Origin of the sequence: Filimonas lacunae (assembly GCF_002355595.1) — a bacterium.
GTDB lineage: Bacteria > Bacteroidota > Bacteroidia > Chitinophagales > Chitinophagaceae > Filimonas > Filimonas lacunae.
In genome coordinates this window covers 7,035,922-7,093,592 of record NZ_AP017422.1, presented here as the reverse complement: position 1 = coordinate 7,093,592, position 57,671 = coordinate 7,035,922, and the positions used below count along the sequence as shown (strand labels likewise).

The following is a 57,671-nucleotide window of genomic DNA, read 5'->3' as shown; positions in this document are numbered from 1 at the left end:
GGAATGGCTGCATAGCCCCGCAAAATTGTGGATTTCCTTAAAAACAGACCCGTTTGGTGTACAAATAATTCACATTCGCGTACTTATACAGGTTATACGCAATTCTATTGACTGTATATTAATTTTTTTGCTGTAGGTTTGTTGCCAACTCAAAAATTGCAGTGACAGTATGAAATTTATTGTATCGTCTTCTTCATTATTGAAACATTTACAACAAATCAGCGGGGTAATTAACTCTAATACGGTTCTGCCTATTCTGGAAGATTTCTTATTTGAAATTGAGGAAAAAAAGCTGACTATTGTAGCCACCGACCTGGAAACAGTAATGCGGGTGCAGATGGATGTGGAAAGTAAGGCAAACGGTAAAGTGTGTATCCCGGCAAAAATTCTGATAGACTCTCTTAAAAATATCCCGGATCAACCTCTTACTTTCAGTATCGACAAAAACTTCGCTATTGAAATTACCAGCGACAATGGTAAGTACAAAGTAATGGGCGAGAACCCGGACAATTTTCCGAAAGAGCCAGTAGCAGATGATACCAACAGCTTTACTATCAGCAGCCACGCATTATTAACTGCCATCAACAAAACTTTGTTTGCAGTAAGTAACGATGACCTGCGTCCTGCAATGACCGGTGTTTACTTTGAATTACATAAAGATGCTATCCAGTTTGTAGCTACAGATGCACACAGATTGGTTCGCTATAAAAAAACAAACATTACCTGTCCTAAAGCGGATAGCTTCATTGCGCCTAAAAAGCCTTTGAACCTGTTGAAAAATGCTTTACCAGACAACGAAGATGAGCTGACTTTGAACTACAACGCCAGCCACCTGTTTGTTACACACGGTTCTACCCAATTGATTTGTCGCCTGATCGACGCTCGTTTCCCTGATTATAAAGTAGTTATCCCAACCGATAACCCTTATAAGCTGCTGGTAAACAAAGCTGATTTCCAAAGCGCACTGCGTCGTGTAAGCGTATTCAGTAACAAAAGCACTAACCAGGTAGCCCTGAGCATTAGCGGAAGCGAACTGCAACTGGCTGCACAGGACGTTGACTTTAGCTTTGAAGGTAACGAACGCATGAACTGTCAATATGATGGTGAAGACCTGCAGATTGCATTCAACGCAAAGTTCCTGATTGAAATGCTGAACGCTGCCAACAGCGATGAAGTAAAAATTGAATTATCTACTTCTACCAAAGCCGGTATCATCAAACCTACCGAACAGGCTGAAAACGAAGAATTACTGATGCTGGTGATGCCACTGATGTTAAACAGCTAAGAATACAACTTTTTGATAAGAAGAAACTCCCGCCGCAAACGGGAGTTTTTTTGTAAATTGGTATAGCTGTAAAAAGCTTGCCATGGAAACAATAGCCCAATATTTCTCACACATACCTTCTGCCCATCGTGCGCTAATTCTGGCAGGTGGTATCACCCTTTTCTGGTTAATAGAATCAGCCATTCCGCTGGTATCATTTACTTATAACAAATGGCGGCATGCAGGTATCAACTTCTTTTTCACGTTTACCACTATCATTATCAATTTTGGTTTTGCCTTGCTAATTGTATTAAGCAGTGACTGGTGTGTAAATCATCATTTTGGCCTGGTGCAATGGCTCAACTCTCCCTTATGGTTAACATTACTGATTGGTTTGCCGGTGCTGGACCTGGTAGGTGCTTACCTCGTGCATTTTATCGAACACAAAATAAAGTGGATGTGGAAATTTCACATGGTACACCACTCTGATATATATGTAGACACCACCACGGCTAACCGCCACCACCCCGGTGAAAGCGTTTTCAGAGCCGTGTTTACTATTATAGCCGTTTTTGTTAGCGGCGCTCCTATCTGGTTGGTGATGTTATATCAATCCTTATCAGTAGTGCTTTCCCAGTTTAACCACGCTAACATTAAGCTTCCTCGTTGGGCAGATCGTCTTATAAAACTGGTAATTGTTACACCTGGCATGCACCGGGTACATCATCATTATGTGCGGCCCGAAACCGACAGTAACTATGGAAACATCTTTTCATTCTGGGATAGACTTTTCGGCACCTATTCCAATGCCGATACTAACAAACTGCAATACGGTCTGGACGTACTAACCGGCAGGGAAGATGGCAATCTGAAAGAGCAGTTATTACTGCCCTTTGATAAAAAGGTGAAAACGGATTACTGACGTTACGCTTAGAACAAATTAACCTGGACTATCCGGCGGTAATGAATGTATCTACGCCTGCAATGGCTTTTTGTAAACGTTCATCGTAATTACCACTGATATCCACCCAAGGTGTGGATTGATTAATCATGATATCCTTGTAAATCTGGTATAGTTCACGACGTGGTTGTTCGTCCGGGTATTCGCGTAATTCATCTTTTACCCAGGGCAGATCAATATTACACAGCAGATACAGATCGTATTTACGCGATACAATTTCATCCAGTATCCACTGATGGCAACGGTTGAATACATATTCACACCAAACCTTCATCACATACATATCCGTATCAATAAAAAGAAAAGGATTTTGCTTTTGCGCAACAGAAACTGCGTGTTGGTTTTCCAGCACTATTTGCCCCTGAGCAATGGTAAGCAGGTTGTCGAAAGTATAATTACTGCCATGAGTTAACAGATATTCACGTGCATACTCGGCACACCACTCAGTTTGGTAATGTTTTGCCAACTGCTCGCATAAGGTACTTTTGCCCGTTGACTCCGGGCCTATCACCACTACTTTCTTCATGCCATCAAATTTTCCTGTTTCCATTTTCTATACCATACTATCCAACCTGAAATAGCCAGCGCCAGAAAAATAATAAACTGAACACTCGTAAATACATATCCCTTGATAAAATACAAGGGAATGGAAACGATATTAGTAATAATCCACCAGATCCAGTTCTCCATTTTCTTTTTATTCATCAGGAACATGCCTGTATAAGCCGAAGCAGAAGCCAATGCATCCTCCAGAGGAACCGTGCTGGTAGTAAATTTTCGTAACAGTAACCAGAGAGCAAGCCACATGCCGCCAAAAAACAACAGTGTTTGTTGCCAGTCCCGACCATTTGATGTGGTGATGTGTAAAACCTTTTCGCCTGTATCTGTGCGGCGCGACCACATATACCAACCGGCCAGGTTCATGATAACATAGTAGATATTTAAGCCAGCTTCCGCAAACAGACCGCCGGCAAAACTGATGTATACATAAATAGCCGTGCTGATAACACCAAAAGGATACACGAGTATATTAGCCGAACGGGAAAAATACACACTGGCAATACCGGTGAGTACAGCCATAAACTCAGGCCAGGTAGTAGCCCGAAGCCCATCCATAAACTGGTGAAACAGTAATTCCATTATTTATCAAAGATAAAGGCGAAGATGGCCACTGATTTGCAGTGGCTTTTAGTATTATATTTACAATAGTACAAATCAATTGTTATGCCCCTTACCAGTCCGCAGCCTTTTTATATGAAACTCAGCCATACATTGATCAGCATTGTATTGATTGGTTTTATCATGTACGTGGGTCATAGCATATTAGTACCACTGGCTTTTGCTTCTTTGTTCAGTATTATATTAATGACGCCTTGTGATTTTCTGGAAAAGCGTAAAGTACCACGTACCGTAGCTGCCGCGTTATCTGTGCTGCTGTTCATTATCATCATTGGCATAATACTCTATTTCATTTTTTCACAACTGGTAAGCTTTCAAAACGATTTACCCAAACTGGGTGTGCAATTGCAGGGGGCATTAGTAAATCTCGAAAACAGTATCCAGGAACGCTTTCACATCAGCGGCGCTAAAATGCGTGAGTTTTTAAACTCAGCCAGCTCGCAAACATTGTCACACACTTCTACAGTAGTAGGCACCACTGTTTCCACTTTATCCAGCGCCGTTATTTACATGGTGCTGATTCCTATTTATACCTTTTTATTGTTATTGTATAGGGGCATTATCACCCGCTTTTTCATACGCAGTTTCCAGGAAGAACACAGCCCTGCGGTAAGAAATATTATGGGCAAAACCCGCCATGTGATTAAAAGCTACATTGCTGGTCTTATCATTGAAATGATCATTGTAGCCATTATGAACTGCACCGGCTTTTTTATACTGGGTGTAAAATATGCGTTGATGTTGGGTGTAATAGCTGCTTTATTAAACCTGATACCGTATGTAGGTATTTTTACTGCCTGCATATTAAGTCTGCTGATTACGTTTACCACCAATTCACCCGCTACGGTGCTAGGTGTGGCTATAGTGTTGGTAATTGTTCATATTATAGACAGCAATATTCTATTACCGCGTGTGGTAGGTTCTAAAGTGAAAATAAATGCGCTGGTTACAATAGTTGGCGTGTTGGTAGGTAGCGCCATATGGGGAATTGCCGGTATGTTCTTAGCGATACCGATCATGGCTATTTTGAAAGTAATATTCGATGGAATAGAATCCACACAGGCCTGGGGAATTTTATTAGGCGATGAAACCAGTAATACAACCCAGGTAATCATTGTAGAAACCGAGCCTACTACAGAAGTTTCACCGCCGGCAGTAACAACTGCTGAGAAAAAGGCGTAGCAGAAAAGCTTATTCAGCTTCTGCTACTACTTCTTTTACTTCAGGAATCATACGCTTCATCATACCTTCGATACCCGCTTTCAGGGTGATCATAGATGAAGGACATCCGCTACAGCTTCCCTGTAACATCAGGTTTACTATTCCTTCGTTATAACTTTTAAACTGGATAGCACCGCCGTCCATTTCAACTGCCGGTTTCACATAGTTATCCAGTAATTCTTTAATTCTTTTTACAACATCGTCATCATCAGCTTCCACGGTGTTGCTGGCTTCCTGTTTGATTTTGGATACTTCCTCTTCATTGATTACAGCACCGCCATTTTCCAGGTAGTCTTTCAAAAACTGCTTGATGGTAGGGATTACATCCTGCCAGTCTTCTGTATCGTTGGTTTTTGTCAGCGTAACAAAGTTGCTGGCAATAAATACGCTCCTGATAAAAGGAAAGCTGAACAATTCTTTAGCCAGGGGTGAAGGACCAGCCAGGCTTTCATCTGCAAAATCAATACTCTTACCGGGATACAATAATTTGTTGGCTACAAATTTCATTGTTTCCGGATTGGGTGTCATTTCCGTATATATGCTAATAACGGGATTTCCTGTTTTAATCATAACGCTGCTTTTACCTTGTCAACAAAGGTACAAAGTTTAAGGTTTAAGGCTCTATTCCGTAACAGTAATCTGTTAGAGTAAACATAAAACCCTAAACCTCAGATATTTAGGACAAAATGGTGATCAAACCTTTGATTACCGCACCCAGTTTTACCGCTTCAAAAACACGAATTTCACTGCTATTGTGTTGTAAAACAGAAGCTTCATGGCTGGTTACACACATTTCGCAACCGTTAACAGAAGAAACCACCAGGCTTAACAGCTCAAAAAATTCTTTACCCAGTACAGGACTCATCATAATGCTCATTTTGATGCCTGCAGGCTGGTTGTTGTAAAAATCTTTGTGCATAAAGTGCCTGAAACGATAAAACACGTTGTTGGTGTTCATCAGCGAAGTGCAGGCAATTACCTCTGCAATCTCTGCTTCGGTAGCACCAGCAGCGATAGCCAGTTGAGTGAAAGACTGTTTCAGTAAATCAAAACGTTCGTTTACTGCTATAGACAGTGCCAGTAATAACGCTTCTTTCCTGTTCAGGTTTTGAGAATTATTTAAAACGTTGCTTACGTTTATTTTCAGGTCTTTGATATACTTCGCTTCTACCTGCAATAATGCCTGGGCATTGGCAGAAGGAGTGTATTCAGAAATACCTACTTCATTCAGCAGGTTGATAAAAGTTTCGTTCTGTATTAAAACCTCGCTCATGGTAATTTGTTTTATTTACAAATACGGCAGGAATATTCCTGCCGCATCGTATTGTGTCTCATCAATAAATTAAAATCCCTTCTCTTAGTTCAAAGCCAGGGCTGTAGTTAATGTTTCTTCGCCTTTGCTCCAGTTACAAGGACACAGTTCGTCTGTTTGCAGAGCATCCAGTACACGAATAACTTCCTGTACACTACGACCTACGCTCAGATCATATACACTTACCCAACGTACAATACCTTGAGGGTCGATGATGAAAGTTGCGCGGTAAGCAATTTTTTCCGCATCATCTAAAATACCCAGTTCTTCAGCCAGGCTCTTAGAAGTATCAGCCAGCATAGGGAATTTCAGGTCGCGCAGATCAGCGTGATCTCTTCTCCATGCAGCGTGTACAAACTCAGAATCGGTAGAAGCACCAATCAGTACAGTATCACGGTCGGTGAATTCGCTGTGCTTTTTGTTGAATTCAGCAATTTCAGTAGGACATACGAAAGTGAAATCTTTAGGCCACCAGAACATTACTGTCCATTTACCATCTTTAGCACCAACTTGCTCAGTGATTTCTGTAAACTCTTTTCCTTTCTCGATAGATACAACCGCTTTCTTAGTAAAAGCTGGAAACTGATTGCCAATGGATAATACTTTGTTACTCATAACTGATGATGTTTTATAACGTTACTATAATTAATTCCGATTTTCCCAACTTGTATATGGCAAGTATTACCTGTAACAGGCATGCAATTACAGGTGCAAAAGTGCACCTGTAATCACTACTTATCAAATCGATATTATTGATGCCCTAATAGATTTTATTGATGAAAAAGGAAATGTTATTTCACTATTCAACAATACGCAGCTTGGCATAATTGAGCATGATCTTCTTTTCCCCGTTTTGCTTGAATACAACGGTAGCTATGGGGTTGTGGGCCGAACCTTCCATTTTGGTAACCTGGCCAAAGCCAAATTTCTGATGTTCTACCTGCTGGCCTGCCTGTAAATTGCTGGTATCGCTGGGTACAAAATCACCGGAAGGTGTATGAGAAACCACAGGCGCCTGTTTAGGCGGTGGCATATAAGAAGGTTTGTTGGTACCTGCTGCCGGTGCCTGTGTTTTTTTCGCAGGAGGAGGACCATAACGTCTTTCAGCCTGTGCAGCTTCTCCACCAAATCCACGCTGGGTGCGTTCAAACGCTGTACCCATATTACTAAAGCCACCCTGATTGCGGGCTCCGCCACCAGCATAGCTTCTATCAATGTAATCTTCCGGCATTTCGTCCAGAAAACGGCTGGGCTCATTTTGCACCAGGTTACCAAAACGGTAGCGACTGTTGGCAAAGCTTAACCACAACTTTGTTTTAGCACGGGTAACCGCTACATAAAACAAACGCCGTTCTTCTTCCAGTTCTTCGCGCGTGTTAATGCTCATACCGCTGGGGAAAATAGACTCTTCCACACCACCTACAAATACCACCGGAAACTCCAGGCCTTTTGCACCGTGAATGGTCATCATTTTTACCACATCGCTATCTTCCTTATCGTTGTCCGCATCTGTTAACAGGGTAATCTGCTGCAGGTAAGCGCCCAATGATTTATCGTTCACTTCGCCATCTTCACTATCCGGGCTTTCCGTCCATTCTTTAATGGAGTTCATTAATTCCTGTACGTTTTCGTAACGCGCCAGCCCTTCCACACTTTTATCTGCAAACAGTTCTTTTACCAGACCTGTGTGCTTACCTACCTGCACAGCAACATCAGAAGCATTTTTATCGGTAAGCATTGTTTGGAAATACCTGATCATGGTAACGAAGTTGGTAATACTTTCCAACGTACTCGCTTTAAAACCATAGGCACCGGCAGCAGAAAAAACTTCCCACAGGGTAATGTTTTGTTCGTTAGCCACAATCACTGCGCGCTCAATGGTAGTTTTACCAATACCGCGTACAGGATAGTTGATAATACGTTTCAGCGCTTCTTCGTCACGTGTGTTAGCAATAACCCGCAGGTAAGCGATAAAGTCTTTTACTTCTTTACGCTGATAGAAACTTAAACCTCCGAAAATTTTATAGGCAATACCCATACGGCGCAGGCTTTCTTCAAAAGCACGGCTTTGTGAGTTAGTACGGTATAAAATAGCGAAGTCTTTATTGGTATAATGGTTTCTGAGTTTTTGCTCTTTAATGGTATCTGCTACAAACTTGCCTTCTTCGTTATCCGTCATGGTACGAACAAGTTTGATTTTTTCCCCACCTGCATTATCTGTCCACAAATCCTTTGCAATCTGGCCGGTGTTATTCTTAATAACATGGTTGGCCACATGCAGGATACTTTTGGTACTACGATAGTTTTGCTCCAGCTTCACCACTTTTACATCCTCATAGTCTTTCTGAAACTGGAGAATGTTTTCAATAGTAGCACCACGGAAACTATAGATACTTTGCGCATCATCACCCACCACACAAATATTTTCATTGGCGGCAGCCAGCAGCTTGGTAATTTCGTACTGTACCGGGTTAGTATCCTGATACTCATCAATCATGATATACTTAAACTTATGCTGGTACTTATGTAGCACCGGCGGAAAGTTTTTCAGTAATTCATGCATTTTCAACAATAGGTCATCAAAATCCATCGCGCCGTTTTTGAAACAACGGGCAGCGTAAGATTGGTAAATCTGACCAATGGCCGGGCGGTTGGCACGTGTATCTTCTTCCTGCGCAGCTCTGTTGTTAAGGTAATCGGCAGGACCGATCAATGCGTTTTTCAAAGCAGAGATCCTGCTGTTTACTATGTTGGGCTTATAATGTTTATCATCCAGGTTTAATTCATTCACCACAGTTTTAATTACACTGCGGGCATCATCTGAATCATAAATGGTGAAGCTGTTAGGGTAACCCAGTTGGTGCGCCTCGGCACGTAATATGCGGGCAAACACACTGTGGAACGTTCCCACATATAAATTGCGGGCTTCGTTACTTCCCAGCATTTTACCAATACGTTCTTTCATTTCATGCGCAGCCTTATTGGTAAAAGTCAGCGCCAGAATATTAAAGGCATCAATACCATTGGCCATTAAATAGGCAATACGGGTAGTTAGCACTTTGGTTTTACCGCTTCCCGCACCAGCCACAATCATTAACGGACCGTTAATATGTGTAGCAGCGGCAAGCTGCTGTTCATTCAATCCCTTCACTAAATGTTGCATCCTGCGAAGGTAAGAAAGCCGGGGCGATGTTTTGAAAGGTGTGGATATACTTCCAATTTTAAGTAAGTTCGTTATCCAATATCACTGAGAAAACAACTACACCTGTTATGGATAACACAAAAAGCGCTTCCCGCATCCTGATAATCATTGCGTTTATCACGGTGTACCTGGTTTGGGGCTCTACTTATTTCTTTATCAGCATGGGTGTTGAACATATACCTCCCTATACCATGGCTGGTATGCGCTTTTTAATAGCCGGAACTTTATTACTTAGTTTTTGTGGTATCAAAAAATTGCCACGGGCTAACGCACAACAGATTAAGACAGCTGGCATCAGCGGCATTTTTTTATTATTTATATCTAATGGCAGCGTGGGTTTGATTGAAAAAACATTACCCAGCTCATTGGTAGCTATCTTTTTATCAGCCACCCCCATTTCTTTTGTGCTGTTAGACAAACCTATGTGGAAAACTAATTTCCACAGTAAGCCTACTTTAATCGGTTTACTGGTAGGATTGGTTGGCGTGGTGCTGTTATTCACAGAACGCTTAGGTAATATCTCACTCAGTGGCAGCAAGCTGGAAATCATTTGCATGGCAGGTTTGGTTTTTACCTCACTTAGCTGGGCAGGTGGATCGTTGTATTCCAAGTATTATTCTACCGGACATATTATGGTAACCACTGCCTGGCAAATGCTGATTGCAGGAGTGGTGTGTGTAACATTTGGTGCCTGCATTGGCGAAATAAAGCATTTTCATCCGATGGAAGTGCCCATGAAGTCGTGGCTGGCCCTGGCTTATCTGGTAGTGTTTGGTTCACTGGCCGGGTATAGTGCTTATGTATGGTTGCTACAGGTTTGCACAGCTACGCAGGTAAGTACACATGCTTATGTAAATCCGGTGGTGGCAGTAATACTAGGTGTATTCTTTGCCAACGAAACCATGTCCACATTACAGTTCGTGGGTCTGGTCGTTATTCTTGTGAGCTTGTTGTTGATAAACCTTGCTAAATATCGCAAAGCAAAAACCGAGGAATAAACACCTTCTTTGTATCACCGGTTTACGTTGGCAGATAAATTGTACTGATTTACCTGTTAACCTATTAAGCCGGTACCATGCAAACAGGAAAAATACATATAGGTATATCAGGATGGAGCTATCAGGACTGGAAAGGATTGTTTTATCCGCAGAAACTAAAAAGCACCGACTGGCTTACCTTCTACGCCAACACATTTTCCACAACAGAGATCAACGCCAGCTTTTATCATCTGCCTTTGAAGAAAACGGTGGAAAACTGGGTGCATAAAGTACCAGACGACTTTCTGTTTTGCCCCAAGATGAGCCAGTATGTTACGCACATTCAGAAATTAAAAAATACAGAAGAATCACTGGAAAGATTTTTCCAGGTATTTGAGCCCATGCATCCAAAGATGGGACCTGTATTAATACAACTACCACCCTCCCTTGTTTTCGATTATGAAGTAGCAGAACACTTTTACAAACTGCTTTCTACAAAATACTCCATGTACTCTTTTGCTATGGAAGTGAGACATTCAACCTGGATGCAGGAAGAGAGTATTACGCTGATGGCTAAATACAACATCGCTTTTGTGATTTCACAATCCGGCCACGGCTTCCCATACGCTGAACATGTTACTGCTGATAACATATATATCCGGTTTCACGGGCCGCATGCTTTGTACAAAAGCAACTATACAGAAGAGATGCTACTACATTTCAGCACATTCATTAAAAAAGAGGTTAGCAACGGCCATACTATCTGGGCATATTTTAATAACTGCTATTATGGTAACGCTATTAATAATGCCTTGCAACTTATCCACATGACCAGTGAATAAAGTTTACGCTTTCTTTATAGGTTGATCTTCAAGATGACGTACCCATTTTGATAGAACGGTTTCATTGTACATCAACATCAGAATACCTCCTTTAATCACAAAGTGATTCGTGCGCAGTAAATTATCAATGAAGGGCTTCTCATTATAACCAATGCAAGCCATCCTTGTAGATACAATCCTGCTATCAAATTGCAGTGTATCATCTTTTCTGATAAAAGTGCCGCTCATTCTGTTACAACCGGTGCTACCAGTAAAACGGCCATCCGATGCGTGGAAAGTAATTTCCGGTATACGCCCGGTACTGGTATCAGAAGCCAGTTCAGGTTGCAAATACCATTTACCTTCCAGCGATCCACCCACATTTACATAAGCTACTTGCTTAGCTGAGGTTGTATCCGAATAACGGGAGGTTTGCGAACTTTTTGAATGGCAGGCAATAGCTACAGCTATACAAATGAAAAAAAGGCCGGTAAAAAAGTGTTGATTACGTTTCATACAAGCTGTTTTGCTTTAAAACCTTCAATTATAATGCCGGTATACCGTTATTTTACGATGTTACATCACGAAAAAGCCGGGTCACCCTTTGGATGAACCGGCTTTTAAACATGATCTATTTATATTAACGTGCCGGAGCAGGTACTGGCTGACCACCACCTTGTTGTGGATTTTCCAATAATTTAAAGAACTGATCCAGCTGTGGTAAAATCACAATTCTTGTACGCCTGTTAGCAGCTTTACCTTCTGCAGTGTTGTTATCGGCAACAGGCACATATTCACTTCTACCAGCTGCAGTCATACGTGCTGGTGGAATATTATATTGATCCTGTAATACGCGTACCACAGATGTAGCACGTTTCACGCTCAAATCCCAGTTGTCCTGCAATATACCGCGGGCAAACTTCACATTGTCTGTATGGCCTTCTACCATAAATTCAATGTTAGGCTGGTTGTTCAATACTGTGGCTACTTTACCTAACACCTCTTTAGCACGGTCGGTAATATCGTAGCTTCCGCTTTTGAAAAGGAGTTTATCAGAAATATCAATATATACTACCCCTTTATCCACCTTAATGTTGATATCCTTATCATCCAGGTTACCAATAGCACCTTTCAAATTCATTACCAGTGCCATGTTCAAAGAATCCTTTTTAGCAATAGCGCTTTGCAGGTCTTTGATATAGGCATCTTTCATACCGATGTTTTCCAGCGATTTCTTAATGCTTTCTGCTTGTGAGCCGGATATCACAGAAAGGTCTTTTAACTGGTTCAACACCTGGTTGTTGTTTTGTTTTAAAAAGTCAACCTGTTCGGTGGCATTGTTCAGTCTGTATTCGTAGGCTGTTTTTCTTCTATTATAGGCGTCAGCAGAATCTTTAGCATTTTGTTCACAGGTTCTTAATTTTCCTTGTAACTCAAGATAGGCTCCGTTGAGCTGTGTGTAGCGAGACTCGGCTTCTCTTAATTTCTTAGGACTAACACAGGCAAATAGCAGTGTAGAAGACACCGCAGCCATTACCAAAACTTGTTTTTTCATAATGTCTTAGATTTTAGGTTAACTAGCTAATCCGAAAACCGCGCCAAAAATTTCTGATACGGTTACATTCTAATACTGATTGCTTAATTTTAAGATATGTTTGAAAGTCAACTTGTTCTCATTATTTCGCTACTGTTTGGTACTTCTATGTTGTCGTTGCTGAGCGAAAAGTTGCGTATCTCGTATCCTATTATCTTAGTAATTGCAGGTTTAGGCATTAGTCTTATTCCGGCAATGCCCCGTATTAACTTAAGTCCTGATATAGTTTTTATCATTTTTTTACCACCCTTGTTATATTCTGCCGCCTGGCACACCTCATGGAAAGACTTTTGGAACAACCGATGGCCTATTAGTATGCTGGCGTTAGGGCTGGTAATTTTTACTGCCACGGGTGTCGCTTTTGTATCCAATGCCATCATACCTGATTTTTCACTGGCTTTTGGTTTTTTATTAGGTGGCATTATCTCGCCCCCTGATGCAGTGGCTGCTACTTCTGTGCTGCAAGGCATTCGTATACCAAAAAGAATTGTTACCATACTGGAAGGAGAGAGCCTGGTGAACGATGCATCGAGTTTGATTGTGTTCCGTTTTGCACTGGCTACGGTTTTCACCGGCACTTTTACATTATGGAAAGCAGAAACAGATTTTCTGCTGGTTTCCGGTGGTGGTATTTTAGTGGGCCTGGCAATAGCTCACATTGTATATGCGGTTCATCGCTTTTTACCCACCACACCCAGTGTAGACACCGCCATATCTTTAATATCACCTTACCTGATGTATTTAATTGCAGAACATTTTGAAACATCGGGTGTACTATCTGTGGTAAGTGGTGGATTGTTTCTTTCTTTCCGTTCACAGGACATATATAGTTACAATTCCCGTTTACAGGTACAAAGTGTTTGGGATACGTTGGTGTTTTTATTAAACGGTGTGGTATTTATATTAATTGGATTACAATTGCCAGATATAGTAAAGGGTATAGGCAGTTATTATTTACCGGAAGTGATTGGCTACTCCGTTATCATCAGCCTGGTTACCATCTTCATTCGCATTTTGTGGGTTTTCCCCGGAGCTTACATTCCGCGCCTGTTGAGCAAAAAAATTCGTCAGCGTGAAACCAAACCGGGATGGAAACAGGTATTCATTGTTGCATGGAGCGGTATGCGGGGTGTAGTATCTTTGGCATCTGCCTTATCTATTCCTTTAACGTTAACAGATGGCAGCGGTTTTCCACATCGTGACCTGATATTGTTCATCACTTTTGTGGTAATCCTGTTTACATTGGTGTTACAAGGCTTAACGCTTCCATTTGTTATACGTTTATTAAATATCAAAGCAGAAGACAACGAACAAGAGCAGGAATTGGGCATACAATACCAGATATCTAATGCAGCACTGGGTTTTATAGATGCTGAGTATACAGAAGAAGTGAATAATATTGAAGCATTTGCTCAGATGCGTGCCAGATACAGCCGTCTGGCAGAGTCGGCAGACAAAAAACTGGAGGCAGAAGCCAAAGAAAAGATGTTTGGTTTTATACCTGCCTACCGGAAATTTCTATTACAACTGGTGCATGTGCAACGCGATGAGTTGAAAAAAATGCGAACAGAAGCCAAATACTCAGATGAGTTATTACGCCGCAAAGAAAGAGAACTGGATTTAGAAGAAGCACGTTTACGTAAATGACGTTTTAACTAATAACTATGGTAGCTACCAAATACCTTCAAATGATATTCCCGGTGTTTAACACCAAACGTACCAAGGAAATTTTTGGCGTTAACCCCACTATTACACCAGTAAGGGAAGAAGCGACCAATGTAAAAATTCATTTGTTCAGCTATAACGCTACCGAGTTCACAGAAAAGCATTTCACTAAGGTGGAGGATTGCTTTCCTTTTTCCAACACATCTAATATTACGTGGATAAACATAGATGGCCTGCGTAAAGAAGATGTGGAAAAAGTGTGTCAGCAGTTTAAAATTCACTTTCTGCTAAGTGAAGATATATTGAGTGTAGGCCAACGGCCTAAAATGGATGAAGTGGATGATGTTATGTTTTGCCTGCTGAATATGCTATATACCAATAAAGATGCAGCGGTAGAAACAGAACAGATTAGTATAGCCTTGGGTAAAAACTTTGTTATCAGCTTCCAGGACGATGCTGATCGCGATGTTTTTGATTCATTACGCTCAAAACTGCGGGTAACTGGCAGTAAGCTAAGGCAAACCGGCGCGGATTATCTCTGTTATTCATTGATTGACATGATTGTAGACCACTATTTTGTGGTAATGGAAAAGCTAAGCGAGCAGATTGAATTTATTGAAGAGGAAATCATCCGCTTTGGTAATGCCCGTTCGCTCGCCCGCATCAACAGCATGCGTAAAGAATTGATCGTGTTAAAAAGGAACGTATCACCTGTAAGAGAACTGGTAAACGGATTTATCCGCAGTGATAATGATTTGCTGGAAGAAAAAACCACCAAATATTTCAAAGACGTATACGATCACATTGTACAAGCCACCGACCTTGTGGAAAACTACCGTGATATGATGACCAGCATGCAGGACTTGTATTTGAACAAAGCCAACATGCGGTTGAACGAAGTAATGAAAGTGATGGCTATTGTTACCTGCCTGATGGCGCCAGCCACCGTAATAGGGGGAATCTTTGGAATGAATTTCGACAGCATTCCCGCTATACATAATAAATACGGCTTTTTGATAGCCGTATCACTCATGTTGTTTATTCCTTTATGGATGATCCGCATTTTTAGAAAACGCGGTTGGTTTTAATAGCCCGGTTATCCACATCCCAATGGGGAATATCCCTCATTGGGCGTTGATTCAAATTCTGCCGGGCGATCGCCACTATTTTTTCTTATACACAGGCACGGTGCTGCAAGGTTCGCCGTACATAATGCTTTTGGCAAAAGGCCTTAGTTTGTTGGTAACTTCCAGATAAGCCGTTTCAGGAATAGGCAGTTCTCCACATCCTTTTACCACCACACGTTTATCCAGGTATTCTTCTCCTTTCAGTGAAGCCAGGTTTTTCACAAACAAGGTGTTAATAAGTGTCTTTTCATCGCCGGCTACCACATCTTTTGCAATTGGCTGTAAATAACTGGCCACCAGCATATAGGCCCAAAGTGGTATAATAGCATCAGCGGTACAGGTTACAGCTACATATTTATCCCGGAAAGTTTCCCAATCCAGCCCCAGCAATGCTGCTCTGAAATCTTTTTCTTTCAGAATCAGGCCCATAAACAGGTAATCCTTCAAATCAAACATCACAATATCACCTTTTGGATAGAATTCTTCCAGATCCAGTGTTAATAAACCACTCTCCGCAACCTTGTTTACAATAGTTTCCTGCATAACCTTTCCTTTATCCACAAAATTAATCAACATTCTGTGTTGCACAGCCAATTTTCCGCAATCCGAAAATTACTTGCCACTATATAAAATAATAGACCAGCTCCCATAACAGAAGCTGGTCTATTAAAAATTTATAAACAGGCCCGAAGGGCCGGCGAAAAAATTTTAATAAAAAGTAGACCTGTTGTCTTTTATAACAGCAGCCTTTCTTAAAGCGTCCAATGCACGGTAACCGATTTGTGAACGCATGCTGTTTTCCAGCGCAGTACGCTGACCATCAGCACCACCGAAAGATGGTTTTGCAGAAACGCCTTCGCCTTTAACAGCAAATACACCGGTGTTACCTGCAATAGCTGCAGAAACTTTACCCTGTACATCTTTGTTGAAAGCAGCACCTACCACTTTAGGCTCGCTACCCACCGCCGGGATAAATGGCGATTGGAAAGAAAGACTGTCTGCACGTTGAACGGCAGTACCAGTGCTTTGTGCGTAAGCTTCCAGGCTGTTGCCGGTAAACTTAGCCAGAATCTGTTGTGCTTTTTTCTCGTTTTTCAGAATACCTTCTACCATTGGCCTTGCAGCACGGGCAGAAAGAGTACCTGCTTTATTCACACCAGTAATAATAGCAACAACATATTTATCGCCAATTTCAGTAGGATCTGAAACGTCACCCACTTTATTTTCGAAAATCCATTTTACAAACTGCCTGTTTTCGCCCAGACCCATAATAGAGAAATCGTTCTCTTTAATGTCAGGAGAAGGAGAAGGGAATTTGTTTGCTTTATTAGCAGCTTCGTCAAACTGAGCTTTTGATTTGCTGGCAGATGCAAATTGCATAGCAGCAGTACTTGCAGTACCAATTGTTTCTGAGCTGGCAGAAATTGGTTTTGCCAGGTAAGCCACTTTATAAGCAATCTGCTTATTTTTTTGTGACAACACCTCTATATAATGGTAACCAGCATAAGCGCCGTTTTCCACTTTCACTACTTTTTTATCACCAACGTTACCATAGAAAGCAACCTCAGCAAATTCTTTGCTTAAACCAGCGAACTGGGTAGAAGCAAATTCATATTCACCATTGGTAGCTTTGCTTCCCGGATCATCAGAATATTTCTGAACAAGTGCTTCAAAGCTGGCGCCACCTTTAACAGCAGCTTCAATACTGTCGATACGTGCTTTTGCAACGCTGTCGGGTAAAGTCAACTGACCTTGCTCACCTTCTTTAATTAAGATGTGGCGAACTTTTACAGAATCAGGCATTTCACGACGGCCAACCATTTTAGCTACGGTGAAATTGCTTCCGTCCAGGTAAGGGCCGAAAGTCTGACCATCTGCCAGGCTCATAATGCTATCAGCATTTGGCATTTTCATATTAGCGCGGGTAACATAACCATCGTAATACGGGTTTTCTGTTCCTTTTGTTCCTAAAAATGATTTTGCGTCAGAAGTGGTAGCAAATTCTGGTTTCAGTTCGTTGATCAGGTTCAACGCAGCAGCAGTATCACTGCCGTTGGCAGAAGCGTCGAAGGTTACATAAGATATAGACCTTGTTTCTTCTTCCTGCTTAAATTCATTTGGGTGCTTGCTTACATAAGCTGCGATTTCGTCGTCACTTACTTTTACAGTACTGTCAGTTACAGTAGAGTAGGGCACATATACATATGATATATTAGCAATAGCACTATTGTCAGCGTTTGTTTTTTCAGCCATCCATTTTGGAATGTAAACAGCCTGGGTAATCAGGGCCTGGTACTTTTGCATCAGGGCTCTGTCAACAGCTGGCTGCACATAAGCCTGCATAATCATATTCAGCTGCTCAGCGTTTCTGCTTTTCTTTAATTGAGCAAAAGCCTGTTTAGCTTTTTCCACATCAAACACACCAGTTTGTGGATCGGTAAATTCTCTCGCGAAAGGAGAAGAAGTAGGATCAAATAATATGTCACTTAATTCTTTACCCGGAACAACAATTCCCAGTTTATCCAGCTGCTGATGCAAAATGGTTTGTTCCACCATAAAATTCCACACGCTAGCAGTTAACTGGTTACGCTGTGAATTTTGAGCGCCTTGCATTTGCTGCACTAAATCCACCTTAGCATCAAATTCCTTTTTATCTATGCTTTCGCCGTTTACTTTACCAACAGTAGTACTGTTACTAAATAAACTGCCACGACGAAAAGAAGCGTCCTGTACAATAAAAGCTATCAATGCCAAAGCAATCGCACCAAATATTATCCACGCTGCCTTGTCACGAATTCGTTGAATAACTGACATACTCTATTAAAGGTTTACAAATAATGTTGGCAAAAATATAGGAAACCGGAGTGAATTAAGAAATCAAAAGTGAGAAATAGTAAATTTTAGTCAATTATGGGCTTATCCCCAGCTTTTTGGGGATAACCACCATTTCCTGTGGAAAAACCCGGTTTTCGACATTCCGGGTTGTGGACGGGAGTAGAACAACTCGGGCCGCTTTTCCACTTTCCGGGAATGTCCACTAAATCCGCACTTTTTACACGCAGTTAATTAACAGTGCATTTCGTGTGAATTAGGTGATGTGCATTTCTGTCGATTCTGTTTTCCACCATTGTGTAAAATGGCGTCAAATCCTTACTGTATCTAACTTATTCAATGTGATTTAATTGTGGATAGTGGTGGATACCGTCACTATAATTAACTTTGTTAGCTGGGGATAAGTAAGTTTTCCCGATATACACACCCGTAATAGTAGTAGTGGGTTATTTAAATAATGTATTAATAAAGAATATTACAATGGATATCAACATTTTTGAAGCAAGATCCAAAGTGAATGAAAAAGGCTTTCTGGATATTGACGTGAATCCTTCTTTGGATTTGTTTCAGGAAATTGAAAGATTGAAAAAAGAAAAAAACGCAATACTGCTGGCGCACTATTATCAGGAGCCGGATATCCAGGATGTGGCGGATTACATTGGGGATAGTTTAGGGTTAGCACAACAGGCTGCCAAAACAGATGCGGACATCATTGTTTTCGCCGGTGTGCATTTTATGGCGGAAACAGCGAAAATTTTAAATCCGAATAAAAAGGTGTTGCTGCCAGATCTTAAAGCAGGTTGTTCACTGGCCGACAGTGCCCCTGCAGAGTTGTTCAGACGGTTCAAAGAGAAGTATCCCGATCACCTGGTGGTTTCTTACATCAATTGCAGTGCTGAAATCAAGGCTTTAAGCGATATCATCTGCACAAGTGGCAACGCAGAAAAGATAATTGAGAGCATTCCGGAAGATCAGCCGATCATTTTTGCACCGGACAAAAATCTGGGCGGATACCTAAACAGGAAAACGGGGCGCAATATGGTCCTTTGGAACGGCGCGTGTATGGTTCATGAGATTTTCAGTTTGGAGAAGATAATGAAGCTTAAAATGCGCAATCCGAAGGCAAAGCTGGTGGCTCACCCGGAGTGTGAAGAAGCAATTCTGAGAATTTCGGATTTTATAGGCAGTACCACCCAGTTATTGAAGTTTGTGGTGAAGGATGATGCACAGGAATACATCGTGGCCACCGAAACGGGAATTTTGCACCAGATGCAACAGGATGCACCCACAAAAACGTTGATTCCTGCACCACCGAATAATTCATGTGCATGCAACGATTGTCCACACATGAAATTGAACACGCTGGAAAAGTTATACCTGTGCATGGAATACGAAACGCCGGAAATTCACATGGACGAAAAATTACGACTGGCATCCCTTCGCCCGATCGAAAGGATGCTGGACATCAGCAGGGCAGCTGGCTTAATAGGGTAGGATAATATCCAGCTCCTTACCGTCCGGCTTACGGAATTTGTTCATCAGTCTCCTGTTGTACAAGGGTAAGCCCTGTTTTTTCAGTTCCACGTATTGCTGATAGCATAGCTGGATGTAATAGCCCAGCTCCATGTCGTTCATGGTAAGCAGAATATCGTAATCAGGTTTGAAATAGTTGATAAACTCATCGAGGTTGGTACTGTCCAGCCCGGTGAGTTGTCTTACAAAACGCTTCGTAAAGCGGTGGGTAATGTACTTATCCTGTTCTTCTTCGAGTAATCTCTTCTGTAAAGCTTCTATTCTTTTGTTCCTTCTGAAACGGAACATGTTAATAAACTCGTCCAGATCCAGTCCCACAGTAAGGCTACCCGGTGTATAAGTAGAAGGAGGGTTGGAGCTGAGGGCAATACCCGGCTTTTTAAAGTTGAAGATTTTAGCATAGTCCTTCCGGTTTTGCACAGAATCCTCTTTGTAGTTCTTGTTTCTCACCCTTACTTCCGGTAAGTAGCGGGCATCGATGTGCAAACCAATGTCAAATGACGAGATATTCACAATGGTATCCACAGAAAACTTCATCGTGTTCTTGTTCAGATAAGAGAACCAGATAGAGTCACCTGACCGTACAGGGATAGAATAACGTCCCAGGCTATCGGTAATGGCAACACTGCCCGATTTAGAAAACACGCTTACTGCTTCTACACGTTGCTTGTTGAAGAAATCGAACACTGTACCCTGAATGTCCCATTTCTGTTGCGCACCTGCAAATAAAGGGAGGGTAAACAGTATGTGAATAACTGCCAGCTTGAAGTAATGATTTGGTCTCAATGCGCTATGCTTGTAAACTGTAATAATACTATTAAGCTTGCTATGATCAGAAAGCCTACAGGGTTTTTAACGCTATTTTGTGCTATCTGTTCAATTTGATCACTTTTTCGGTCATGATCTTTCTTTTGCCTTTTCCATATAGCACAACGTAGTAGTTACCCTGTGGATAAGTGCCCAGGTTAAATGGCGTTAAGGAATTGGTGATTACTTTGGAGAACAGGAACTGGCCATAGTTGTCATAAACTACCATGTTTTCCACATCCGGTGCGTTTACTAAACGTAAATAGAACTGGTCGTAACCAGGGTTGGGGAATACCTGCACAAAGAAGTCAGGTGCAATGCCATCGATATTGCGGATAACAGAATAGGTGTAAGTACCATCCGGTGCAATAATGCGGATGCGATATTGAATAATGTCGGTATAATACACATCATTGTCATACCAGGAATAGGTATGGTTGCCATTTATGTTAGCAGGCATCAGGGTATCCACGGCTTCCCAGTTGGTAACATTTAGCCTGCGTTTCTGAATTTCGTAGTACATCACATTATTGTCGTTATTCACAGTAATGTTCAGGAGCGCCAGGATAGGACTGATACGTTTCGCTGTAAAATTGAAGGTATTCACAGGGTTATCCACACCATAGGATCTAACGAACTCGGCAAACAAAAAACTCTCTGGCTGCGACAAACGGAATGTTCGGGTAAGCGTAGCTGAGTTATTGAGTTTTTGCCCGGTGGTAATAGTACCTGGTGACTTAGGTGTAGAGAACACACCCGTAGTATCCCAACCGGCAGAATTAAGGTGACTCACATAACTGTATTTTCTTCCTGCACTGAAAGCGGTACCCTCATCCTCGATAATATGTTGAAAACGGATGCTTGCGTTAAAAATGGGTTTGGTGTTGGCAACTATCCATGTTTTGTTGGTACTCTGGTCACTGATGTTAATTCCGAATAATCCATGCTCTAAGACTCTGCTGAACACCCTTGCTCTAAAATCATCCGCTTCTCCATGGTTGATCATAGAAAAAGGAGTATAGGAGTTGGCAGAAGTACCGATGGGGAAAACAGTACTGTCCGATTCATCGGGTAATATTCTCAGCCTGTATAAAAATCCACCAAACAAACTACCACCTGTTACTATGTAATTGTTTTCGTTGAAGCCGGTAATACTTCCCCTGCGGGAGGGAGAACCGATTACTACGTTAGCACGGCTGATAATAATCTTTCCATTAATAAAATGCAGATTATTGCGGATGGCTATGTCACTGCTATCGTTTACCATTAAACCGGATGCATTATCCAGTTGGAAGTTTGGGAAATAGGTTCCGGTTTGGCTAGCTGCTGTATAAGACCCGAATATTTTCTGTTGTATGGGAATTGTTCCAGGCCTGCTTATTTGTGTAAACCGAACAGTACCTCCAATAGCACTGGCTCCATTTAAGGATTCGTCGATGATATTGTTGGCTGTAGCATTTCTCCAGGTTTCCCCCATGAAATACACAAAGCTTCTGGTTGGGAGAATAATGGTTCCGTCAATTTTGATGTTTCCAAAAATGGCGGTGGTGTCAGTGGTGAAAAAGCCTACGGTGCTGTTGGCAGGGATGTATATATCTGAGGTTTGTGCTTGTACACACAAACCTTGTAAAGTAATTAGCAATATGATAATTACTTTATTCATTTTATTAGTTCCCTTCTACTCTTAAATGTACCACTGTATTTACATCATCTTCAGCAACCAAACTATTTCCTAAAAGAAGCATCAGATAACCTCTTGTTATTTTGATTTGTACAGCGGTAGTGGTTGCTGTAGTGATTACGGCAAAAGGTTGTTGAATAGCATTAGTTCCATTTCTTTGTGCAGTTGCTTGTATATTTAAAACGTTGGTGAAGCCTGCACTACTTATATCAAAATTTAGTGTTCCAGTACCTGCTGTATTAGTAGCTCTACCTATCCAGACCTTTGTCACATTCGCAGTTCCACCTGTTGTATAATAAGTGGGAGAAGTTGGCGTTCTTACAACGTTTCCTGATGCATCTACTCCAATAGATTTTGCGCCACTTGTTTCTGATGTAGCGCTAGTCAATTTTGGTATAGCTAGTCCGCTGGTTCCAGTAGAGCCAGTGTTGTTAACAGTAATTGTGCTATTAAATATTTTTGCTCCCGCAAAAGTTTGGCTGCCAGTATTTATAACTCCTCTGTTGGAAGCATCTGCATCTGGAATATTTAAATTATGTGTAGAGCCTGCGCTATTAAATGCAATAGCTGCAGCGTTCGTAGTTACTCCAAAAGATTGTGTACTTGTTGTAAGCCCATTGAGATTTTGTATAAATGGTAATGAACTGATATTTCTTCTTTCTACCTGACTATTTGTAAGATTTGTCATAAGAAAAAGAGTATCAGTGGTACTATTTGCACCAGCAAGTGTTGTGGTTCCTGAAACTGTCAGATTGTTTTTAAAAGATTTATCTCCACCAAATCTTTGTGTTGTAGCTGTCATTAATCCAGTAATGGTTGAATCCGAATTAGGAATGTTCAAGGTATGTATCGAACCTGAACTAGTAAAACCGATTGGCAGAGCCTGATTTGTAGAGTTAGCGAAAGTTTGTGTTGTGGTTGTTAACCCATTTAAGTTTTGAATACCGGGGAACGAGAATGTACTAAAGTTTCTTCTGGTAACCTGATTATTGGCGTTAATCATCAGGAATCCAGTGTCTGTAGTATTAGATACAGGTGATAAGGTTGTAATTCCTGATACTGTTAGATTTCCCTTGAAAGACTTATCTCCACCAAATCTTTGTGCTGTAGTTGTCACCAATCCTGTAATAGTAGAATCTGCATTGGGGATATTCAAAGTATGTGTAGAGCCAGAACTTGTAAAACCGATAGGTAAAGCCTGGTTAGTAGAGTTAGTGAAAGTCTGTGTTGTAGCTGTTAATCCATTTAAGTTTTGAATACCGGGGAATGAGAATGAACTAAAGTTTCTTCTTGTAACCTGGTTATTGGCATTGATCATTAAAAAGCTGGTATCTGTAGCAGCGGTTGGTGAAAGTGTAGTCGTTCCTGAAACAGTAAGATTGTTTTTGAACGATTTATCTCCACCAAATCTTTGTGCTGTAGCTGTTACCAATCCTGTAATAGTGGAATCTGCATTGGGAATATTCAAAGTATGTATAGAGCCAGAACTAGTAAAACCAATAGGTAAAGCCTGGTTAGTAGAATTAGCGAATGTTTGTGCTGTAGCTGTTAATCCATTCAGGCTTTGAATACCGGGGAATGAGAATGAGCTAAAGTTTCTTCTGGTAACCTGGTTGGCTGCATTGATCATCAGAAAACTGGTATCTGTAGCAGCAGTGGGAGATAACGTAGTAATTCCTGATACTGTAACGTTGTTTTTGAACGATTTATCTCCACCAAATCTCTGTGCACTAGTAGTAACAAATCCTCTTATAGTAGAATCAGCATCAGTGAGATTGAGAGTATGTACTGTTCCGGTGCTTGAAAATCCTATTGCTGTAGCCTGGTTTGCACTTGTAGCAAAGGTTTGAGTGGCTGCGGTTAAACCATTTAAGCTTTGAATACCTGGAAAAGAGCTAAAGTTTCTTTTTGTAACCTGATTAGCTGCATTTAACATCAGGAAATTAGTATCCGTTGTATTAGCTGATGCTATCAATGATGTTATTCCTGCAACTGTAAGGTTATTGGAAAAGGTTTTGTTTCCCGCAAAACTTTGGTCTGTTAGATTAACGAAACCTCTCGTAGATATACTTGCATCTGGTATACTTAATACATGGGAACTACCAGTGCTTGTGAAACCCAGCGCTCCTGCTGTTGCGTTTGTGCTTATGGTTTGTGCGCTTGGTGTCAATCCGTTGATACTTTGTATAGCACCTGAAAATGCAACATTGTTTAAATTTCTTTTAACTACGGTGTTACTGCTATTGAGAAATAAAGCTGTTGTATCTGTGGATGTTGCAGCAGGGTTTAATGTGAATGTGCCGCCCAATGTAGTGTTGCCAATAATACTGGTGTTACCGGTAGCGTCTATTACAATCCGGCTTGTTCCGGCAGTAACGATGTTCAGGGGTACGGCATTATTGGGGCCTAGTTTTTCTGTTCCGGTTAAGCTGTTATTACCTGCCAGATTCCAACTAACTAAACTGGCATTTAACAGGGAATCGGTTGTTATTCTTTGCCAGAAGCCAGACTTACGTAAATACAATCCTCTTCCACTGTTATTGGCCTGATAGTATATCAACATACCATCAGGCGGTGCAAGTGTATTGATGATGGATGTATCGGAAAGCCTGGGCAATAAAAGCCCTTGCCTGTTTCCATTCAATTCAAGTAGTGCTGACTTTTCCAGTGAAGTAGGAGAGGTTCCTATTTTTACTTGCGCTTCACTTTTCACAAATGCCAGCAATAGAATCACCAATAATAATATTTTGTTTCTGATAGGTAATGGCATAAAATAACAACTGCTACATTGTATATAGAAGTAATTGGGTACGGATAAAAACTGTGAGTGTAGGCAGTTATCTTTCTATTACATACCAGGAATTTCCATCTGTTTGTAGTTTAACGAAAGTACCGGAGTTGTAAATATTATAGTCGCTGCTGGTAGATCCTCCTTCTAATAATCCACGGATGGTTACTACTCTGTCGATATCTCCTGCACCAACTCTTTTAATAATATAGACACGACCGTTTAAACCGGTAGGCGCTGGAAGAGTTACTACAACATCTGCTGCAGTTGCATTTACCAGAACTGTATAGTCAGAAACACTTAATGTGGTGGCGGCGCTTATATTTCTGATAGCATATGAAACACTACCTCCCATTTGAACTGTAGAATTAGGAACTGCAGTAGCTGTAGGGGAACCTAATAACACTGAATCACGGAATACTTTATTACCTGCTATGCCTTGTGCTACAGTTGATATACCACCTGGTGTGTTATAGCTGGCAGCGTGTAATATCAAACTATCCGGACCAGCTGCTGCACCTGTTTTTCTTTCTAAGCCCTGGGCATTATCTGTGTTGGCAAAATTTCCAATAACCAAACCTCTGAATGCAGCGGTGTCTAATGTTCTTCTGGATACTGCGCCTGTAGTTGGGTTTATTACCAATACATCATTGAAAGATGTTTTCAATAAGTTGGTGTTCAGGTAAAGACTATCACCAATGCGGGCGTTCTGTAAGTAAACAGAATCTAAAGCTCTGATGAAACGGGTGCTGATAGAATCCTGTACATCCAATCTGTTCTGGATATGTACACTGTCATAAAAGGTAGTAGCGCCATTTGCTTTGATTCTTATTTTGTCAATGCTGTTTGCTATTAACCTTACATCCTGTGCATTTAAACTACCAAACTTTGCATTGGCATCAATGGTATTACCGTCAATACTCCATGCTCTTGTACTGGTAGAGTCTGTAGTAATACGCTGCCAGTAGCCAGATCTATGGATATACAATCCACGGCCTTGCCCGGCAGTAGGATCCAGGTATATCATCATACCATCTGGTGGTGTTAACGCATTAATACCGGTAGTATCACTAAGTCTGGGTAACAGGAAACCTTGTCTCGTACTTTCCAGTTCCAGGATGGCGGATCGGTTAATTGTGGTTGGATTGTTACCAATTTTAACCTGCGCTTTGGTTGTTAACACGGCAGCTAATGCAAAGAACAGAACGATCCCTGTCTTTTTTAGAAAACCGATTTGAGTGTTGAGTTGTATCATGATCTTAGATTAAACACTTTAAAATCGGATAGTGGATTTATGATTGAGTTTTCAAAGGGGTTAGCCATTTAAAACGCAAGTGCCAAATATAATAGGGGCATGAAGTATCTGCCAGTTGTGAACAAAATGAACAGAGGATGGGAAAGGGGATAAAAAGGAAAGGGGAGGTAACCCTACCTCCCCATATAAACCATTAGTATTTGAACGTCACTCGGATTAACACCACTTATTCGGCTGGCTTGTCCTAAGGTTGCGGGCCTTATCTTCTTAAACTTCTGTAAGGCTTCATTACTTAAGGCTGATATTTTATCGTAATCAAACTTATCAGGTATAATGGCATTCTCCATTTGTGCCATCCTTTTTACCAGTTCTTCTTCTTTTTCAATGTATCGTTCATACTTCACTTGTATCTCTGCCTGCTCTATAGCTTCTTTATTCTCATTGGTAAACTCCTGTGCTAAACGGGGGATTGCTTTGAATAAAGAGGGAAGATCGATATCAGGACGAAGAACCAGTTTAGATGCCTTCTGCTTTTCAGTTAAAGGTGATGAATTAATAGAAGACAGGTATTCATTTGCTTCGTCTGGTTCAATAGTAAAGGCTGCCAGTTGTTTCTTGATCCTTTCTACTCCATCCCTTTTATTACTTACTTTTTCCATCCTGTCATCCTTAGCTAATCCCAGCTTATGGCTCATTTCAGTAAGGCGTAGGTCTGCGTTATCCTGACGTAACAGGGTTCTATATTCTGCCCGGCTGGTAAACATGCGGTAAGGTTCTTCTGTACCCTTGCTTATCAGGTCGTCAATTAATACTCCTATGTAAGCTTCGCTTCTTTTCAGTATGAAAGGAGGAAGGTTTTTAGCTTTCAGATGAGCATTCATACCTGCCATTAAACCCTGGCAAGCTGCTTCTTCATACCCGGTAGTACCATTGATCTGACCTGCAAAGAACAGGTTATTGATCATTTTGGTTTCCAGTGAATAGGTTAACTGGGTAGGTGGGAAGAAGTCATACTCGATAGCATAGCCCGGACGGAAGATCCTTACGTTCTCAAACCCTTCAATTTGCCTGATAGCATTGTACTGAACATCTTCCGGAAGGGAAGTTGAGAAACCATTTACATAGATCTCCACGGTGTTAAACCCTTCTGGCTCTACGAATATCTGGTGCCTGTCTCTCTCTGCAAAGCGGTTGATCTTATCTTCTATGCTAGGGCAGTAACGTGGACCTATACCTTCAATACGTCCAGTGAACATAGGACTTCTATCAAAACCAGTCTTCAATGTATCGTGTACCTGCTGGTTGGTATAGGTAATATGACAGCTTATTTGCTGTTCAGGCTTGATCTTTGGAACATCCAGGTATGAGAAGCCAGTGATTTCTTCATCACCTTTTTGTTCTTCCATCTTAGAATAGTCCAGGCTACGTCCATCCACACGGGGAGGAGTACCTGTTTTCAAACGATCGCTTTCAAATCCGAGTTCCACCAGTTGTTCTGTAATACCTGTAGCGGCTTTCTCTGCTACGCGGCCACCACCAAACTGCTTTTCACCTATGTGAATGATACCATTAAGGAAGGTTCCGCTGGTAACTACTACTGATTTGGAATTGATATGATGCCCCAGTCCTGTAACAACACCACAGGCTTTATCTCCTTTGATGATGATATTGCGTACCATATCCTGGTAAAAGTCTATGTTGGAAGTCTGTTCCAGCTTCTCTCTCCATGTAGCAGCAAACAGCATACGATCGTTCTGTGTACGTGGACTCCACATAGCAGGACCTTTACTTCTGTTCAGCATGCGAAACTGGATCATACTTAAGTCAGTTACAATGCCACTATATCCTCCTAATGCATCTATTTCTCTTACAATCTGGCCTTTAGCAATACCACCCATAGCTGGGTTACAACTCATTTGAGCAATAGTCTGCATATTCATGGTAATAAGAAGAACCTTACTACCCATGTTTGCAGCGGCAGCAGCAGCTTCACAGCCTGCGTGACCTGCACCTACTACTATAACATCGTAATCTGGAAACATTGATTATATACTTTTAAACTGGTGCAAAGATACAGGCCTTTAGTACTATAGATGTATTAAAGGTTGCTTGAAGAACGTATCCAAAGGTTCCACGTGAAACCCTTAGATTAGCTACCGTGATAGATTACATGTTTCACGTGGAACCAATAGGTTATTATAGGGTAGTTTAAATAGTAAATGTTTCACGTGGAACAGGTCATTATGGAAGTTAGAATTCTATATGAGGGTTTATTGATCCTGTTACCTTTCTTAAGGTTATCTCTGCTGTACCTCCTGATGGTTACTTTGATCTTAGTTATTGTTTTTCTAACTGCGTTCCACGTGGAACGCAGTTGATTAAGAAGAATACTTGCTTCTATTTGGATTAATTGGCTTTAAAGCTTCCTTTTTGAAAACTACTGCTATCTATTCTAAGTGTACTTTACTATCCCTTACTGAATGGAAAAATCTTTTCTTCTTTCCTTTAAATAATCTATAAACTTTAAATTATAAAGATGAATAGTTAGGTCTATGCTTTAAGTGCTTTTGTAATTAGCTAGGTGTATGTTTCACGTGAAACGTTAACTGTGTTGGGTTAATAAGGTTATTATATGAATGCTGTAAACAGAGTTATTAATTTATAAAGATGTTTAGTGGTCTGGATACTTATTCTATTCGCTTGTGTTGATGATTTAATATGATAATGCTTGCTGGATGTATATAAGAGGATAGGATATTTAGATGAAGTCTTTAAGTAAGTATGTTAATGTAAACCTTTGGTTGGGTAAGTAGAATATATTGCTTGAAGTTAAATGAGGTGTGTGGATGGGATATGAGATTTGAATTATCCAGTTGATTCTTAGAATGTAATAGTGTTGGTTTGTTAGTAGGATAGGCGTATAGCTTCTCTTCTAAGTTATGCTTAGCCTAGTGTCTCTTTAAAGTGTAATAATATATTTAGGGGCTTGTTCTTCTTTATTACTTTGAGGTATTCTTAGTATTGTACTTACTTTCCTTATTTGGTTTCTGATATGACTGATGGGCGTACTTATTATTCCGATTTTTTTAGTGGTATTAATTTATTATGTTCCACGTGGAACTTATTAATTAGGGATAGTAAGGTATGTATATAGTTTGCTTATTAGCTTGTTGATTTATAAACCTATGTTTATTTACTTCCTCCTGTATTGTCTTTTATGAGTATTTGTTGAACTCTTATGTTTTATATGGAACTTATGGATTAGGTAATGAAGAGCTTATATATAGTTTGCTTATTAGCTTGTTGATTTGTAAACCTATGCTTATTACTACTTCCTGTATTGTCTTTTGTACCAGCATTTATTAAACTCTAGTGCTTTATGTGAAACTTATTGATTGGGTAATGGTAAGGTTATGTATATAGTTTACTTATTAGGTGCTGATTGTAAACCATTTGTTTATTTACTGCTTCCTGTATTGTGTTTAATATTAGTACTTATTGGTTTATTGTGTTTCACGTGGAACGATTGATTGGATCTTATAGTAATGATTGATTAGTTAGGGTGGATTTATAGTTATTACTGCTTCTTAGAACTATAATGTAACTTATTGTTTAGGTATAAGGTTCCACGTGGAACTTGTTCTCTAAATACTTATTAGTATTCATAAACACCTTTTCCTGTTTGGATTAATGATCTGTTTATTTAAATCCTTGCCTGAAGACTCTCTTATAAATACTCCCCTTTATTAATAAGATTGCTATAGTGCATGCTGACCCTATTATTGAAACTTCAATAATGCCCACTGCTAGATTGTTGCTGGATCGTATGCTTGTACTATCCTAGATACTATTGATCTTATGTACCTATCTATCATTCATTATGGTTGGTTTATAAGGCAAAGGCACATTGTTATGTTTCACGTGAAACCTTAGGTATCCTTGTTTTCTTGTAGGTATAGTTGTTATTCTATTCCTATGGCAAAACTGATGCTATTATGCCAGGTCGTTTATGCTTACTAATGAAGATGACAGTATAATTAACATAGTTCTTATACTATGAACTAGAAGAAATGTAATATAGCTCCATAGGGAATAATTATTAATAATTCACTATTGGGAGTAAAAATAAAGTTACCCGATATTTTCAGCACAAGTGAACTACCTGTATCCTTTTCCATTATTGCTCGGCCACTGTAATCTTATTGGGTTAGATGGGGAATAGAATGCTTTGTAACAGCCTATGTAGGGATGATGGCAGGCTTCCTGTATGCTATGATGGCGCTTAGATAGAGTAGTCTTTGATTAATCGTTGTGTTTGGTTGGTGTATCAGAGGAGAGGAGGGATGCGTGTTGATGTATTGTCTACCCTGTCATATGTGTAATACCAAGGTTCAGTTGATATATAGTGACAGGTGTATGTCTTGTTTAATTACCCTTTTAAGTACTGGCTAGTGTTATTGGTACAAGTGTTTTATGTATAGCTTATCTATATAGCTATCAGTACATCTTATCAAGGGGATGTTTATCACTTACTAATCTTAGCATTCTATCAGTATAAAATGATCTTTTACTATGAACATCCGGATTGGTTATACAATTAGATCTAGGGGTATCTATCTTAATAATGGATGGAAGTGTGCAGGTAGGTGGTGTAATATCCACGGATACACCACCGGGGTGGTATCAGTCTTTTACCTGTACCATCAGAAGCTATACGTTCTGATGCTATAGAGTAACAGTAGTGTTCATTGACTTTTACGTCCGACTAAGCTTTGGGTATTTCCTACAGTAATAAAATGTTTCACTTGCTTAGGCTGGCAAAGCCTGGATACAGGCATGCCAGATCTATTTATTCCTTACCAGGATCAATTATAACTAAAGGCTGGATAAACTCTATAGGTAGTTCTTCTATGTATGAATTGCAAGTAAAGGGAGAAAGGTATATAGCTAAAGTGTTTATACAAGGTACTACTTATAAAAGCAATCAGGTATGGTATTTACTTTATTTCACCTGGTACTGGTAAACTTCCATTGTAATGTGTGGTGTAAGGTATCTATCACTAAAGATGCTATTGCAAAGCATGGATGCTATAGATGGAATAGTGTAAGTCTTCTGAACAACCTTAATGGCTGGTATATAGCCTTGCTTTATTAATCTAAATGGATAATGGAAACTATCGCTTAACAACAGCTGTAGTGTATGTAGTTATTTGAACAGGTAATATATGGTATGAATAGCTGTTACATAACATAGGGGATAGTTGTCTGGTAGGTGCGTATCTGATAGAGGTAGTATAGAGTTACCTATGAGTAATATAGATTATTGTGGCTTGCTCCTGTAAGTAAGTGCTAATAGGGAAGGAGTGCAGTTGTAGTTAAGCAACATTATAGAACACCCACTTAAGAAAGGAATAGATACTAACTAAGCGATAGATCTAGCGGAACCAAGTGTACAGCACAGTAGGTATTACATCTATTCCTGCAAGGGCATATTGGAATTACTAATACTAAGTAAACACTATAGATAGTTTCCAGGCTACCCTAGGGACTTTCCTTAATGAATCTGTTCGGTAGTGGAATGGTCTATTCGATGTTTATCTAAAGAGGGAGAAAGTAAACTGGGTATATCCAAACGAGTGTTGATTGAATGCAGTTGTCTTGAACAACACTGCCCAAACATCCCTGGTAAGATAGTAATGTATAGTATCAAGCATACGAGCCAGCTGTGTATAGAAGTAAATGTGCAGCCAGTAACAGGTCGTGATAATGTTGGTGATTACGCTCGCTATTAAACTACTATCATCGAATACTTTCAGGCTGCCCCAGGCTTTGTGTTAATTCATCTGGCAACTCTATCCATCTTACAAGTAAAAGGGGATACTGTATATCCTGATAGTTAAACACTGCTCAGGTATACATGCAATCGAACATGATGAACCAGATGGAATAGTATTAGCCCGCATGAAGTAAGGAAAAGCTGTGCAGGGTATTATGCCATACCTATCCAGTTTATTTACGGTTAGCAGAACCAGGTTGAAACCCTATTACTAAAACTGAAACAACTCAGTCTTCCATAACTCCTCGGCACCTATAAAAGAAAAAGGCGCTTCTTCAGAAACGCCTTGCTATTTATTTGTACTTCTTTTCAAAGGAAAGGATGTACTGTTCTTCCTTTTTGCGCATCTCACTTACCTGGTCTTTGGTTTTATCCTTGTAGCCACACAAATGCAAGGCGCCATGAAATAAAACCCTCAGCATTTCACGGGTAAAGGTGGTGCCCTGGGTAATGGCATTCTCTTTTACCCTGTCTACGCTGATGTACACCTCAGATGTGGTAGCATCCCCTTCACTTAAATCAAAAGTGATAATGTCGGTGTAATAGTCGTGCTGTAGAAAATCCTTGTTTATCTGTAACAGGTATTCGTCAGAGCAGAATATATACCGGATCTCTTCCAGTTTCTTCTTTTCCTTAGAAAACAGGTATTCAATGTGCTGCTTGCAGTTTTCTTTGCCGGTAAGGGATAACTTACGGTCGGCATAGTTAAAATGTACCTTCTTCAATTAATTAACAATTTGTCTTCCAAAATTCGTAACATTTTGCGGATACCTCACATTACTTTTGCGCATATTTACTCGTTATGAAACGTTTATCAGAGATCGGCATCGGGAGAAAGGTAATTATCAAGTCTTTTGAGAATGATGAAATATTCATCAAACTGATGGAGATGGGATGTATACCAGGAGAAATGATAAGGGTAGAACAGAAGGCTCCGCTGGGCGATCCTATTTCTATTACGGTAGCAGGGTATAATCTTAGCCTGCGCTTAAATGAAGCAGATCATATTTTTGTAGAGGAAATTATCTAAACCTCCTCTCAATATGAACATCGGTCTTTACTTTGGTTCCTTTAATCCTGTGCATACAGGTCACCTTATTATCGCGAGTTACGTAGCTAACCTTAAAATGACCGATCAGGTTTGGTTTGTGGTTTCTCCACAAAACCCACTGAAAAAAGCGCATTCCCTTTTAAATGAATACGACCGGCTGAATCTGATTCACCTGGCCATAGACGAGGACGATCGCTTTAAGGTGTCAGACGTAGAGTTTAAACTTCCCAAGCCTTCCTATACCATCGATACACTTACTTACCTGCAGGAGAAACATCCCAAGTATACTTTCTCGCTTATTATGGGTTCCGACAGTTTTCAAAACCTCACCCGCTGGAAGAATTACGAGCTGCTGGTGAAGAACTATCCCTTTATCATTTACGAAAGAGAAGGTTTCCCCGTTGAAGACACGCTGGGTGCCCAATGTACTTTTGTAAAAGCTCCTTTGCTTAACATCTCGGCAACAGATATACGAACCATGATAAAAGAAGGCATGAGTTTGAAGTATGTAGTGCCGGAAAAGGTAAAAGAGGAGATAGAGAAGAACGGGTATTACAAATAAACAACGGAATGCTCCTGTAAGGCTAAATAAGGACCCTTTAGTGCCTTAAATAAGCCATCCTAATAAAAGACATGCAATAACGATAAACGGGGGCCTAATGCGCCCCCATTTCAATAATAGAAAGGTGGCAATGATCACCAGGGGGTTTAAAATATGTGCTGTAGAGCCGTCTGTAACATCCATAGAGATGTTTTTCATCAGGAAGAAGGTAGCTCCGGTCATAATACCTACTGCGGCGGCGTTAATGCCCTCTAATGACCGGTAAATGACCGCATATTTTTTCAGGTTATTCCACACCGGGAAAAAAAACAACACTAACAAGGCACTGGGCAGGAATAAAGCCACCGAACCTATTACACAACCCAGTATGTGCATGCCTGTTCCTTTTTTACGCAACAACATCCCACCAGTATAAGATCCAATGGAAAAAACAGGCCCGGGTAAGGCGCGAACAATGCCCGATCCGGTTAAAAACTCTTTTTGCGTCATGCGTAAAGCACGGGGATTGTTTTTTTCTGCCTGTATGGTATTGGGGCGAATTACGTACTGTTCGTACATCATGGTCATCAACACATCACCACCACCAAACACCAGGCTGCCAAAACGGTAAAAATTCTCGAACAGGTTGTAAACACCCCGGTTAGGCCATTCTTTTTTACGGGCTGTTTCACTTAAAAAGCCCGCAAGCATGAAAAGCGCGAGAAAGATGAGAATATTACCCCATTTTATCTTTTTAGGCGGAACACCTTGCTGTGGAATACGTTTATCGCTGAAATTGGTGGCAATACCCGCAGCTATAATAATTCCCGGGAATATCCAGGGCGATTTGAATAAAAAATACACCAGCAAGGAGGCCACAGCCATGATAATGCGGGTGATAGGATTATTTACCGATAATTTAAACAACCGGTAGGCGGAATAACTGATAAATCCCACCGCAAGGGGTTGTATAAACTGGAATATCCTGTTATTGAAAGATTGTCCGTCGAAATAGCTCAATAAAAAAGATAAAGCCCCCATAATGGTACAGGCAGGCAATAACCACATCACCAACGTAAGAATAGCCAGCGGAATACCACCTCTTTTGTAACCTATTAACGTTAAAGTTTGTGTAGAAGAAGCGCCAGGCAATAACTGGCAAAAAGCATTGTATTCTAACAACTCCTGCTCGGTAACATCCTTCCGCTGCCTTACAAACGTACTGAGCATCATACTAAAATGACCCTGCGGACCGCCAAAAGCAGTTAGGCTATGCACCAATACCGCTTTTAAAAAAGGTATGTGTCTAATTAATACCAAAACAGGTATATGTCATTGGAGTGTTGATAGTTAAGCTTCAAAATAACAAAATAAAAAAGTCCCACCCAAAAAGGTAGGACGGTTAGTATACATACCCCCAATTGAAAGACTATGGTTTTATAAACCGAATTGCCTGAATAAAGGTTCCCCCAATAAATGCATTCAACACGTAATTCCCCGTATTCAGATCGGTCATGTTCAGGTACAGCTGTTGCGCACCTAATTCTACTTTTTCAATGATTGTTTTGGCGATTCTGCCTTGTACGTCTAATACCTTTAAAATCAAGTCTCCTGGTTTGCTTACAGCAACTTCCAGCAGGTCAAGGCCGTCGTTTAATAGTGTAAGTTGAATGTTTCCAGGATGCATGTTCTATTCATTTTCAAAAGGTTAAGAATCCCCTAATGCAGGAGAAATTATTCAAATATGATGCCAACGAAAATGATTTCGCTGCGTGGGGAAATGAGGAAAAATGAATATATATTATTTATATGTGTTATTAGTAGGCTAGTAAGAAGATAACGGAAGGGAATTAAGATAAAAAGTCTGGCCTCATCCTATGCTGCCAGACTCTTGACCTAATTAGCGAGGAAATTTTTCCAACGCTTAAACTCTTTTTTCTCTTTTGTTTCAAACAAGCTCGGTATAGTTTTGATCGCCTTTGTAAACGCGACCATTATGCCGGTTTGTTTTTTAGGGGGTTGCTTCATACGAAAGGGGGATTTAGTATGGTTATATGTTAAATCATACACTAATTTATTACATGTCCCCACATGTGCAAAAAAAATGGGTAAAAAAATCAATATTTTTTTTATTTTTCCACGTTTCCCCTTATTATAAGGGATATTTTCCCCACTTTTAGTTCGTCAGCAACACATATTTGTCAATTTGATTTATCAACATCTCGTCTAATACATCTACCATGTTCTTGTAATTAGATTGATTGGTAGGTTTTATAATCACCACTAATTCCTTCGGTTGATGATGATGTGCTGCCATATCCTTCCTTTTTTCCAGTAAAACATTGCGCAGTCCGTCCGGTGCGAAAGTAGTATGAGAAGTATGTGCGCTGTCTGCTCCAAAGTAATAAGCGATCTTATTATCTCCTTCTAAAATCAATTGAACAGTTTTTTCTTCAGATATTACGGAAGGTTGTTTCGTTGGTTTTTCATCCGGTACCGTTATTTTCATGGCCATTGAACTGGACATGGTAGTGGTAAAGATGAAAAACGTAATAAGCAGGAAACCTAGGTCTACCATAGGTGTAAGGTCTACTCGGGTTGATTTTTTAGCCATTCTGCCTTTTGTCTTTTTTCCGGGTTGTTGCATTAATTCAGCCATAACAGTTGTTTATTAATGAGATGCTATAGAGCTGAATTTTCATAAACCCCTGCCTGTTAATAACCGTAATAAAAAAGCGGGTGCATCTTAAAAGATACACCCGCTTTCTATTAAAGTGGAATCAATTAGTTTCCGTATTCACATAAAAACTTGATCCTCATTATTTTAACCTGCTCCCAGTTATAGTTACCGTCTGATAATTCTTCCAGGGCCAGTTGCAGAGAAGAGGTTTCGCAATTACGGAAGTAATCCATAATCTCGTCCTGCTCATCATCGTCCAGAATATCGTCAATGGCGTAATCCAGGTTCAGTTTGGTGCCACTGGCTACAATGGTTTCCATTTCTTCCAATAAAGCATCTAAGCGCAGGTCTTTGTTACGGGCAATAGTTTCCAGCGGTATCTTTTTATCTACGTTTTGGATAATGTAGATTTTGTTACTGCTTTTGTTAGCTACCGACTTCATTACAAAATCGTCTGGCTTTTCTATGTTGTTTTCTTCTACATAGCGCTCAATAATATCAATAAACGGTTTACCGTAACGGGCGGCCTTTCCTTTACTTACACCAGAACATTTTTCCAGTTCCTGTATAGTAGTCGGGAACATAGTGGCCATGTCCTGCAGGGATGATTCCAGGAAGATGACAAACGGAGGTAAACCTTTCTTTTTTGCTTCTTTCTGACGAAGCTCTTTCAGCATTTCAAACAGCTTGTCATCTGTAGCACCGGCACCGCCGCCACCTTTTTCGGCTTCGTCGTCGTCTTCATTGGCATCTTCAAACAGGTTGTTCAACACTATTTTAAAAGAAGCCGGTTTTTTCAGGAATTTCTCACCAGCCGGAGCCATTTTCAGCAAACCATATTCTTCAATGTCTTTGCGAATCATGTTTTCCAGCAACAGTTGCCTGATAAGGCTGTTCCAGAAATGTTCGTCTCTATCCTTACCAGTACCGAAAGCAGGCAAGCCTTCGTGACGGAACATGCTGATTTGCGGAGTCAGTTTTCCAATTAAAACATTGATCACATATTCAGCAGGGAAGCGCTCGTCTAAAGCGGTTACCGCTTTCAATACTTTTACCGCTTCCTCTTTAGCTTCTACTTTTTCTTTGGCATTCAAACAGTTATCACAATTTCCACAGTTCACTGTGTCCCATTCTTCCCCAAAGTAGTGTAACAATATCTTCCTGCGACAAACAGCGCTTTCTGCATAAGCCACTGTTTCATTAATTAACTGGGCGCCAACTTCGCGTTCGCTCAACGGCTTATCGCGCATCAGGTGTTCCAGTTTAGCCACATCTTTATGAGAATAATATAAGATACACTTGCCTTCTAAGCCATCACGACCAGCACGACCAGTTTCCTGGTAGTAGTTTTCGATAGACTTAGGAATGTTGAAATGGATTACGAAGCGGATATCTGGTTTGTCAATACCCATCCCAAAAGCGATGGTAGCTACAATTACCTGAACATCTTCGTTTAAAAACTGGTCTTGTCTGTCAGCACGAAGTTTGGCATCCAAACCAGCGTGGTAGGCAACCGCTTTAATGTTGTTAGCAACCAGCACCTCCGCCAGCTCCTCCGTAGTTTTCCGGTTGAGCGTATAAATAATACCGCTTTTGCCTTTGTTCTGAGAAATGAAACGAACAATGCTTTTTACGGTTTGTTCTTTCTTTATTTTAGGCTGTATCTCGTAATACAGGTTGGTTCTGTTGAAAGAAGACACTAAAACAGCCGGTTCGCGTAAGCCCAGGTTTTTTAAAATATCACTCTGCACTTTAGGAGTAGCCGTTGCTGTCAGTGCAATCATGGGAATATCCGGGTTGATAATCTCCATCATTTCACGCAGGCGTCTGTATTCAGGACGGAAATCGTGACCCCATTCCGAAATACAGTGTGCTTCGTCTACCGCAAAAAAAGAAATCTTTAAGTCGCTGAAAAATTCCAGGTTTTCCTGTTTGGTCAAAGTTTCAGGGGCTACATATAATAACTTGGTTTTGCCGGCAAGTAAATCGTCTTTTACTTCCCTAACCTGTGCTTTATTTAAAGAGGAGTTTAAAAAATGCGCTACGTTGTCTTTTTCGCTGTATCCACGCACCAGGTCTACCTGGTTTTTCATCAAAGCAATCAATGGGCTAACAACGATGGCGCAACCTTCCAAAATCATGGCCGGTAACTGGTAGCAAAGACTTTTACCACCGCCGGTTGGCATAATTACAAAAGTATCATTGCCGTTGAGTAAGCTGTTGATGGCTTCTATTTGCCGGCCTTTGAACTGGCTAAAACCAAAATGTTCCTGAATAGCAGCGTGAATGTCGTAGCTGTGTTCCAAGGCTTCGCCTTCTTTTACTGGCCTGGCCTTTGGGGTAGTGGTTTTTTTAGGGGATATTGTTGTCTTACCCTTCGCCGGGGTTGCGCCGGAAGACGATTTTTTAGTACTTGTTGCCATTTTCTTCTATTATAACCCTTTCGCACATACCGCGGGATGCTTATGAATGTTCTCTAATAACTGTTATTTATAAAAAATTATGCTAACAGGGCGGCGTTGTTAATAGGTGAAACCTGTACGTAAAAAAGGGGAAGCGAAGTTACTAAGTATAAGGTTATTGAGGAAGACTTTGATGTTAAAGTTTACCTTTGGGGGCATGAATGTGGAAATTTTACATACTGCTTTAAAAACCATTCAGTTAGAAGCAGAATCCATAAGCGGATTGGCCAATTTTATAGATAAATCTTTTGAAAAGGCGCTGGAAAGCATTCACCAATCTAAGGGAAGAGTGGTCATCAGCGGTATTGGAAAGAGCGCTATTGTAGGGCAAAAAATTGTAGCTACCCTTAATTCTACGGGTACACCCGCCCTTTTTATGCATGCGGCAGATGCCATTCATGGCGATTTGGGAATGATTCAGCAGGATGATGTGGTGATAGTTATCAGCAAAAGTGGCGAAAGCCCAGAAGTAAAAGTGCTGGTGCCCCTTATCAAAAACTTTGGTAACATACTTATTGGCATGGTAGGAAACACAGATTCTTTCCTTGCCCGCGAATCAGATATTATATTAAACACTACTGTAAATCAGGAAGCTTGCCCTAACAACCTGGCGCCTACCTGCAGCACTACTGCACAAATGGTGATGGGAGATACCCTTGCAGTATGCCTGATGAAGATGAATGGATTTACCGGCAGGGATTTTGCGAAATATCATCCTGGTGGAAATTTAGGAAAGCGCTTATATTTGAGGGTATCAGATTTGTACCCCCAGAATGCACAGCCCGCTGTTTTGCCTTCCGCTACTTTGAAAGAAATCATTGTGGTTATTTCTAAAAGCAGGTTGGGAACAACCGCAGTAGTGAATGAAGCAGAGCAGTTAGTGGGTATTATTACAGACGGTGATGTAAGGCGTATGCTGGAAACTACTGATGATATCAGCAAGGTGCAGGCATCTGACATATTTAATAAAAACCCTAAAACAATAGAACCCGATACCCTGGCGGTGGATGCCCTGGAAACCTTGCGTAAATTTGACATCAGCCAACTAATGGTGGTGGATACACACGGAAAATATATGGGGGTGTTGCATTTACACGACCTGGTGCGGGAGGGAATTATATAAACACCTATTTTTGAAATAACAACATCGCATGAATCGACATCATTATGTGGCTATTATGGCGGGTGGCATCGGTAGCCGCTTCTGGCCAAAAAGCCGGACCAGTTACCCGAAGCAGTTTCTTGATATCCTGAATAGTGGAAAAACCCTTATTCAATGGACATTTGAACGTTTTACAAAGTTCATCCCTGAAGAGAACATTTACATTGTAACATCTGAAGAGTATGTGGATATTGTAAAAGAGCAATTGCCCAATATCAACCCTGCGTGTATTGTAGCTGAGCCCAGCCGCAAAAACACCGCTCCATGTGTTGCTTATATTTCTTATAAAATAGCACAGAAAGATCCGGAAGCATCTTTAATCGTTGCTCCCAGCGATCACCTGATACTGGATACGGATACTTTTGAAAAAGTAGCTTTACAGGCGCTGGATTTCGCTTCTCATTTAAAAGCTTTTGTTACACTGGGCATTAAACCTACGTATCCTAACACGGGTTACGGTTACATCCAGCATGAGACGATGCCTGTAGCGGATAATATTTATAAAGTAAAAACCTTCACCGAAAAGCCTAACCTGGAAATTGCAAAAACTTTCCTGGCCAGCGGCGATTTTCTGTGGAATGCAGGCATTTTTATCTGGCAGGTAAAAAGCATTATTAATGCTTTTGAAAAATATCAGCCCGAAATGAATGAGCTGTTTGCTGTTGAAAAAGACAAATTCAATACGCCGGCCGAAAAAGAAGCGATAGAACGCATTTATCCACAGTGTACCAATGTATCTATTGATATTGCTATCATGGAAAAAGCGGATAACGTATACCTGATACCTGCTTCTTTTGGTTGGAGTGATCTTGGCACCTGGAACAGTGCTTACGATAACCTGGAAAAAGATTACCTGGGTAATGCTGTTGCCGGTGATAATGTGATGATTGTGGATGCTACTAAATGTATGATCAGCGCTCCGGACGAAAAGCTAGTATTACTGCAGGGGCTGGATGATATGATAGTTGTAGATACTAAGGATGTACTGCTTATCTGTAAAAAAGATAAAGAGCAGGATATTAAAGAATACGTAGCAGAAGTTAAACGCAACAAAGGCGAAAAGCATTTGTAGTATATATCTTTCAAAAACGTGAATTGCCGGATCTGTATTATCACAATGCTGGTCTGCAATTCACGTTTTCATTTTAAATAGCGCTTGTACATGGACTTTGGAAAAGTAACAGCAAAAGAGCTGGACCAGATCAATTTTACGTTACCGGCCGATCCGGCCTGGAACCAACAGATATTACCGAGCAACAGAGATAGAAACCTACAGGTATATATAGGCAGCCCGCGTTGGGGAGTAAAAGAGTGGTTAGGTAAAATTTATCCAAAAGGAATCAAAGACACCCAGTTTTTAGATTACTATGTACATCAGTTCAATACCATAGAACTGAACGCCACACATTACCAGGTGTTTGAACCGGAAACCATTTCCCGCTGGGCCGAAAAAGCCATTGGTGTTCCTTTTTTTAAATTTTGCCCCAAGTTTCCGCAATCCATCAGCCACTATAGTTCTTTTGAAAATGTAGAGGATACTACCAATAAATTCCTGGCCGGTATTGTTGAATTTAAACATCACCTGGGCCCGGTGTTTTTGCAGGTAAGTGAAAAATATTCGCCCGAAAGAAGAGATCAGCTGTTTAATTATATAGCCAGCCTGCCTAAAGATGTCCGGTTTTTCCTGGAAGTGCGCCACCAGGATTGGTTTTCAGGTGCGAAAGTGTTTTTAGAACTGCTACAGTTTTTAAAAGAACAGAAAGTAGGGTTGGTAATTACAGATACTGCGGGAAGAAGGGATTGTGCGCATATGCACCTGAGCGTTCCGGTTTGTTTTGTGCGTTTTGTTGCCAACAGCCTGCATCCTACCGATTATACCCGTATAGATGAATGGGTAAACAGGCTTACTTACTGGATAGAAAAAGGAGTTCAGGAAATATACTTCTTTATACATACGCACAACGAAGTACACTCACCCGAACTCGCCGTTTATTTAATAAATAAGTTGAACGAGGCTACAGGCCTGAAATTGAAAAAGCCTGAGTTATTACAACAAACGTTGTTCTAAACACTTCTTCTGCCACCTATCAGTGATAACAGGAACAGTACTAAGAAGATAAAGAACAAAATTTTTGCAATAGAGGCAGCTCCTGCGGCAATGCCGGTGAAGCCGAAAATAGCAGCAATAAGCGCTACGATTAAAAATGTGACAGTCCAGCGTAACATAGATATAGCATTTAACGGATTAAAAAAATCGGTGTACGCTATATGAATTTCACAAAGCATGCCAAAGGTGTTGCCAGGGGCATACCTATACCAGCACTAACTTTCCTCGTCAAAATACAGCTTGTAGTAATACTTTCCGCTCATTTCATCTACCCCACGCTCCATTAAATCCCGCCTGCCGTGTATATAAATGTGAAAGTTTTTGTCCAATTTCAGCACCGTTTTGTAGCTTTTCTGTTGTTGTTTAACCGCTGAAACGTGTATCGCAAACTCATCATCAATGGTAATATTCTTAGAACTTTCGTAATTGCGCTTGTATTCCATAAAGCTATCCACTACTTCTTCGTGGTGCATTACTTCCTGGGCAAAACTTTCCATAGTAAAGTTTTCGTTGGTTTTGAAGTAATCCATCGATTTGTTCAGCAAATCAATCTGGTCACTTTTGGCCACTTCAAACTTCTCGGGGTATTCTTTGGTAATAAAATTTTTGCAAAGGCTCAGGTAGTTATTGGTGTGGTGATAACTATCTGCGTAGGGTTCTACCTGTAAAAAGTCTTTTATCCAGTATTGTGTTTCCTGTTGTTTGTTGGTGGCGTCTACTACACACGCTACATAACCGGTTTCGCGGTCTTTTTTAAATATCAAACAGCCTTTGTCCAGTTTGTTGATATTAATACCTTCTTCGTGAATAACCTCCATGCTTTGCCCATGTGGAAATACTTTTAAAAAAGTTTCCTTGTTTTCCGACTTAAACAGCCCGATAGCCTGCACATATTCAGTTCCAAACGGAACTTCGGCAAAGTGCGCTACGTAAAACTCACCTTCTTTTACTTTTACGTGTGTGCTTTTGGTGTAAAGGAAATGTGCCAGTAAAGCAGACTGTGCTGCAAAAGAAGCGGGGTTATCAAAAATTTCTGCACAGTAGGTATATACCTCGTTGAGGGCAACATCACTAATGTGAGTGAAGTGGTATTGCTCATTTTCGTTGAACGATCCCAGGAAATATTTGGTAAGCAGCTTACCAACTATTTCATCATTCAAGGTAAGGGCGTTAGCCGATAACTTCAATTCTTCACCACGGGTAGGATTACCTACTTTATGTACGATTACTTCTTTTAACTGAACACTGTCTATCCCGGTCATAACTGCGAAGATAATAATGCGCTAATAATCTTTGCCATCCCTGTTGGAATGTTGCACTGATGGAATCCGGATAAAAATGCGCGTACCGTTTTTATGGTCTTCAGATGTGCTTTTTTTACCATTCGACATATGAAATGCGCCATTGAGTAGCTGCACCCGGCTTTCTATGTTGCGCAAGCCAATGCCTTTTTTCTCGTTTAGTACCGATGGGTCAAAGCCTACACCATTGTCTTCGGCTATTATCAGCAGGTTCTTTTTACGATAAGCAAATTCCAGCGTAACGGTGGTGGCGTGGGCGTGTTTAATAATATTGGTCATAATCTCCTGTACAATACGGAAAATGTTCAGCCTTACTTCTTCCGGGAAATCCTCATCCGAATACTGCGATATAAAATGAATATCCAGCGGCTTTTCTGCTTTCAGCGTAATTTTCTTGTGCAGGTCTTGTATGTATAATTCAATAATGCGGTTTAACGAGTGATCTTTAATATAAGCAGGCATCAGGTTGTGCGAAATATTGCGCGCTTCTGCCTGTGCGGTGCTTACATAGTCGCTGATAATATCAATTTCTTCAATTAACTCAGCAGGTGTAGAAGTTACATTGCGCGATAATCCCAGCAGCTTAAACCGGATAGCGGTTAAGGTACCGGACAAACTATCGTGAATTTCCTTGGCACTGTTGGCTTTTTCAATTTCCTGCGCCTGTATAATTTTCTGGTAGGTTTTTAGTTTGTAAGAAGTATACCTGCGGGCAATGGCGTAGGTTAACAGGATTATCTCAATTAAAATACCCGCCTGCAACATAGTTTCGGTATAGTAAGTAGCACCTACCACGCCCCATTCCAGCAAAGCCAGGTTAAAAATGCCTATCACCTTTATAATACTCGCGCTGAAATAAAACCGGGCTTCCACACTTCCTTTCATTAAAGTAACCAGCAATGATATTAACACGGTAACAATGCTTATCACTATAACGGCCAGGAATAAGCAGATGTAAATATTATTTACCTGGAAGCTACTGGTGTTCAGGTTCACAAAAATGGGAATGATGGCCACTGCTGCCAGCATCACTTTGCATATATTACCCCATTTGTATAGGTATGGATGCGTAGCACGCATGTTTAGCAGCACCTGGCTTATCTGGATGTTCAGTAACAGGTTGATAGAAGAAAAGGTGGCGGTAATGGCTGAGTTAACGGGAGGGTAGCCACTCCATATAAATTCAAACCCTAAACCAAAATAGCCGAGAAACCAGATGATGGAAGTAAGAATATACAACCCATAATACAGGTAAAGTTTGTGTTTGGTGTTGATGTAAAACAAGAAACTGAATATAGAAACAAACACCAGGATGCCGTATGTAATACCATCCGATAAATAGCTGCGGTTTACCTTGGCTTCAAATGCTTTGTCCTTATAAATTTTAAGGGGTAGCAAAAAGGTATGGCCTACCTGGTTAATGTGTAAAAAATAATCTTTTTGTTCGCCTTTGTCCAGGGTAAGGGCATATTGAAAATTCTTGTGCAGCGAGGTTCTTTGTTCAAAAGGATAAAAATCGCCCAGCTTACCCAGCGAGCGAATGCCATTTTTTGTTTTCTCAAATAATTCCAGTTCGTTAATCCGCGAGCATTGAGCGTCTATCATTAACTGCGTTTGTCCGCTTCCCTGGTTATGAATGGCAAAATGAAACCAGTATTGTTTGCGGGCAATACCCGCGTTGTACACGGCGGTGTTCACCGGTTTAAAATTTCCCAGCTGGTACAATTGCACCAACGAATCAATGCTCAATTGCTCATCGTTGGTTTTAAACAACGACCAGGTATTGGGATGAAGAGAGTAATCATCCTTCCGGTCAAAAATATTAATTACCTTATCCTGTGCCTTACAATAAATGCCGGTATATAGAATAACTACGAACAGTAAAAGTGTTTTTCTGCAGTTTATCATCATTTAGCTATAATAATAATCAAGAATTTTTTACAATAACAAAGGTTACAGGTGCATCAATGCGGCAATTGTTTTTACCGACATCCACCCCATAATTAACATCACAATCACACCCAGCACAGTTAATATCCACGGGTGTTTATAGGTTCCTGCAATAGCAGGTTTATGAATTGCCAGTAACATAATTAATAACGAAACAGGTAAAATCATCCCATTTACGGCACCTGCTGCAATTAAGATGGTAACCGGGTTGCCGGTTAACAAAAATATAGCCCCGGATATGGCAATGAAAACAATGGTAACTGCCTTGGCATTGGCATCGGCCGCAACGTGCATGGTACGTAAAAAGGAAACAGAAGTGTAGGCGCTGCCTACTACCGAAGTAATAGCTGCACTCCACATTACCAGCCCAAAAATTTTATATCCTGTTATACCGGCTGCCTGCTTAAACATAGAAGCTGGTGGGTTATCCTGTGCAATAGGAAGGCCTTGCATTACCACACCCAGGGCAGCCAGGAATAATAAAATACGCATAACCGAAGCAATGCCAATACCGGTAACTGCTCCGCGAGTGGTTTGCGCCATGGATTCTTTTCCTTTTACACCAGCGTCCAGCAGCCGGTGTGCGCCGGAAAAAGTAATATAGCCGCCTACTGTTCCACCAACCAGCGTAATAATAGCCGTTACATTCATAGTATCGGGTACTATTGATTTTTGCAATGCCAAACCCAATGGCGGATGTGCTGTGTAAACCACATACAGGGTTAGTATAATCATTAAAATACCCAGCCATTTAGAAAAAGTGTCCATAGCCCGCAGCGCATCTTTTATTACAAAAAGCACAATAGCAATAACAGCACTGATCAAAGCGCCTGTTGACACAGGTATACCCAACAACACATTTAAACCCAACCCGGCACCGGCAATGTTACCTATATTAAATATCAGCCCGCCCAGTACAATTAGTACGGATAGGAAATGACCTGTTCCGGGAAATAATATATTGGCTATTTCGGGTGCTTTTTTTCCACTGGCAACTATAATGCGCCAGATGTTTAGCTGAACGCCAATGTCCAGTAAAATAGAAATGAGTATAACAAAACCAAAACTTGCCTGTAGCGATGCAGTGAAAACAGTGGTTTGTGTTAAGAAACCAGGACCAATGGCTGAGGTGGCCATTAAAAAGGCAGCACCTAACAGAACAGATAACCTGGAATTGTGTTTAGATAGCATAAGCGTTGTTAGTGAATTGGAATATTATACAGGTGCCTGCATAGAAATATGGTGTTGTTGAAAATTTGCCTGCAGTGCCTGTGCAAAAGCCACCGCCTTTTCTCCATCTCCATGAATGCAAACCGTTTCGGCCAGTACCTGCTTTTGCGTAATAAATTGCAACACCTGCTCCACCGCTTTTCCTGCATCATGTATCATAGCGCCGGGTTGATTGCGTGGGGTAAGTGAGCCATCAGGCAAATACGTGCGGTCAGCGAAAATTTCACTGCAGGTGCGCAACTGTATCTGTTGTGCTTCCTCTATCAGCAAACTACCTGCTAAACCGTATAAATACAAAGTACTGTCAAAATCTTTAACCGCCTGTGCAATGGCTTTTGCCATTGTTTTGTCTTTTGCGGCCATATTGTATAAAGCGCCGTGTGGTTTAACATGATGCAGGGTGGTGCCGGCTGCTTTTACAAAGGCAAACAGGGCGCCTACCTGGTATAATACCATCTGATAAATTTCGGAAGGAGTGTATACCATATTTCTTCTGCCAAAACCCTGGATATCCGGAAAACCGGGGTGCGCACCCACGGCTACATTATATTGTTTACAAAGTGCTATTGTACTTTGCATAATGCCTGCATCCCCTGCATGAAATCCACAGGCAATATTTGCAGAGGTAATAAAAGGCATAATAGCTTCGTCGTTGCCCAGTGTATAGGCTCCAAAGCTCTCACCCAGATCGCAGTTGATATCAATGTGTATCATATTATTATTTGCTAAGCGTATAAGCGTTTAAAAATATACTGCTTTAACTCCTCCATTTGCTTCTGGTAATTTAAATAGATTTCTTCGGCTGTTTCTATGTTCACGTGTTTAAATTCAATGGTATTGCCGGGTAACAGCTGGGCACACAATGCAATATCTGGTTCTACCACCTGTGCAAGGCGTGGATAACCGCCTGTAGTCGGTCCGTCATTCATCATTATTACCATGTTTCCATCCGGCAGCGCCTGAATGGTGCCTGCACACACGGCAGTAGAAAGCATTTCCCCGGCAACTGATTTTTTCATTTTTGCCGCTACGCGGTAACCCATGCGGTTGCTTTGTGGAAGCACAGGTAAAGGATTATCAAAAAAAAGCGCTCTGCTGTCATGCGTAAATTGAAGCCATTCTGGTCCGTGCATAGCCCTTACTACTACCGATGCGGCATATGGTAAAATGGTGGAAGCAGCGATGGCCCAGTTTCCGGAATACAAAACAGCTTTTTTTACAGCGCCTGTATTTAATATATCTTCTTTTTTCAGCGGTCGTCCCTGGTAACCTCCCCATCCTGCCGGAAGGTATGTGCTAAAGCTGTTTAATACCAGCGGCACCTCCCAACCTCCCTGTACGGCCAGGTACGACCGGCAACCTGTTCCTGTATACTGAATTTTTAAAACACCACCTGCGGGCATTGCCAGGGTTCTCCAGCAATCTACCGGCTTATTATTAATAAACACTTTAACGCCATGTCCTCCTACAGCAACCCAGCCCTTTTCTTCAAACAACAATTGCAACCCACCCATTGTAATTTCCAGGGTAGCGCAGGTTTCTTCATTACCTACCAGCCAGTTACTTACACGATGGGCAAACCCATCTAATGCACCACCGGTAACAACGCCCTGCGATTTATAGCCAATGCGTCCCGTATCCTGTACAGTGGTTAATATGCCTGGTTGAATTACTGTTACTTTCATAGGCTATGTGTTTGCAGATGTAACCGGTACAAAGCAAACTTCATCACCTGCCTGCAAAAAGGCGGGGGGAGTATTACCGGGATTAAACAAACTAAGGGTTGTGCTGCCAATAATTTGCCAGCCACCGGTTATTTGCATCGGGTAAATTCCGGTTTGTAAACCGGCAATTCCTACCGAGCCTGCCGGCACATTGGGCCGTGGTGTTTGTTTGCGGGGTGTATCTAATAAAGTGTTCATACCTCCTAAATAAGCAAAGCCCGGTACAAATCCTAACAGGTACACCTGGTAAATTGCCTTACTATGTAAATCAATTACCTCCGCTTCGGTCATTTTACAGTGAGCAGCCACAAAACTGAGGTCGGGCCCGTGCGCACCTCCATACAAAACCGGAATCTCTACTCTACGGGGTTTTGCCTGTATAGTAGTGGTATCTGTCTGCGTCAATAATTGAAGAATAAATGCTTCTGCTTTTTCGGCAGCAGTTTCTCCGGGCAAATGGCCCTGGCTTTTAACCACAATGGGATTATAAAAAACGGAAAGTGATGCGTAAGAGGGAACCAGTTCTACTAAACCATTCCACTGTGCCCGGTAAATACATTCCTGTAAAAGGCGTATGGAACCGGCTATGCGGGGTTCAATACGTTGCTCCCATTCTATAACTATGGCTTTTTCTGATATGCTGTATATCCTGGAAGGCAGAATCATATGCTGATAAGGGTTGCTAAAAAAACACCGTTAGGCTTCCACAATGCTTTAAACTTACCTCACAAACTAATGCCGGCGTGCATAGGCTTGTAAATAGTGCTTGCAAAGGCGGAATCCCTAACGGTGTGGGCAGGTATTTAAGCAAAAATTAGTCCAAAAGCAACAAAATAACCAGCTTCTGTCCACTTCGGGTATATTTCAACTGCTTTGTACACAGGCAAATACACCCTGAAATCTGCTTTTATACTGTCCAATTTCAATTTACTGATTTTTTCATTTTTTCAAAGCTTTTGCCATCAATTGTTCTGCTGTTGTCCTTAAAATGCTATTAATACCGGCTCAAACATGGGATATAACAATTTTACTTCTCTTAAAATAGTGTTATATTTAGCATAGTTAAGTCACTCAATTAAATGTACCCCCTCATGAGAAATGTAATTACGATTGCTGTTATGTGTGTAATGGTTATTGCGGGTAAAGCGCAAACTATTTGCAAAAAAGTGGATTCGATTGTTACAGAAGCCAAAAAACTATATACATCTCAGGTCGCAGGTATTTATGGAAAAGAAGTATTGCGTCAGCAATATCCTTTGCTGGAAGACAGAACGGGCGGTTCCGTTACCTATTCTGAAAACGGAAAAATCTTATGTGTGTTCTTTTCTAATGAAGAAAACCCCAGCGTGGTGGCCACTATCGGGTTTGATAACATCAACACTCCGGGTAAGCCCCAGGTAGATACTGCTTATCGCAACTTTACGGGCTACGAGAGAGACCTGTATACTTTACAAAAGAAAACAGAAGAACAGATTGCTACTAACAGCATGTTTAAAAAATGCAGCAACACACGCTGGAACATTGTACCGCTTACTGATAACAAGTCCAAAAGAGTGTATGTGTTTACCGGTTCCAAAGTAAACGGCACCGTGGTTTTTGGAAATGATTACCTGCTTACGTTTGATGATAGCAACGCGTTAACGGTTGCAAAACCTTTACACCAGAATATGATTCCATTAAACTACCACCAGGATAAAGACATGGAACCTATCACCACTGTTCATAACCATTCGGGCAATGCTACAGATTGCTTTACTGCCACAGATGTGTGTACGGTAATGCTGTATGAAAAATGCGCCAACTGGAAAAAGCATATGGTTATTTCCAAATCACAGGTATCTACCTGGGACTGTGAAAAAGACGAGCTTGTAACGGTATCATTAAAAGAGTGGGAAAAAAGTAATAAATAAACTTAGTTACGTTCTGCAATCTGAAAGCGGCTTTTCATCATCTCCAAAGCTTCGGCTGTTTCTTCTTCATCACTGTAATAAGAACCAGGCAAAGCAATAAGCCGCTTTCTGATCCTGCCTTTTTCATCCGCAAAGTGAATAGTAAAAAAAGCCCTGCTCACTCCACTGGAGCCTGCATTGGTAAATTGAATTCGCCGTATTTTCTCTATTGCTATTACCGGTGTTTCTGAATGATAGGTGCTTCGGATAATGCCATATACCAGAAAGGCAGCCACCCCAATAAAAATAATAGCCGATCCGTAAATATCTTCCTGCAAGGCGTTGAACGCTACATATAATAACATTACGGCCAGCAGTGCATAAATCAATAAAATGCGGCTGGTGTTGTTTCCCACCGTTAGTTTAGCCATATCACCAATAATACCATCCCTGGTTAATACAATTTTATCAGGTAAAATATGACAGTAGCCGGTTTTGGTTTTAAAAGTAAGGTCGTTGGCTATAAAACCTTCCTCGTTTTCTACTAGTGTGGGCATAGGAATGTCCGCTTTATTGTTATGCCCTAAATTTTATGCCTGTGTTATTCGTTTGCATGCATCTGGCATAAAATTTTTATGCTACGGGCAAATACCGGAGTTATGAGTTGTATCGAACGGGAGTTTTACATTCCCTATCCTGAAAATACCAGCACCAGGGTGTATATGAAATGCATGGAAAACGGTCCCCGTTTTGTTGTGTTCCTTGCAGGCGAAGAAGGAAATGTGATAGTGTATTCCCAAACAGATGCGGCTGGAAACGAAACCTGGTACGAGGGAGATGGAATTGCATCGCAAAGTGCTGCCGAAATAGGAAAGAGGATGGAAATAGAGTGAAAAACCTCCGTTGGTATAGATATTATTTAATATATAACCACTGGAAACAGAATGTTAACAAATAACAGTAAATTTTTCCGTACCTTCGTGCGCGTTAAGAATTTGAGTTTTACAGCATTTTGTAAGTGAATTGTTTTTTCTACTGTTAGTTAGCTTTCTTTACTCCTGCTTTTGCCTCAGATCATTTTTTATTTTTTTTAATATTTAGTATGAACATTTACGTTTCAAATTTAAGCTTCAACGTGCAGGATGAAGACTTAAGATCTTATTTTGAAGAACATGGTGAAGTAACTTCCGCTAAGGTAATCATAGACAGAGAAACTGGTCGTAGCCGTGGTTTTGGTTTTGTGGAAATGCCTGATCAGGCAGCAGCTGAAAACGCTATCCGCGAACTGGATGGTGCTAGTGTTGAAGGTCGCTCTATGAGAGTGAACGAAGCTAAACCAAGAGAAGAGAAGAAGCCAAGATCTTCTTACTCTGGCGGTGGCAACAACCGTTGGTAGTAGCTTGTTACAACAAGATTATTAAAAAAGCCGTTTCAACTGAAACGGCTTTTTTATTGTAGCTATGCTAGCGGTTAAATAACCCGCCCAGTAATTTACCTGTTTTTACTAATGTTGACCTTAAGTTAACCGGGTCTTTCTCATACTCCCTCACTTCCTCTTTCAACACATCAAAACTGTCAACGAAAGAAGCTTCGATAAAGGAATACTTCGCCAGTATAGCAGTACTTTCCTCAATTAATTGTAACGACTCTTTGTACAGTTTAAAACTATGCGGTGGTTCCAGCAGGTATTGTTTAATTTCTGTCAGTCTTACAATATCCGAATTACTGATTTTCATAATGCAAAGGTACACTATGGGGCCTGTTTTACTCATTATGGCTCAAAACGCTGGCACACATTAACTTACCATTGTACAAAGTAGTTTTTGCGGGCAAAAAGGCAGTTTGGCAAAGTACTTGAATTTATAATAGTGTAACCTTATGAAAAGTACATCTTACATACAACCTATTATCCGTATGTTGCTACCACCGGAATTACACGCCTTTACTGATATACAGGTGTGGAAGGCTATCGGGCTTCATATGATCTCACGTATTAAGGATACGTTGCAGGCCGATTCACTGTAACCAGGCGTTTATGCCGTTACTGTTTGTGCCAAAATCAACTATATCCTGTACGCCGGAGGTGGCGCATGCACAAATAAAAACGGCAACCAATGGTTGCCGTTGATAGCAATCGCTGCCTGCGATTGTCTTTGTTTTGGGCCCCGTAACGTTATCTCAACTTATCTGCGTTGTTTCCGATACTATAATAACCTTTCTGTATTACAGGCCGTTTGCTATTGGTAATGTTTTTCACTTTTAGTCTGGGAGATGCTAATTTTTTATCGTTATCTCCAATGGTATAAAATCCTTTTTGTGCTGCTACCGCAGTGCTGTCCTGCTCTGCTGCAACGGTTGTGGCTACAGGTAATTTTTGCGCATTGTTGCCAATGGCGAAATATCCTTTTTTAATGTCCTGCTGTTGTGTGTTGAAATCTTTAGCGCTAACGGTTACCAGTGTAGTGGTTACCATCAGGGCCATAAGAACTATCTGCTTTTTCATAAACTACTGTATAAAATCCTAATAATGGTTTTCTGTGTTGATATTACAAGTTTATACTCCTTCACTTACCCCTCTTTGCCTTAGCAAAGCGTAGTAGGTGGGCAGCACCTGTGTAATGCAGGTTGTGATAAAGCAAAAAATCAGATTAACAGCACACAGTTCCTGATATACAGGTTGGCAGAAAGATTTGCCACTGTGTTTTTAGAAAAACGAACCGAAGTAAAAAGGGCATGGTGTACAGGTGAAAAAGAAAAAACACGCTGCGTGGTAGCACTTACCCGGGGCATTTTTATTTTGCCCACCGGGGCAGTGTGGTGCGCATGTGCTTTTACAACTGTTCCGTCTTTTTCAACAGATTCATTTTCAAGAGAAATTTCTGAATTATCGCTGGCAGATAAAACCGAGGCATAAATATCCTCTTCTGCATAAGAAGTGTCGATGGCTACCCCGGTTGTAAAAACCAGGTAGATCATTGCCAGTATAAGAGCATACACTTTCTTCATAATTCATGGCAAAACTACTGTGGATATAGATTACTGTATCATGCAGGACTGTTAAAAACAGAAAATTGAATAAAATCCACTAGTCCAGTTTTTATAGGTAAGCAGGGGATAAACTCCGGTAATAAACTGCTACACAATTGATTACCTCTATAAACACCTGGCTGTTGGCGTCTTACATTTTTTCTTCCTTTTTGCCCTCTGTAGTCACGCTATCTTTGAAATATGATCACATTCTTTGCTATTTCCTCTGTTATTACCCTTGCCTGGATGATCGTTTGCATCTACCTGCTTATTAACGCCCGTTCCATAGGCCTGCTAAAAAATATTTCTCCACTACCACAGGGCAATGAACCTTCGCTGGATATTATTATCGCGGTAAGAAATGAAGAAGCCGACCTGGCCCAGGCACTGCAAAGTCTTTGTCATATCCATTACAGCAATTACCGCCTGGTAGTTATCAACGACCGGTCTACCGATGGTACCGCTGCCATTCTGCAACAATTCGCCGCGCAATATCCACATATCACGGTATACACTATCACCAGTTTGCCCCAGGGCTGGCTGGGTAAAAACCACGCCATGTACACCGGGGCCACTATTTCGCAGGGCGAATGGATTTTGTTTACCGATGCCGATGTATTGTACCAGCCCGATGCCATTAGCCGGGCTATGGCTTATGTGCTGCAAACCCAAACGGATAACCTGGTGGTTTTTCCGGAGATCATTTCCCGCTCAGCTATGTTTAACGCCATCAATGCTACTTTCCGCACCATGCTGGAAGTAAAGCTTCGCCCGTGGAAAGCCCGCGACCGCCAATCAAAAGCTTTTATAGGCATGGGCGCGTTTAGCCTGGTTAACCGCAAAGCTTATGTAAGCTCCGGCACGCACAGTAAAATTCCGCTTCGTCCCGATGACGATTTAAAATTGGGCGAGCAGATTAAAAGCGCCGGCTTTCAGCAGGACTGTTTATATGGCGATGGATTGTTACGGCTGGAATGGTATACCAGCGTACAGCAATTTATCAATGGCCTGATGAAAAATATGTTCTCCGCTTTTCAATACAACGCCTGGCTGGCCACGGCCAATGCACTGCTGGTGGTACTTATTATTATATTACCCATACCTGTGTTGCTGTTATCGGGCTGGTGGCAGTTGCAGTGTATGGCGTTAGTCATCCTGTTTTTTCAATGGCTGGCTTTTACGTTCCGCCCGGCCATGAATGCAGGGTGGTGGTATGTGTTTACCATTCCTTATGCCGGGGTGATTATGACTTACATTGTTTTTCGCAGCACGTGGTTAACGCTTAAAAACAAAGGCATTTATTGGCGCGACAGTTTTTACCCGCTGGATGAATTAAAAAAGGGCTATCACTCATAGCCCTCTATTCTTTGTGAAACACCTTCTTTAATTCCGCTTTTGCTTTTTCCAGCACCGCTTTTTGTTTCTCCGGTAAATTTTTACCTCCCCGGTTAATGTAAAAATTAAGCATCGACATGGCCGACTGGTAAGGCGTTCCCTTACGACGATGGCTCCGGCGCGAAGAATTTTTCAGCGACACTGCAATCGCATGCGGGTCTTCTTTTTTAAAAATACCGTCTTTCAGGTCCATGGCATCACTGGTAGCCATCACCTGGGCCGACCATTTTTTGCGCCGTGTAGTTTTCTTTTTATGTTGTGTCATACCCACTGTTTTTCTTACTGCACTATAAAATCGTGCCTGCGGCACTGTGTATTACCACACTATGCACATTCGATATTACAGGTATATTTGCGTGCCTTATTAAACACTGTATGATAACACACAAACTTTTAGCTAGCTCTCTTTTCGCAGGTGCTGTTTTTTGCATAGCCTGTAAAAGCAAACCACACCCCGTTGATTTAAAGCCGGAAATAACCGAATCTGCCCCGGCACTTGTTGATTCCGCTGCTGCTGCAGCCACTACTCCCGAAAGCGTACCCTCCACCACCGTGTCAGATGAAGAGCATTACCCGGGAGAGGCTGGTTTTGTTTGTGAACTGTTACAACGGGCAGACATGTTTAAAGAGGATGGTTGGGAGGATATGGAGAAGTTAAACTGGTTTGGTTTATTCAAAACAGCAGATAATAAAGTTTACCTGTCTGCCACTGCTATCACCGCAGAAAAAACCTATGAATCGGGAGAGCATACTGGATGGGATATAAAAACGCCTGGAAATGACGATACCTGTTATATATTGGTAACACAATATAATAACCTGTTCAGGAACGGAGCAGTAGAGGAAGTTAAGCATTTATCCTATGTCCGGTTGTATCCTGGAACCAATACCAACTTCCGTTTTAAAAACGTGGAGTATACTTTAAAAGCATCCGGCAAAAAACCGGATGATCCGGGTGATGGTATGATCAATTATAAACTGTATCTGGTATCTGAAAAAGATGGGCAAATGATAGAAGAATTACTGGTGCAGGAACCGTTTTTCGATGATACCATGGTAAGTATTTATTTTGCGGGCGATATGGATGGAGATGGTAAACTGGATCTATTATTAAACACCGCTTATAAATATAGCTTTTCGCGCCCCACCTTATATTTATCAAAACCTGCCGAAGCAGGCCACCTGTTGAAAGTAGTGGGTAAGCATACGTTTTACGGTTGCTAAAAACACAAACGACATACCGAAATACTTTACATTACTACCTGTTACTACTATTACCACACTTGGAATAGCTACCTGGTTATTGCCATTTGCAGAACAAGTAGCCCTACTTACAGAGAGGAAGGGGTGTTTGGCATAACGCCCCGGTTCTTCCTTAACGTCTCTTATAGCTTTACAGAAAGCAATAAGAAATGTTGTATTGTATAGAAACCCAACACCTCACTTACCACTACCAGAAAGGAAACACCTTACTGCATGGGCTGAATTTACAGGTTCCCAGCCAGGCCATCTACGGATTTCTGGGCGCCAACGGCGCCGGTAAAACCACCACGTTAAAACTACTCACCAGCCTTTTGCAAAATCAGTCGGGTAGCATTACGGTTCTTAACCAGCCATTGCCACCCAACAGGCTACAGCTGATGCAACAGGTAGGTGTGTTTATCGAAAGCCCTTCTATTTATAGCCACCTTTCCGCTACCGAAAACCTGGAAGTATTTCGCAGGCTGTACCAATGCCCGGTAGGCAACATCGCGGAAGCACTGGAAACCGTAGGCTTGCAAAACACCGGTAACAAAAAGGCCGGCCGTTTTTCGCTGGGCATGAAACAGCGTTTAGGCATTGCCGTTGCCTTGCTGCACAAACCTTCGCTGTTGATACTGGATGAACCTACCAACGGATTAGACCCGCAGGGTATGATTGAAATGCGCACCTTATTAAAAAAACTAAACCATGAACAACATATTAGCATTCTTATATCCAGCCACATGCTTGCTGAAATGGAAAAGCTGGTTACACATATTGGCATTATTGATAAAGGCCGCTTACTCTACCAGGGTACACTGGCTTCATTAACTACTACCCATACCACCAAGGGCACACCCGCTACACTCGAAACCACTTACATGAACCTGATAAACCCTGTTATTGTATGACCACTTTCCTGCACAGCTTTCAAAGCGAATGGCTGAAAAAGAAACACAGCGCCGCGGCCTATCTTACCATTACCGGCGGACTGTTAATTCCGGTAATCATGCTTCTTGCAGCGTTTTATCATTCCGATAGTTTGTATATAGAATATACCTCCGGAAAACTATGGCGCGACTTGTACTATAACAGCTGGCAATACATGGGCATACTGTTATTACCTATGGGTATTATATTAGTGGCCAGCCTGGTTACACAGCTGGAATATAAAAACAACACCTGGAAACAACTGCATGTAACGCCCCAGTCGTATACCGTTTTGTTTTTTGCAAAACTGTCGGTGGTGATGGCATTGTTGCTGCAATGCTTTGTGCTGTTTACCATAGGTATTTACCTGTGTGGTATTATTCCCTCGCTGCTATATACCAATTTACCCTATCCGCGGGAAGCATTTCCTGTTTGGCTGTTTGCAAAAGGCACCGGCAAATTTTTGGTGGCCTGTTTGCCTATAGTAGCATTGCAATATGTGATGAGCCTGGTAAGTAAAAATTTCCTGGTGCCTATAGGGGTGGGAATCGTTTTATTTATTGTGGGCATAATTGCCGCCCGGTTGCAGTATAATTACTGGATGCCTTACTGTTACTGCTCCCTGCAGTTTTTAAACCTTCCCCGTTTACCGGGTGGGTTGCCTTTAGAAATATGGGCTGCCGGCTATACCATATTATTTACAGTTGCCGGGTATATTATATATATTACACGAAAAGATAAATCCTGACCGGAAAAGCCTGATACTTTGAAAAAGCCAATTATTGCTTTGTTGCATATAGGTTACTGGATGCTGTATTCCAGCCTGCTACTGCTGTTGCTGTTTATGCTTAACAATGGAGCTGTATGGAATAACAGGCAGCTGGCGTTGTTTTTACCCTTGTTTATTTATGTACCGGCGCTGATA

The 57,671-nt window shown here is 41.1% G+C and carries 56 protein-coding genes (2 of these 56 only partly in view); 23 read left to right on the top strand and 33 right to left on the bottom strand.

Going from position 1 to position 57,671, the window contains the following annotated elements:
- Positions 1-13, bottom strand: the 5' end (the start) of a protein-coding gene (locus FLA_RS28020) for a regulatory protein RecX (RefSeq protein WP_076376581.1). 485 nt of this gene lie to the left of the window's left edge; 13 of the gene's 498 nt are visible here — the first part of the coding sequence; the start codon lies at positions 11-13; its stop codon lies beyond the left edge, outside the window.
- Between the two features lie 156 nt (positions 14-169).
- Between FLA_RS28020 and dnaN the strand changes: the two genes are divergently transcribed.
- Together dnaN and FLA_RS28010 are read left to right on the top strand one after the other, a co-directional pair.
- Positions 170-1,285 carry a DNA polymerase III subunit beta gene (dnaN, locus tag FLA_RS28015; protein ID WP_076376579.1) on the top strand — a complete coding sequence of 372 codons (1,116 nt, stop codon included), beginning with the start codon at positions 170-172 and terminating at the stop codon, positions 1,283-1,285.
- Between the two features lie 82 nt (positions 1,286-1,367).
- A complete protein-coding gene (locus tag FLA_RS28010) occupies positions 1,368-2,186 on the top strand; it encodes a sterol desaturase family protein (protein WP_076376577.1) in 819 nt (272 codons plus the stop codon).
- Between the two features lie 28 nt (positions 2,187-2,214).
- Here the strand turns inward: FLA_RS28010 and FLA_RS28005 are convergent, their stop codons facing one another.
- Positions 2,215-2,751, bottom strand: coding sequence for an AAA family ATPase (locus FLA_RS28005; protein WP_076377382.1), 537 nt, complete (start codon positions 2,749-2,751; stop codon positions 2,215-2,217).
- Positions 2,748-3,365, bottom strand: coding sequence for a nicotinamide riboside transporter PnuC (gene pnuC / locus FLA_RS28000; RefSeq protein WP_076376575.1), 618 nt, complete (start codon positions 3,363-3,365; stop codon positions 2,748-2,750). Before pnuC ends, FLA_RS28005 begins: the two co-directional genes overlap by 4 nt.
- Positions 3,366-3,449: 84 nt before the next feature.
- Here pnuC and FLA_RS27995 point away from each other — a divergent pair, with 84 nt between their 5' ends.
- The gene (locus FLA_RS27995) at positions 3,450-4,586 is read left to right on the top strand and encodes an AI-2E family transporter (RefSeq protein WP_076376573.1); all 1,137 of its coding nucleotides are present in this window, start codon (positions 3,450-3,452) and stop codon (positions 4,584-4,586) included.
- A gap of 9 nt (positions 4,587-4,595) precedes the next feature.
- On the opposite strand, the gene FLA_RS27990 is transcribed toward FLA_RS27995, so the two are convergent.
- The 4 genes from FLA_RS27990 to FLA_RS27975 all read right to left on the bottom strand — a co-directional run bounded on the left by FLA_RS27990 (position 4,596) and on the right by FLA_RS27975 (position 9,100).
- Positions 4,596-5,195, bottom strand: a complete 600-nt coding sequence (locus FLA_RS27990) for a NifU family protein (RefSeq protein WP_076376571.1) — start codon at positions 5,193-5,195, stop codon at positions 4,596-4,598.
- 106 nt (positions 5,196-5,301) lie between these two features.
- Positions 5,302-5,898, bottom strand: a complete 597-nt coding sequence (locus FLA_RS27985; protein WP_096511357.1) for a carboxymuconolactone decarboxylase family protein — start codon at positions 5,896-5,898, stop codon at positions 5,302-5,304.
- Between the two features lie 84 nt (positions 5,899-5,982).
- Positions 5,983-6,552 (bottom strand): peroxiredoxin, encoded by a 570-nt coding sequence (locus tag FLA_RS27980; protein ID WP_076376569.1) that lies wholly within the window; start codon positions 6,550-6,552, stop codon positions 5,983-5,985.
- 184 nt (positions 6,553-6,736) lie between these two features.
- Complete coding sequence (locus FLA_RS27975) at positions 6,737-9,100, bottom strand: ATP-dependent helicase (protein WP_076376567.1); 2,364 nt, start codon at positions 9,098-9,100, stop codon at positions 6,737-6,739.
- 107 nt (positions 9,101-9,207) lie between these two features.
- On the opposite strand from FLA_RS27975, the gene FLA_RS27970 reads away from it, so the two are divergent.
- Together FLA_RS27970 and FLA_RS27965 are read left to right on the top strand one after the other, a co-directional pair.
- Entirely contained in the window at positions 9,208-10,137 is a 930-nt protein-coding gene (locus FLA_RS27970) for an EamA family transporter (protein ID WP_076376565.1), read from the top strand.
- Between the two features lie 77 nt (positions 10,138-10,214).
- Positions 10,215-10,958 carry a DUF72 domain-containing protein gene (locus tag FLA_RS27965; protein WP_076376563.1) on the top strand — a complete coding sequence of 248 codons (744 nt, stop codon included), beginning with the start codon at positions 10,215-10,217 and terminating at the stop codon, positions 10,956-10,958.
- A gap of 3 nt (positions 10,959-10,961) precedes the next feature.
- Here the strand turns inward: FLA_RS27965 and FLA_RS27960 are convergent, their stop codons facing one another.
- Together FLA_RS27960 and FLA_RS27955 are read right to left on the bottom strand one after the other, a co-directional pair.
- The gene (locus FLA_RS27960; protein ID WP_076376561.1) at positions 10,962-11,453 is read right to left on the bottom strand and encodes an META domain-containing protein; all 492 of its coding nucleotides are present in this window, start codon (positions 11,451-11,453) and stop codon (positions 10,962-10,964) included.
- Between the two features lie 124 nt (positions 11,454-11,577).
- Positions 11,578-12,492 carry an OmpA/MotB family protein gene (locus FLA_RS27955; RefSeq protein ID WP_076376559.1) on the bottom strand — a complete coding sequence of 305 codons (915 nt, stop codon included), beginning with the start codon at positions 12,490-12,492 and terminating at the stop codon, positions 11,578-11,580.
- A 96-nt stretch (positions 12,493-12,588) separates the two neighbouring features.
- On the opposite strand from FLA_RS27955, the gene FLA_RS27950 reads away from it, so the two are divergent.
- Entirely contained in the window at positions 12,589-14,178 is a 1,590-nt protein-coding gene (locus tag FLA_RS27950) for a Na+/H+ antiporter (protein ID WP_076376557.1), read from the top strand.
- A gap of 17 nt (positions 14,179-14,195) precedes the next feature.
- The gene (gene corA / locus FLA_RS27945; protein ID WP_076376555.1) at positions 14,196-15,284 is read left to right on the top strand and encodes a magnesium/cobalt transporter CorA; all 1,089 of its coding nucleotides are present in this window, start codon (positions 14,196-14,198) and stop codon (positions 15,282-15,284) included.
- A 75-nt stretch (positions 15,285-15,359) separates the two neighbouring features.
- Here the strand turns inward: corA and FLA_RS27940 are convergent, their stop codons facing one another.
- Both FLA_RS27940 and FLA_RS27935 read right to left on the bottom strand, forming a co-directional pair.
- Positions 15,360-15,866 (bottom strand): DUF2480 family protein, encoded by a 507-nt coding sequence (locus FLA_RS27940; RefSeq protein WP_076377378.1) that lies wholly within the window; start codon positions 15,864-15,866, stop codon positions 15,360-15,362.
- Positions 15,867-16,031: 165 nt separating this feature from the next.
- A complete protein-coding gene (locus FLA_RS27935; protein ID WP_076376553.1) occupies positions 16,032-18,137 on the bottom strand; it encodes a peptidylprolyl isomerase in 2,106 nt (701 codons plus the stop codon).
- Positions 18,138-18,635: 498 nt separating this feature from the next.
- On the opposite strand from FLA_RS27935, the gene nadA reads away from it, so the two are divergent.
- Positions 18,636-19,649: a quinolinate synthase NadA gene (nadA, locus tag FLA_RS27930; protein ID WP_076376551.1), complete on the top strand. Its 1,014-nt coding sequence runs from the start codon at positions 18,636-18,638 to the stop codon at positions 19,647-19,649.
- On the opposite strand, the gene FLA_RS27925 is transcribed toward nadA, so the two are convergent.
- From FLA_RS27925 to mnmG, 5 genes are all read right to left on the bottom strand, one after another.
- Positions 19,638-20,474, bottom strand: coding sequence for a hypothetical protein (locus FLA_RS27925; RefSeq protein WP_076376549.1), 837 nt, complete (start codon positions 20,472-20,474; stop codon positions 19,638-19,640). The two genes, nadA and FLA_RS27925, sit on opposite strands and share 12 nt — an antisense overlap.
- Positions 20,475-20,556: 82 nt before the next feature.
- Positions 20,557-22,158: a T9SS type A sorting domain-containing protein gene (locus FLA_RS27920; RefSeq protein WP_076376547.1), complete on the bottom strand. Its 1,602-nt coding sequence runs from the start codon at positions 22,156-22,158 to the stop codon at positions 20,557-20,559.
- Positions 22,159-22,162: 4 nt separating this feature from the next.
- Entirely contained in the window at positions 22,163-24,946 is a 2,784-nt protein-coding gene (locus FLA_RS27915; protein ID WP_076376545.1) for a beta strand repeat-containing protein, read from the bottom strand.
- A 67-nt stretch (positions 24,947-25,013) separates the two neighbouring features.
- Entirely contained in the window at positions 25,014-26,219 is a 1,206-nt protein-coding gene (locus FLA_RS27910) for a hypothetical protein (protein ID WP_076376543.1), read from the bottom strand.
- A 173-nt stretch (positions 26,220-26,392) separates the two neighbouring features.
- Positions 26,393-28,261: a tRNA uridine-5-carboxymethylaminomethyl(34) synthesis enzyme MnmG gene (gene mnmG / locus FLA_RS27905; RefSeq protein ID WP_076376541.1), complete on the bottom strand. Its 1,869-nt coding sequence runs from the start codon at positions 28,259-28,261 to the stop codon at positions 26,393-26,395.
- Positions 28,262-31,209: 2,948 nt separating this feature from the next.
- Here mnmG and FLA_RS31590 point away from each other — a divergent pair.
- Positions 31,210-31,374: a hypothetical protein gene (locus FLA_RS31590; protein ID WP_159445065.1), complete on the top strand. Its 165-nt coding sequence runs from the start codon at positions 31,210-31,212 to the stop codon at positions 31,372-31,374.
- Positions 31,375-32,348: 974 nt separating this feature from the next.
- Here FLA_RS31590 and ybeY read toward each other — a convergent pair.
- Positions 32,349-32,780, bottom strand: coding sequence for an rRNA maturation RNase YbeY (ybeY, locus tag FLA_RS27895; protein WP_076376537.1), 432 nt, complete (start codon positions 32,778-32,780; stop codon positions 32,349-32,351).
- 77 nt (positions 32,781-32,857) lie between these two features.
- Here ybeY and FLA_RS27890 point away from each other — a divergent pair, with 77 nt between their 5' ends.
- On the top strand, positions 32,858-33,085 hold the full coding sequence (locus FLA_RS27890; protein WP_076376535.1) for a FeoA family protein: 228 nt from the start codon (positions 32,858-32,860) through the stop codon (positions 33,083-33,085).
- Positions 33,086-33,098: 13 nt separating this feature from the next.
- Positions 33,099-33,668, top strand: a complete 570-nt coding sequence (nadD, locus tag FLA_RS27885; RefSeq protein ID WP_076376533.1) for a nicotinate (nicotinamide) nucleotide adenylyltransferase — start codon at positions 33,099-33,101, stop codon at positions 33,666-33,668.
- A gap of 45 nt (positions 33,669-33,713) precedes the next feature.
- On the opposite strand, the gene chrA is transcribed toward nadD, so the two are convergent.
- From chrA to recQ, 4 genes are all read right to left on the bottom strand, one after another.
- Entirely contained in the window at positions 33,714-34,925 is a 1,212-nt protein-coding gene (chrA, locus tag FLA_RS27880; protein WP_231940341.1) for a chromate efflux transporter, read from the bottom strand.
- A 151-nt stretch (positions 34,926-35,076) separates the two neighbouring features.
- Positions 35,077-35,334 (bottom strand): hypothetical protein, encoded by a 258-nt coding sequence (locus FLA_RS27875; RefSeq protein ID WP_076376529.1) that lies wholly within the window; start codon positions 35,332-35,334, stop codon positions 35,077-35,079.
- Between the two features lie 489 nt (positions 35,335-35,823).
- Positions 35,824-36,306, bottom strand: a complete 483-nt coding sequence (locus FLA_RS27870; RefSeq protein ID WP_076376526.1) for an ExbD/TolR family protein — start codon at positions 36,304-36,306, stop codon at positions 35,824-35,826.
- A gap of 125 nt (positions 36,307-36,431) precedes the next feature.
- On the bottom strand, positions 36,432-38,750 hold the full coding sequence (gene recQ, locus FLA_RS27865; protein ID WP_084206047.1) for a DNA helicase RecQ: 2,319 nt from the start codon (positions 38,748-38,750) through the stop codon (positions 36,432-36,434).
- Positions 38,751-38,946: 196 nt separating this feature from the next.
- On the opposite strand from recQ, the gene FLA_RS27860 reads away from it, so the two are divergent.
- From FLA_RS27860 to FLA_RS27850, 3 genes are all read left to right on the top strand, one after another.
- Complete coding sequence (locus tag FLA_RS27860; protein WP_076377374.1) at positions 38,947-39,912, top strand: KpsF/GutQ family sugar-phosphate isomerase; 966 nt, start codon at positions 38,947-38,949, stop codon at positions 39,910-39,912.
- A 28-nt stretch (positions 39,913-39,940) separates the two neighbouring features.
- Complete coding sequence (locus FLA_RS27855; RefSeq protein ID WP_076376524.1) at positions 39,941-41,023, top strand: mannose-1-phosphate guanylyltransferase; 1,083 nt, start codon at positions 39,941-39,943, stop codon at positions 41,021-41,023.
- Positions 41,024-41,113: 90 nt separating this feature from the next.
- Positions 41,114-42,019, top strand: coding sequence for a DUF72 domain-containing protein (locus FLA_RS27850; RefSeq protein ID WP_076376522.1), 906 nt, complete (start codon positions 41,114-41,116; stop codon positions 42,017-42,019).
- Here the strand turns inward: FLA_RS27850 and FLA_RS27845 are convergent.
- The 7 genes from FLA_RS27845 to pxpB all read right to left on the bottom strand — a co-directional run bounded on the left by FLA_RS27845 (position 42,016) and on the right by pxpB (position 48,929).
- A complete protein-coding gene (locus FLA_RS27845) occupies positions 42,016-42,177 on the bottom strand; it encodes a DUF1328 family protein (RefSeq protein WP_076377372.1) in 162 nt (53 codons plus the stop codon). The genes FLA_RS27850 and FLA_RS27845 overlap by 4 nt on opposite strands.
- A gap of 96 nt (positions 42,178-42,273) precedes the next feature.
- Positions 42,274-43,320 carry a nucleoid-associated protein gene (locus FLA_RS27840; protein WP_076376520.1) on the bottom strand — a complete coding sequence of 349 codons (1,047 nt, stop codon included), beginning with the start codon at positions 43,318-43,320 and terminating at the stop codon, positions 42,274-42,276.
- A gap of 21 nt (positions 43,321-43,341) precedes the next feature.
- On the bottom strand, positions 43,342-45,270 hold the full coding sequence (locus FLA_RS27835) for a sensor histidine kinase (protein WP_076376518.1): 1,929 nt from the start codon (positions 45,268-45,270) through the stop codon (positions 43,342-43,344).
- Positions 45,271-45,312: 42 nt separating this feature from the next.
- Positions 45,313-46,500 carry an NRAMP family divalent metal transporter gene (locus tag FLA_RS27830; protein ID WP_076376516.1) on the bottom strand — a complete coding sequence of 396 codons (1,188 nt, stop codon included), beginning with the start codon at positions 46,498-46,500 and terminating at the stop codon, positions 45,313-45,315.
- A gap of 24 nt (positions 46,501-46,524) precedes the next feature.
- Positions 46,525-47,253 carry a 5-oxoprolinase subunit PxpA gene (locus FLA_RS27825; RefSeq protein WP_076376514.1) on the bottom strand — a complete coding sequence of 243 codons (729 nt, stop codon included), beginning with the start codon at positions 47,251-47,253 and terminating at the stop codon, positions 46,525-46,527.
- Positions 47,254-47,264: 11 nt separating this feature from the next.
- Positions 47,265-48,224: a 5-oxoprolinase subunit C family protein gene (locus tag FLA_RS27820; protein ID WP_076376513.1), complete on the bottom strand. Its 960-nt coding sequence runs from the start codon at positions 48,222-48,224 to the stop codon at positions 47,265-47,267.
- Positions 48,225-48,227: 3 nt separating this feature from the next.
- Positions 48,228-48,929: a 5-oxoprolinase subunit PxpB gene (pxpB, locus tag FLA_RS27815; protein ID WP_076376511.1), complete on the bottom strand. Its 702-nt coding sequence runs from the start codon at positions 48,927-48,929 to the stop codon at positions 48,228-48,230.
- A 425-nt stretch (positions 48,930-49,354) separates the two neighbouring features.
- Between pxpB and FLA_RS27810 the strand changes: the two genes are divergently transcribed.
- The gene (locus tag FLA_RS27810; RefSeq protein ID WP_076376509.1) at positions 49,355-50,173 is read left to right on the top strand and encodes a hypothetical protein; all 819 of its coding nucleotides are present in this window, start codon (positions 49,355-49,357) and stop codon (positions 50,171-50,173) included.
- 2 nt (positions 50,174-50,175) lie between these two features.
- Here FLA_RS27810 and FLA_RS27805 read toward each other — a convergent pair whose 3' ends face one another.
- A complete protein-coding gene (locus FLA_RS27805; RefSeq protein ID WP_084206046.1) occupies positions 50,176-50,709 on the bottom strand; it encodes a hypothetical protein in 534 nt (177 codons plus the stop codon).
- A 102-nt stretch (positions 50,710-50,811) separates the two neighbouring features.
- Here FLA_RS27805 and FLA_RS27800 point away from each other — a divergent pair, with 102 nt between their 5' ends.
- Entirely contained in the window at positions 50,812-51,045 is a 234-nt protein-coding gene (locus tag FLA_RS27800) for a hypothetical protein (RefSeq protein ID WP_076376507.1), read from the top strand.
- Positions 51,046-51,287: 242 nt separating this feature from the next.
- Entirely contained in the window at positions 51,288-51,548 is a 261-nt protein-coding gene (locus tag FLA_RS27795; protein ID WP_317047805.1) for an RNA recognition motif domain-containing protein, read from the top strand.
- A gap of 67 nt (positions 51,549-51,615) precedes the next feature.
- On the opposite strand, the gene FLA_RS27790 is transcribed toward FLA_RS27795, so the two are convergent.
- The gene (locus tag FLA_RS27790; RefSeq protein ID WP_076376503.1) at positions 51,616-51,888 is read right to left on the bottom strand and encodes a hypothetical protein; all 273 of its coding nucleotides are present in this window, start codon (positions 51,886-51,888) and stop codon (positions 51,616-51,618) included.
- A 142-nt stretch (positions 51,889-52,030) separates the two neighbouring features.
- On the opposite strand from FLA_RS27790, the gene FLA_RS31585 reads away from it, so the two are divergent.
- Positions 52,031-52,177, top strand: coding sequence for a hypothetical protein (locus tag FLA_RS31585; RefSeq protein ID WP_159445064.1), 147 nt, complete (start codon positions 52,031-52,033; stop codon positions 52,175-52,177).
- Between the two features lie 148 nt (positions 52,178-52,325).
- Here FLA_RS31585 and FLA_RS27785 read toward each other — a convergent pair whose 3' ends face one another.
- Positions 52,326-52,655 (bottom strand): hypothetical protein, encoded by a 330-nt coding sequence (locus FLA_RS27785; RefSeq protein ID WP_076376501.1) that lies wholly within the window; start codon positions 52,653-52,655, stop codon positions 52,326-52,328.
- A 140-nt stretch (positions 52,656-52,795) separates the two neighbouring features.
- Positions 52,796-53,158, bottom strand: a complete 363-nt coding sequence (locus tag FLA_RS27780) for a hypothetical protein (protein WP_076376499.1) — start codon at positions 53,156-53,158, stop codon at positions 52,796-52,798.
- A gap of 222 nt (positions 53,159-53,380) precedes the next feature.
- On the opposite strand from FLA_RS27780, the gene FLA_RS27775 reads away from it, so the two are divergent.
- Positions 53,381-54,535, top strand: coding sequence for a glycosyltransferase (locus FLA_RS27775; protein ID WP_076376497.1), 1,155 nt, complete (start codon positions 53,381-53,383; stop codon positions 54,533-54,535).
- A 4-nt stretch (positions 54,536-54,539) separates the two neighbouring features.
- Here the strand turns inward: FLA_RS27775 and FLA_RS27770 are convergent, their stop codons facing one another.
- Entirely contained in the window at positions 54,540-54,839 is a 300-nt protein-coding gene (locus FLA_RS27770) for a DUF3175 domain-containing protein (RefSeq protein WP_076376495.1), read from the bottom strand.
- Between the two features lie 110 nt (positions 54,840-54,949).
- Between FLA_RS27770 and FLA_RS27765 the strand changes: the two genes are divergently transcribed.
- The 4 genes from FLA_RS27765 to FLA_RS27750 all read left to right on the top strand — a co-directional run.
- Entirely contained in the window at positions 54,950-55,798 is an 849-nt protein-coding gene (locus FLA_RS27765) for a hypothetical protein (RefSeq protein WP_076376493.1), read from the top strand.
- A gap of 188 nt (positions 55,799-55,986) precedes the next feature.
- Positions 55,987-56,727: an ABC transporter ATP-binding protein gene (locus tag FLA_RS27760; RefSeq protein WP_076376491.1), complete on the top strand. Its 741-nt coding sequence runs from the start codon at positions 55,987-55,989 to the stop codon at positions 56,725-56,727.
- The gene (locus tag FLA_RS27755; protein ID WP_076376489.1) at positions 56,724-57,494 is read left to right on the top strand and encodes an ABC transporter permease; all 771 of its coding nucleotides are present in this window, start codon (positions 56,724-56,726) and stop codon (positions 57,492-57,494) included. The genes FLA_RS27760 and FLA_RS27755 overlap by 4 nt, the downstream gene beginning before the upstream one ends.
- Before the next feature lie 18 nt (positions 57,495-57,512).
- Positions 57,513-57,671, top strand: partial view of a sensor histidine kinase gene (locus tag FLA_RS27750; RefSeq protein WP_076376487.1) — the beginning only. 873 nt of this gene lie beyond the right edge of the window; 159 of the gene's 1,032 nt are visible here — the first part of the coding sequence; the start codon lies at positions 57,513-57,515; the stop codon falls past the right edge of the window.

Bases quoted from the DNA above. Each gene is read 5' to 3' on its own strand.
- FLA_RS27760 (WP_076376491.1), top strand. From the start codon at position 55,987: ATGTTGTATTGTATAGAAACCCAACACCTCACTTACCACTACCAGAAA.
- dnaN (WP_076376579.1), top strand. From the start codon at position 170: ATGAAATTTATTGTATCGTCTTCTTCATTATTGAAACATTTACAACAA.
- FLA_RS27800 (WP_076376507.1), top strand. From the start codon at position 50,812: ATGAGTTGTATCGAACGGGAGTTTTACATTCCCTATCCTGAAAATACC.
- FLA_RS27810 (WP_076376509.1), top strand. From the start codon at position 49,355: ATGAGAAATGTAATTACGATTGCTGTTATGTGTGTAATGGTTATTGCG.
- FLA_RS27840 (WP_076376520.1), bottom strand. From the start codon at position 43,320: ATGACCGGGATAGACAGTGTTCAGTTAAAAGAAGTAATCGTACATAAA.
- FLA_RS27805 (WP_084206046.1), bottom strand. From the start codon at position 50,709: ATGCCCACACTAGTAGAAAACGAGGAAGGTTTTATAGCCAACGACCTT.
- FLA_RS27975 (WP_076376567.1), bottom strand. From the start codon at position 9,100: ATGCAACATTTAGTGAAGGGATTGAATGAACAGCAGCTTGCCGCTGCT.
- FLA_RS27950 (WP_076376557.1), top strand. From the start codon at position 12,589: ATGTTTGAAAGTCAACTTGTTCTCATTATTTCGCTACTGTTTGGTACT.
- pnuC (WP_076376575.1), bottom strand. From the start codon at position 3,365: ATGGAATTACTGTTTCACCAGTTTATGGATGGGCTTCGGGCTACTACC.
- FLA_RS27775 (WP_076376497.1), top strand. From the start codon at position 53,381: ATGATCACATTCTTTGCTATTTCCTCTGTTATTACCCTTGCCTGGATG.
- FLA_RS27860 (WP_076377374.1), top strand. From the start codon at position 38,947: ATGAATGTGGAAATTTTACATACTGCTTTAAAAACCATTCAGTTAGAA.
- pxpB (WP_076376511.1), bottom strand. From the start codon at position 48,929: ATGATTCTGCCTTCCAGGATATACAGCATATCAGAAAAAGCCATAGTT.
- FLA_RS27920 (WP_076376547.1), bottom strand. From the start codon at position 22,158: ATGAATAAAGTAATTATCATATTGCTAATTACTTTACAAGGTTTGTGT.
- recQ (WP_084206047.1), bottom strand. From the start codon at position 38,750: ATGGCAACAAGTACTAAAAAATCGTCTTCCGGCGCAACCCCGGCGAAG.
- nadA (WP_076376551.1), top strand. From the start codon at position 18,636: ATGGATATCAACATTTTTGAAGCAAGATCCAAAGTGAATGAAAAAGGC.
- FLA_RS27955 (WP_076376559.1), bottom strand. From the start codon at position 12,492: ATGAAAAAACAAGTTTTGGTAATGGCTGCGGTGTCTTCTACACTGCTA.
- FLA_RS27830 (WP_076376516.1), bottom strand. From the start codon at position 46,500: ATGCTATCTAAACACAATTCCAGGTTATCTGTTCTGTTAGGTGCTGCC.
- FLA_RS27985 (WP_096511357.1), bottom strand. From the start codon at position 5,898: ATGAGCGAGGTTTTAATACAGAACGAAACTTTTATCAACCTGCTGAAT.
- FLA_RS27820 (WP_076376513.1), bottom strand. From the start codon at position 48,224: ATGAAAGTAACAGTAATTCAACCAGGCATATTAACCACTGTACAGGAT.
- FLA_RS27940 (WP_076377378.1), bottom strand. From the start codon at position 15,866: ATGCAGGAAACTATTGTAAACAAGGTTGCGGAGAGTGGTTTATTAACA.
- FLA_RS28010 (WP_076376577.1), top strand. From the start codon at position 1,368: ATGGAAACAATAGCCCAATATTTCTCACACATACCTTCTGCCCATCGT.
- FLA_RS27915 (WP_076376545.1), bottom strand. From the start codon at position 24,946: ATGCCATTACCTATCAGAAACAAAATATTATTATTGGTGATTCTATTG.
- FLA_RS27970 (WP_076376565.1), top strand. From the start codon at position 9,208: ATGGATAACACAAAAAGCGCTTCCCGCATCCTGATAATCATTGCGTTT.
- FLA_RS27965 (WP_076376563.1), top strand. From the start codon at position 10,215: ATGCAAACAGGAAAAATACATATAGGTATATCAGGATGGAGCTATCAG.
- FLA_RS31590 (WP_159445065.1), top strand. From the start codon at position 31,210: ATGGTATTTACTTTATTTCACCTGGTACTGGTAAACTTCCATTGTAAT.
- FLA_RS27960 (WP_076376561.1), bottom strand. From the start codon at position 11,453: ATGAAACGTAATCAACACTTTTTTACCGGCCTTTTTTTCATTTGTATA.
- corA (WP_076376555.1), top strand. From the start codon at position 14,196: ATGGTAGCTACCAAATACCTTCAAATGATATTCCCGGTGTTTAACACC.
- FLA_RS27995 (WP_076376573.1), top strand. From the start codon at position 3,450: ATGCCCCTTACCAGTCCGCAGCCTTTTTATATGAAACTCAGCCATACA.
- nadD (WP_076376533.1), top strand. From the start codon at position 33,099: ATGAACATCGGTCTTTACTTTGGTTCCTTTAATCCTGTGCATACAGGT.
- FLA_RS27845 (WP_076377372.1), bottom strand. From the start codon at position 42,177: ATGTTACGCTGGACTGTCACATTTTTAATCGTAGCGCTTATTGCTGCT.
- FLA_RS27780 (WP_076376499.1), bottom strand. From the start codon at position 53,158: ATGAAGAAAGTGTATGCTCTTATACTGGCAATGATCTACCTGGTTTTT.
- FLA_RS27755 (WP_076376489.1), top strand. From the start codon at position 56,724: ATGACCACTTTCCTGCACAGCTTTCAAAGCGAATGGCTGAAAAAGAAA.
- FLA_RS27870 (WP_076376526.1), bottom strand. From the start codon at position 36,306: ATGGCTGAATTAATGCAACAACCCGGAAAAAAGACAAAAGGCAGAATG.
- FLA_RS27850 (WP_076376522.1), top strand. From the start codon at position 41,114: ATGGACTTTGGAAAAGTAACAGCAAAAGAGCTGGACCAGATCAATTTT.
- FLA_RS27990 (WP_076376571.1), bottom strand. From the start codon at position 5,195: ATGATTAAAACAGGAAATCCCGTTATTAGCATATATACGGAAATGACA.
- FLA_RS27790 (WP_076376503.1), bottom strand. From the start codon at position 51,888: ATGAAAATCAGTAATTCGGATATTGTAAGACTGACAGAAATTAAACAA.
- FLA_RS27910 (WP_076376543.1), bottom strand. From the start codon at position 26,219: ATGATACAACTCAACACTCAAATCGGTTTTCTAAAAAAGACAGGGATC.
- mnmG (WP_076376541.1), bottom strand. From the start codon at position 28,261: ATGTTTCCAGATTACGATGTTATAGTAGTAGGTGCAGGTCACGCAGGC.
- FLA_RS27825 (WP_076376514.1), bottom strand. From the start codon at position 47,253: ATGATACACATTGATATCAACTGCGATCTGGGTGAGAGCTTTGGAGCC.
- FLA_RS27890 (WP_076376535.1), top strand. From the start codon at position 32,858: ATGAAACGTTTATCAGAGATCGGCATCGGGAGAAAGGTAATTATCAAG.
- FLA_RS27835 (WP_076376518.1), bottom strand. From the start codon at position 45,270: ATGATGATAAACTGCAGAAAAACACTTTTACTGTTCGTAGTTATTCTA.
- FLA_RS27935 (WP_076376553.1), bottom strand. From the start codon at position 18,137: ATGTCAGTTATTCAACGAATTCGTGACAAGGCAGCGTGGATAATATTT.
- FLA_RS27980 (WP_076376569.1), bottom strand. From the start codon at position 6,552: ATGAGTAACAAAGTATTATCCATTGGCAATCAGTTTCCAGCTTTTACT.
- FLA_RS28005 (WP_076377382.1), bottom strand. From the start codon at position 2,751: ATGAAGAAAGTAGTGGTGATAGGCCCGGAGTCAACGGGCAAAAGTACC.
- FLA_RS27875 (WP_076376529.1), bottom strand. From the start codon at position 35,334: ATGCATCCTGGAAACATTCAACTTACACTATTAAACGACGGCCTTGAC.
- FLA_RS27855 (WP_076376524.1), top strand. From the start codon at position 39,941: ATGAATCGACATCATTATGTGGCTATTATGGCGGGTGGCATCGGTAGC.
- FLA_RS27765 (WP_076376493.1), top strand. From the start codon at position 54,950: ATGATAACACACAAACTTTTAGCTAGCTCTCTTTTCGCAGGTGCTGTT.
- FLA_RS27770 (WP_076376495.1), bottom strand. From the start codon at position 54,839: ATGACACAACATAAAAAGAAAACTACACGGCGCAAAAAATGGTCGGCC.
- FLA_RS27785 (WP_076376501.1), bottom strand. From the start codon at position 52,655: ATGAAAAAGCAGATAGTTCTTATGGCCCTGATGGTAACCACTACACTG.
- FLA_RS31585 (WP_159445064.1), top strand. From the start codon at position 52,031: ATGAAAAGTACATCTTACATACAACCTATTATCCGTATGTTGCTACCA.